The 55566-nt window shown below is 72.7% G+C and carries 54 protein-coding genes (2 of these 54 cut by a window edge); 18 read left to right on the forward strand and 36 right to left on the reverse strand.

All coding sequences use genetic code 11. The features are described from left to right. On the forward strand, nt 1-133 hold the end of the coding sequence (locus ACZ7DL_RS14550) for an ABC transporter ATP-binding protein (RefSeq protein WP_470774361.1). 1682 nt of this gene lie to the left of the window's left edge; only the last 133 of its 1815 coding nucleotides appear in the window; its start codon lies beyond the left edge, outside the window; the stop codon is at nt 131-133. After that, the gene (locus ACZ7DL_RS14555) at nt 130-1032 is read left to right on the forward strand and encodes a serine/threonine-protein kinase (protein ID WP_470774363.1); all 903 of its coding nucleotides are present in this window, start codon (nt 130-132) and stop codon (nt 1030-1032) included. Before ACZ7DL_RS14550 ends, ACZ7DL_RS14555 begins: the two co-directional genes overlap by 4 nt. A 9-nt stretch (nt 1033-1041) precedes the next feature. Here the strand turns inward: ACZ7DL_RS14555 and ACZ7DL_RS14560 are convergent, their stop codons facing one another. The 11 genes from ACZ7DL_RS14560 to ACZ7DL_RS14610 form a co-directional block, all read right to left on the reverse strand. Further along, on the reverse strand, nt 1042-1818 hold the full coding sequence (locus tag ACZ7DL_RS14560; RefSeq protein WP_470774364.1) for a hypothetical protein: 777 nt from the start codon (nt 1816-1818) through the stop codon (nt 1042-1044). Further along, nucleotides 1808-2395 carry an RNA polymerase sigma factor gene (locus tag ACZ7DL_RS14565; protein WP_470774365.1) on the reverse strand — a complete coding sequence of 196 codons (588 nt, stop codon included), beginning with the start codon at nt 2393-2395 and terminating at the stop codon, nt 1808-1810. The genes ACZ7DL_RS14560 and ACZ7DL_RS14565 overlap by 11 nt, the downstream gene beginning before the upstream one ends. Nucleotides 2396-2504: 109 nt before the next feature. Then, nucleotides 2505-3050 carry an arginine repressor gene (locus tag ACZ7DL_RS14570; RefSeq protein ID WP_470774367.1) on the reverse strand — a complete coding sequence of 182 codons (546 nt, stop codon included), beginning with the start codon at nt 3048-3050 and terminating at the stop codon, nt 2505-2507. Nucleotides 3051-3057: 7 nt separating this feature from the next. Further along, nucleotides 3058-4263: an acetylornithine transaminase gene (locus ACZ7DL_RS14575; protein WP_470774368.1), complete on the reverse strand. Its 1206-nt coding sequence runs from the start codon at nt 4261-4263 to the stop codon at nt 3058-3060. Continuing rightward, a complete protein-coding gene (argB, locus tag ACZ7DL_RS14580) occupies nt 4260-5174 on the reverse strand; it encodes an acetylglutamate kinase (RefSeq protein WP_470774370.1) in 915 nt (304 codons plus the stop codon). Before argB ends, ACZ7DL_RS14575 begins: the two co-directional genes overlap by 4 nt. Beyond that, nucleotides 5171-6322, reverse strand: coding sequence for a bifunctional glutamate N-acetyltransferase/amino-acid acetyltransferase ArgJ (argJ, locus tag ACZ7DL_RS14585; protein ID WP_470774371.1), 1152 nt, complete (start codon nt 6320-6322; stop codon nt 5171-5173). The genes argB and argJ overlap by 4 nt, the downstream gene beginning before the upstream one ends. Continuing rightward, nucleotides 6319-7359 carry an N-acetyl-gamma-glutamyl-phosphate reductase gene (gene argC / locus ACZ7DL_RS14590; protein WP_470774373.1) on the reverse strand — a complete coding sequence of 347 codons (1041 nt, stop codon included), beginning with the start codon at nt 7357-7359 and terminating at the stop codon, nt 6319-6321. Before argC ends, argJ begins: the two co-directional genes overlap by 4 nt. Nucleotides 7360-7404: 45 nt before the next feature. Then, nucleotides 7405-7785 carry a GtrA family protein gene (locus tag ACZ7DL_RS14595; protein WP_470774374.1) on the reverse strand — a complete coding sequence of 127 codons (381 nt, stop codon included), beginning with the start codon at nt 7783-7785 and terminating at the stop codon, nt 7405-7407. Then, complete coding sequence (locus tag ACZ7DL_RS14600; protein WP_470774376.1) at nt 7785-8735, reverse strand: glycosyltransferase family 2 protein; 951 nt, start codon at nt 8733-8735, stop codon at nt 7785-7787. The genes ACZ7DL_RS14595 and ACZ7DL_RS14600 overlap by 1 nt, the downstream gene beginning before the upstream one ends. A 22-nt stretch (nt 8736-8757) precedes the next feature. Then, entirely contained in the window at nt 8758-11298 is a 2541-nt protein-coding gene (locus ACZ7DL_RS14605) for a YfhO family protein (RefSeq protein WP_470774378.1), read from the reverse strand. A gap of 344 nt (nt 11299-11642) precedes the next feature. Beyond that, the gene (locus tag ACZ7DL_RS14610) at nt 11643-14123 is read right to left on the reverse strand and encodes an alpha-L-arabinofuranosidase C-terminal domain-containing protein (RefSeq protein WP_470774380.1); all 2481 of its coding nucleotides are present in this window, start codon (nt 14121-14123) and stop codon (nt 11643-11645) included. Between the two features lie 116 nt (nt 14124-14239). Between ACZ7DL_RS14610 and ACZ7DL_RS14615 the strand changes: the two genes are divergently transcribed. Then, on the forward strand, nt 14240-14494 hold the full coding sequence (locus tag ACZ7DL_RS14615; protein WP_470774382.1) for a hypothetical protein: 255 nt from the start codon (nt 14240-14242) through the stop codon (nt 14492-14494). Continuing rightward, the gene (locus tag ACZ7DL_RS14620) at nt 14491-14937 is read left to right on the forward strand and encodes a DUF6314 family protein (RefSeq protein ID WP_470774384.1); all 447 of its coding nucleotides are present in this window, start codon (nt 14491-14493) and stop codon (nt 14935-14937) included. The genes ACZ7DL_RS14615 and ACZ7DL_RS14620 overlap by 4 nt, the downstream gene beginning before the upstream one ends. On the opposite strand, the gene ACZ7DL_RS14625 is transcribed toward ACZ7DL_RS14620, so the two are convergent. The 3 genes from ACZ7DL_RS14625 to ACZ7DL_RS14635 form a co-directional block, all read right to left on the reverse strand. Then, entirely contained in the window at nt 14919-15512 is a 594-nt protein-coding gene (locus ACZ7DL_RS14625; protein ID WP_470774386.1) for a histidine phosphatase family protein, read from the reverse strand. The genes ACZ7DL_RS14620 and ACZ7DL_RS14625 overlap by 19 nt on opposite strands. Before the next feature lie 73 nt (nt 15513-15585). Beyond that, entirely contained in the window at nt 15586-16020 is a 435-nt protein-coding gene (locus tag ACZ7DL_RS14630) for a GNAT family N-acetyltransferase (protein WP_470774387.1), read from the reverse strand. Between the two features lie 41 nt (nt 16021-16061). Continuing rightward, nucleotides 16062-17549 (reverse strand): aminotransferase-like domain-containing protein, encoded by a 1488-nt coding sequence (locus ACZ7DL_RS14635; protein ID WP_470774388.1) that lies wholly within the window; start codon nt 17547-17549, stop codon nt 16062-16064. Between ACZ7DL_RS14635 and ACZ7DL_RS14640 the strand changes: the two genes are divergently transcribed. Together ACZ7DL_RS14640 and ACZ7DL_RS14645 are read left to right on the forward strand one after the other, a co-directional pair. Continuing rightward, nucleotides 17548-18459 carry a DMT family transporter gene (locus ACZ7DL_RS14640; protein WP_470774390.1) on the forward strand — a complete coding sequence of 304 codons (912 nt, stop codon included), beginning with the start codon at nt 17548-17550 and terminating at the stop codon, nt 18457-18459. The genes ACZ7DL_RS14635 and ACZ7DL_RS14640 overlap by 2 nt on opposite strands. 20 nt (nt 18460-18479) lie before the next feature. After that, the gene (locus ACZ7DL_RS14645) at nt 18480-18677 is read left to right on the forward strand and encodes a DUF1918 domain-containing protein (RefSeq protein WP_470774391.1); all 198 of its coding nucleotides are present in this window, start codon (nt 18480-18482) and stop codon (nt 18675-18677) included. Between the two features lies 1 nt (nt 18678). On the opposite strand, the gene ACZ7DL_RS14650 is transcribed toward ACZ7DL_RS14645, so the two are convergent. Continuing rightward, entirely contained in the window at nt 18679-19947 is a 1269-nt protein-coding gene (locus tag ACZ7DL_RS14650; RefSeq protein ID WP_470774393.1) for a glycoside hydrolase family 10-like protein, read from the reverse strand. Between the two features lie 170 nt (nt 19948-20117). Between ACZ7DL_RS14650 and ACZ7DL_RS14655 the strand changes: the two genes are divergently transcribed. Then, nucleotides 20118-20978 (forward strand): 3-hydroxybutyryl-CoA dehydrogenase, encoded by an 861-nt coding sequence (locus ACZ7DL_RS14655; RefSeq protein ID WP_470774395.1) that lies wholly within the window; start codon nt 20118-20120, stop codon nt 20976-20978. A gap of 194 nt (nt 20979-21172) precedes the next feature. Continuing rightward, nucleotides 21173-21433: a hypothetical protein gene (locus ACZ7DL_RS14660; protein ID WP_470774397.1), complete on the forward strand. Its 261-nt coding sequence runs from the start codon at nt 21173-21175 to the stop codon at nt 21431-21433. Here the strand turns inward: ACZ7DL_RS14660 and ACZ7DL_RS14665 are convergent. The 10 genes from ACZ7DL_RS14665 to infC all read right to left on the reverse strand — a co-directional run bounded on the left by ACZ7DL_RS14665 (nt 21430) and on the right by infC (nt 32489). Then, nucleotides 21430-21966: an NUDIX hydrolase gene (locus tag ACZ7DL_RS14665; RefSeq protein WP_470774399.1), complete on the reverse strand. Its 537-nt coding sequence runs from the start codon at nt 21964-21966 to the stop codon at nt 21430-21432. The two genes, ACZ7DL_RS14660 and ACZ7DL_RS14665, sit on opposite strands and share 4 nt — an antisense overlap. 65 nt (nt 21967-22031) lie before the next feature. Further along, nucleotides 22032-23372, reverse strand: a complete 1341-nt coding sequence (locus ACZ7DL_RS14670; protein WP_470774400.1) for a transcriptional regulator — start codon at nt 23370-23372, stop codon at nt 22032-22034. 368 nt (nt 23373-23740) lie between these two features. Beyond that, nucleotides 23741-24802 (reverse strand): PP2C family protein-serine/threonine phosphatase, encoded by a 1062-nt coding sequence (locus ACZ7DL_RS14675; protein ID WP_470774402.1) that lies wholly within the window; start codon nt 24800-24802, stop codon nt 23741-23743. Between the two features lie 170 nt (nt 24803-24972). Then, nucleotides 24973-27486 (reverse strand): phenylalanine--tRNA ligase subunit beta, encoded by a 2514-nt coding sequence (pheT, locus tag ACZ7DL_RS14680; RefSeq protein WP_470774404.1) that lies wholly within the window; start codon nt 27484-27486, stop codon nt 24973-24975. After that, on the reverse strand, nt 27486-28631 hold the full coding sequence (gene pheS, locus ACZ7DL_RS14685) for a phenylalanine--tRNA ligase subunit alpha (RefSeq protein WP_470774405.1): 1146 nt from the start codon (nt 28629-28631) through the stop codon (nt 27486-27488). Before pheS ends, pheT begins: the two co-directional genes overlap by 1 nt. 127 nt (nt 28632-28758) lie before the next feature. Continuing rightward, nucleotides 28759-29898, reverse strand: coding sequence for a sensor histidine kinase (locus tag ACZ7DL_RS14690; RefSeq protein WP_470774407.1), 1140 nt, complete (start codon nt 29896-29898; stop codon nt 28759-28761). Between the two features lie 50 nt (nt 29899-29948). Next, nucleotides 29949-30812 (reverse strand): TrmH family RNA methyltransferase, encoded by an 864-nt coding sequence (locus ACZ7DL_RS14695; protein WP_470774579.1) that lies wholly within the window; start codon nt 30810-30812, stop codon nt 29949-29951. A 216-nt stretch (nt 30813-31028) separates the two neighbouring features. Further along, the gene (rplT, locus tag ACZ7DL_RS14700) at nt 31029-31412 is read right to left on the reverse strand and encodes a 50S ribosomal protein L20 (RefSeq protein ID WP_016642495.1); all 384 of its coding nucleotides are present in this window, start codon (nt 31410-31412) and stop codon (nt 31029-31031) included. A 106-nt stretch (nt 31413-31518) separates the two neighbouring features. After that, nucleotides 31519-31713 carry a 50S ribosomal protein L35 gene (gene rpmI, locus ACZ7DL_RS14705; protein WP_004933563.1) on the reverse strand — a complete coding sequence of 65 codons (195 nt, stop codon included), beginning with the start codon at nt 31711-31713 and terminating at the stop codon, nt 31519-31521. A gap of 113 nt (nt 31714-31826) precedes the next feature. Next, nucleotides 31827-32489, reverse strand: a complete 663-nt coding sequence (infC, locus tag ACZ7DL_RS14710; RefSeq protein WP_030654735.1) for a translation initiation factor IF-3 — start codon at nt 32487-32489, stop codon at nt 31827-31829. Nucleotides 32490-32831: 342 nt separating this feature from the next. On the opposite strand from infC, the gene ACZ7DL_RS14715 reads away from it, so the two are divergent. Beyond that, complete coding sequence (locus ACZ7DL_RS14715; protein WP_470774409.1) at nt 32832-33197, forward strand: DUF1844 domain-containing protein; 366 nt, start codon at nt 32832-32834, stop codon at nt 33195-33197. A gap of 10 nt (nt 33198-33207) precedes the next feature. Here ACZ7DL_RS14715 and ACZ7DL_RS14720 read toward each other — a convergent pair whose 3' ends face one another. After that, a complete protein-coding gene (locus ACZ7DL_RS14720) occupies nt 33208-33939 on the reverse strand; it encodes an SseB family protein (RefSeq protein WP_470774410.1) in 732 nt (243 codons plus the stop codon). A 148-nt stretch (nt 33940-34087) separates the two neighbouring features. Here ACZ7DL_RS14720 and ACZ7DL_RS14725 point away from each other — a divergent pair, with 148 nt between their 5' ends. Together ACZ7DL_RS14725 and ACZ7DL_RS14730 are read left to right on the forward strand one after the other, a co-directional pair. Beyond that, nucleotides 34088-35035, forward strand: coding sequence for a serine hydrolase (locus tag ACZ7DL_RS14725; protein ID WP_470774413.1), 948 nt, complete (start codon nt 34088-34090; stop codon nt 35033-35035). A gap of 135 nt (nt 35036-35170) precedes the next feature. Continuing rightward, a complete protein-coding gene (locus tag ACZ7DL_RS14730; RefSeq protein WP_470774416.1) occupies nt 35171-36358 on the forward strand; it encodes an alpha/beta hydrolase family protein in 1188 nt (395 codons plus the stop codon). Here the strand turns inward: ACZ7DL_RS14730 and mycP are convergent. Both mycP and ACZ7DL_RS14740 read right to left on the reverse strand, forming a co-directional pair. Next, nucleotides 36355-37524: a type VII secretion-associated serine protease mycosin gene (mycP, locus tag ACZ7DL_RS14735; RefSeq protein WP_470774418.1), complete on the reverse strand. Its 1170-nt coding sequence runs from the start codon at nt 37522-37524 to the stop codon at nt 36355-36357. The genes ACZ7DL_RS14730 and mycP overlap by 4 nt on opposite strands. Then, nucleotides 37521-38321, reverse strand: coding sequence for a hypothetical protein (locus tag ACZ7DL_RS14740; protein ID WP_470774420.1), 801 nt, complete (start codon nt 38319-38321; stop codon nt 37521-37523). The genes mycP and ACZ7DL_RS14740 overlap by 4 nt, the downstream gene beginning before the upstream one ends. Nucleotides 38322-39645: 1324 nt before the next feature. Here ACZ7DL_RS14740 and ACZ7DL_RS14745 point away from each other — a divergent pair. After that, nucleotides 39646-40848, forward strand: a complete 1203-nt coding sequence (locus ACZ7DL_RS14745) for an amino acid deaminase/aldolase (RefSeq protein WP_470774422.1) — start codon at nt 39646-39648, stop codon at nt 40846-40848. Between the two features lie 72 nt (nt 40849-40920). Here the strand turns inward: ACZ7DL_RS14745 and ACZ7DL_RS14750 are convergent, their stop codons facing one another. Genes ACZ7DL_RS14750 through ACZ7DL_RS14760 form a run of 3 tightly spaced genes read right to left on the reverse strand, consistent with a single transcriptional unit; the run spans nt 40921 to nt 44449 of the window. After that, nucleotides 40921-41703, reverse strand: a complete 783-nt coding sequence (locus ACZ7DL_RS14750) for a 3-oxoacyl-ACP reductase (RefSeq protein ID WP_470774424.1) — start codon at nt 41701-41703, stop codon at nt 40921-40923. Further along, entirely contained in the window at nt 41700-43073 is a 1374-nt protein-coding gene (locus tag ACZ7DL_RS14755; protein ID WP_470774426.1) for an aldehyde dehydrogenase family protein, read from the reverse strand. Before ACZ7DL_RS14755 ends, ACZ7DL_RS14750 begins: the two co-directional genes overlap by 4 nt. Before the next feature lie 11 nt (nt 43074-43084). Next, nucleotides 43085-44449, reverse strand: a complete 1365-nt coding sequence (locus tag ACZ7DL_RS14760; protein WP_470774428.1) for a glutamine synthetase family protein — start codon at nt 44447-44449, stop codon at nt 43085-43087. A gap of 95 nt (nt 44450-44544) precedes the next feature. On the opposite strand from ACZ7DL_RS14760, the gene ACZ7DL_RS14765 reads away from it, so the two are divergent. Both ACZ7DL_RS14765 and ACZ7DL_RS14770 read left to right on the forward strand, forming a co-directional pair. Next, the gene (locus ACZ7DL_RS14765) at nt 44545-45282 is read left to right on the forward strand and encodes a FadR/GntR family transcriptional regulator (protein WP_470774429.1); all 738 of its coding nucleotides are present in this window, start codon (nt 44545-44547) and stop codon (nt 45280-45282) included. A gap of 109 nt (nt 45283-45391) precedes the next feature. Further along, complete coding sequence (locus ACZ7DL_RS14770) at nt 45392-46078, forward strand: gamma-glutamyl-gamma-aminobutyrate hydrolase family protein (RefSeq protein ID WP_470774431.1); 687 nt, start codon at nt 45392-45394, stop codon at nt 46076-46078. Between the two features lie 135 nt (nt 46079-46213). Here the strand turns inward: ACZ7DL_RS14770 and ACZ7DL_RS14775 are convergent, their stop codons facing one another. Beyond that, on the reverse strand, nt 46214-47152 hold the full coding sequence (locus ACZ7DL_RS14775) for a LysR family transcriptional regulator (protein WP_470774433.1): 939 nt from the start codon (nt 47150-47152) through the stop codon (nt 46214-46216). A gap of 70 nt (nt 47153-47222) precedes the next feature. On the opposite strand from ACZ7DL_RS14775, the gene ACZ7DL_RS14780 reads away from it, so the two are divergent. Beyond that, nucleotides 47223-48380 (forward strand): TDT family transporter, encoded by a 1158-nt coding sequence (locus ACZ7DL_RS14780; RefSeq protein ID WP_470774434.1) that lies wholly within the window; start codon nt 47223-47225, stop codon nt 48378-48380. Here the strand turns inward: ACZ7DL_RS14780 and ACZ7DL_RS14785 are convergent. The 4 genes from ACZ7DL_RS14785 to ACZ7DL_RS14800 all read right to left on the reverse strand — a co-directional run bounded on the left by ACZ7DL_RS14785 (nt 48292) and on the right by ACZ7DL_RS14800 (nt 52960). Beyond that, on the reverse strand, nt 48292-49011 hold the full coding sequence (locus tag ACZ7DL_RS14785; protein ID WP_470774435.1) for a helical backbone metal receptor: 720 nt from the start codon (nt 49009-49011) through the stop codon (nt 48292-48294). The two genes, ACZ7DL_RS14780 and ACZ7DL_RS14785, sit on opposite strands and share 89 nt — an antisense overlap. 111 nt (nt 49012-49122) lie before the next feature. After that, nucleotides 49123-49695: a helix-turn-helix domain-containing protein gene (locus ACZ7DL_RS14790; protein WP_470774437.1), complete on the reverse strand. Its 573-nt coding sequence runs from the start codon at nt 49693-49695 to the stop codon at nt 49123-49125. A gap of 384 nt (nt 49696-50079) precedes the next feature. Next, nucleotides 50080-51894, reverse strand: coding sequence for an ABC transporter permease/substrate binding protein (locus ACZ7DL_RS14795; RefSeq protein ID WP_470774439.1), 1815 nt, complete (start codon nt 51892-51894; stop codon nt 50080-50082). Continuing rightward, the gene (locus ACZ7DL_RS14800; protein ID WP_470774441.1) at nt 51887-52960 is read right to left on the reverse strand and encodes a quaternary amine ABC transporter ATP-binding protein; all 1074 of its coding nucleotides are present in this window, start codon (nt 52958-52960) and stop codon (nt 51887-51889) included. Before ACZ7DL_RS14800 ends, ACZ7DL_RS14795 begins: the two co-directional genes overlap by 8 nt. A gap of 202 nt (nt 52961-53162) precedes the next feature. Between ACZ7DL_RS14800 and ACZ7DL_RS14805 the strand changes: the two genes are divergently transcribed. The 3 genes from ACZ7DL_RS14805 to ACZ7DL_RS14815 all read left to right on the forward strand — a co-directional run. After that, nucleotides 53163-54083, forward strand: coding sequence for a 5'-3' exonuclease (locus tag ACZ7DL_RS14805; RefSeq protein ID WP_470774443.1), 921 nt, complete (start codon nt 53163-53165; stop codon nt 54081-54083). 123 nt (nt 54084-54206) lie between these two features. Continuing rightward, complete coding sequence (locus ACZ7DL_RS14810) at nt 54207-55058, forward strand: siderophore-interacting protein (RefSeq protein ID WP_470774445.1); 852 nt, start codon at nt 54207-54209, stop codon at nt 55056-55058. A gap of 173 nt (nt 55059-55231) precedes the next feature. After that, nucleotides 55232-55566: the 5' portion of an RluA family pseudouridine synthase gene (locus ACZ7DL_RS14815; protein WP_470774447.1), read on the forward strand. Its footprint extends 724 nt past the window's final position; 335 of the gene's 1059 nt are visible here — the first part of the coding sequence; its start codon is at nt 55232-55234; its stop codon lies off the right edge, out of view.

Raw genomic sequence — 55566 nt, forward strand, 5'->3', positions numbered from 1 at the left:
CCGCGACGCCACGCGCATCGTGGTGCTCGACCACGGCCGGGTCGTGGAGAACGGCGCCCACGACGACCTGCTCGGGCAGGGCGGGACGTACGCCGGGCTGCACCGGCTGAGCGCGGGGGCGGTGCCGTCGTGAGCGGCACCGTGCGCCAGGCCCTCCCCCTGGCCCCGGGCACCCGGCCGGTCCCGGGCTACGAGATCCTGGCACCCCTCACCCGCACCGGCTGGCTCGACGTCTACGACGCCTGGAGCGAGGAACGGGACTGCCGGTGCGTGATCAAGGTGGTGCGCCCCGACCGCCGCGGCGAGGAGCGGCTGGGCGAGCGGCTGCTGCGGGAGGGCCACTGGCTGCGGGACTTCACCCACCCCCACCTGGTCCGCGCCTACGACGTCTTCGCCTCGCCCGAACCGCTGGTCGTCCTGGAGACGCTGACCGGTGAGACTCTGTCCCACCTGCTCCACCGGCTGCGGCGCCGGCCGTCCGCGACCGACGTGGCACTGCTCGGCGTGCACCTGTGTTCCGCCGTCCACTATCTGCACGGCCGGGGCCTGCTGCACCTGGATCTCAAGCCGTCGAACGTGGTGGTGGACTGCGGCCGCGCGAAGGTGCTGGACCTGAGCGTCGCACGGCCTCCGGGACCCGCCCCGGCGGGGGTGGGCACCTGCTGCTACCTCGCCCCGGAGCAGGCCCGCGGCGGGACGCTCACGGCCGCGGCCGACGTGTGGGGCATCGGCGTCACACTGTTCGAGACCGCCTGCGGTGCCGTGCCGTTCGGCTGCGGCGGGACCGGCGGGAGCACTGCGGAGCCGTACACCGGCCACGACCACAGCGGGACCGGCACCGGTGACCCGGCCGGCCGCGCCCGGCGGCTGGAACGGGGCGCCCCGCCCCTCGGGTCCCGGCGGCGGCTGCCGCCCGCGCTCGCCGCCGCCGTGGACGGCTGTCTGCGAGCCGATGCGTCGGCCCGGCCCACCGTCCGCGAACTGGCCGCCGCCCTGGAGGCGGCGCTGCCCGTCCCGCTCCGCCGTGCCTGAGGCGGCGGTTCACGCCTCCTCGGGGGTCAGGACCCGGCCCTCGTGCAGGTGGGCGGTGGCGAGGGCGGAGCCGTCGGGGGACGTCAGGCTGGCGCCGTCGATGCGGGTGAGGTCGACGGGGACCGCCACGCCCCAGTCGCCGCGTCCGGCGCGCAGGCGGAAGTCGCCGACGCGGACGGTCGAGCCGTCGCCGCGCTCCAGGAGGCAGGTGACCGTGCCGGTGTAGGAGGTGCCGGGCCCGGTGAGGGCGACGGACACGAAGATCCACCCGGGGCTGCCGGGGTGGGCGTAGACCTCGCCGACGGGCTGCCCGCCGCCACCGGCCGGCATCATGTCGCCGACCAGCACGGGCTCGGACTCGACGGCGGGCGGCGGGGAGGCGGTGACCTCCTCGACGGCGGTGCCGACCGCCCAGCCGGCGAAGCCGACGGCGACGGCGAGCGTGGCGCCGGCCGCGGCGACCCGCAGCCGGGCCCGCCGGGCGCGGCTGCGCAGGCCCTGCGGCGGGCGGCCGGCGGCGCGGGCGGGCCCGTGTCCTTCGGGCGCCGCCGCCTGCTGGGCCAGCCTGCGCGCCACCCGGATCTCGAAGCCGGGCGGTGGCTCGCCGGCCGGCAACAGGCCGATCAGCCGGTCGCCGACCAGGGTCAGTTGCCGGACGTACTCCCGGCAGTCCGCGCACCGGTCCAGATGGGCGACCGCCTCGGCCCGCTCCCGGCCGGGCAGCACGCCCAGCGCCAGCTCGGCGCCGATCGTGCGCAGCTGCTCGCAGTTCGCGTCACCGGACATGGTCGCCTCCCTCGGGAGACACGGCCATGGCGCGCAGTTTCGCCATCGCCGCCCTGATCCGCGTCTTGGCGGTGCCCAGCGGGATCCGCTCCGCGTCGGCGACCTGCTGGGCCGTCATGCCGTAGACGCCCGCCATCATCAGGGCCCGGGCCTGTTCCCGCGGCAGCCGTGCCAGGGCGGCCCGGAGCTGGGCGGAGGCCTCGTCGGCCAGCGCCCAGTCCTCGGGGGTCTCGGTGACGACTCCGAGGAGGCCCTCCAGGTCCTCGGGTGCCATCGGCTCCGTCCGCCGCGCACGGACTGCGTCGATGGCGAGGTTGTGCGCGATGATCGTCAGCCAGGTCATGACCGAGCCGCGGCGCGGGTCGTAGATCTGGGCATGCCGCCAGGCGCGCTCGAACGTCTGCTGGGCGATGTCCTCGGCGAGCTGCTGGTCGCCGGTGACGGCCATGGCCACACCGAAGACCCGGTGCTGGAACCTCCGGACGAAGAGCACGGCGAGCTCCGGATCACCGGTGGCCAGCCCGGAGAGCAGCGCCTCGTCCGGGAGGCGGCCGACGGGGAACCGGAAGCCCGACACACCTCTGTATACGTTCGACGGCCGCCAGGGGATTGCCCGCCCGCCTGGCCGCTCGCCGCGGAAGATCACACAGCTATTCTCCGTCGGCGGGCCGGGACCCGCATGCGGGTCAGTGCCCGTTCTGCGCCAGCCGCAGCAGGTGGTCCGCCAGCGCCTGTCCCCCGCCCGGATCCCGGCTGATCAGCAGCAAGGTGTCGTCGCCGGCGATGGTGCCGAGGATGTCGTGCAACTCCGCCTGGTCGATGGCCGAGGCGAGGAACTGGGCCGCGCCCGGCGGCGTCCGCAGGACCACGAGGTTCGCCGAAGCCTCCGCGGAGATCAGCAGCTCCTGCGACAGGCGCCGCATCCGCTCCTCTTTCGCCGACTCCCCCAGCGGAGCCCGCGGGGTGCGGAAACCGCCCTCGCTCGGCACCGCGTAGATCAGGTCGCCGTCGGTGTTGCGGATCTTCACCGCGTTGAGCTCGTCCAGGTCCCGCGACAGCGTCGCCTGCGTGACGCTCAGTCCGTCGTCGGCGAGCAGCTTCGCCAGCTGGCTCTGCGACCGCACCGGCTGCCGGTTGAGGATGTCCACGATCCGGCGGTGCCGTGCGGTGCGGGTCTGCGGCACGGCGGGCCCGGCGCCCGCCGCCTGCTCATGGTCCTGCGCCTCGCTCATCGTCGTCTCATTCTCCGGATCGTCCGTCCCCATCCACAGGGTTCGCTGCGTCGAGGATGCCGGGCAGCGCCTGGAGCAGCGCACCCGCCTCGTCGTCGCGGAGGTTCAGCGGGGGCATGAGCCGTACGACGTCGGGGGTGGGCGCGTTCACCAGGAACCCGGCCTCCTGGGCCGCTTGCTGCACCTGCGGCGCGCGCGGCCCGGTGAGCACGATACCCAGGAGCAGGCCCGCACCCCGGACATAATCGATCAACGGGTGGTTCAGGGCCGCGATTCCGTCCCGCAGCCGCTCGCCCTGCCGCTTGACGTTGTCCAGCAGGCCCTCGCCCTCGATGGTGTCGATCACGGCGAGCCCGGCGGCGCAGGCGACCGGGTTACCGCCGAAGGTCGTCCCGTGCTGGCCCGGCTGGAGCAGCTCGGCGGCCCGGCCGAAGGCCACGGTCGCGCCCAGCGGGAGCCCGCCGCCCAGCTGCTTGGCGAGGGTGACGACGTCGGGCAGCACACCCTCGTGGGCCTGGTACTCGAACCAGGTGCCGGTGCGGCCGATGCCGGTCTGCACCTCGTCCAGGACGAGCAGGGCGCCGGTGGCGGCGGTGATCGCGCGGGCCGCCTTGAGATAGCCCGCCGGGGGCACGACCACGCCGTTCTCGCCCTGGATCGGCTCGATGATCACCAGCGCGGTGTCCTCGGTGACCGCGGCGGCCAGCGCCTGCGCGTCGCCGTAGGGGACGTGGGTGACCTCGCCGGGCAGCGGCCGGAACGGCTCCTGCTTGGCGGGCTGTCCGGTGAGCGCGAGGGCGCCCATCGTGCGGCCGTGGAAGCCGCCGCCGGTGGCGACCATGTGCGTGCGCCCGGTCAGCCGGCCGATCTTGAACGCGGCCTCGTTCGCCTCGGCGCCGGAGTTGCAGAAGAAGACCCGCCCCTCCCGGCCGAAGAGCGTCAGGAGCCGTTCGGCGAGGGCGATGGTGGGCTCGGCCATGAAGAGGTTGGAGACGTGGCCGAGGGAGGCGATCTGGCGGCTGACGGCCTCCACGATCGCGGGGTGGGCGTGGCCGAGCGCGTTGGTGGCGATGCCGCCGACGAAGTCCAGGTACTCCCGGCCCTCGGCGTCCCACAGCCTGGCGCCCTCGCCCCGGACGAGGGGCACGCGCGGGGTGCCGTAGTTGTTCATGAGCGCGCCCTGCCACCGCGCGGTCAGTTCCTGGTTGCTCATGACTCCCCCTGTTCGTCCGGCTTCTCGTCGGCCACGACCATCGTGCCGATGCCTTCGTCGGTGAAGATCTCCAGCAGGATCGAGTGCTGGACCCGGCCGTCGATGACCCGGGCGGTCGTCACACCGCCTCGCACAGCGTGCAGGCAGCCCTCCATCTTCGGCACCATGCCGGAGCTCAACTCCGGGAGCAGGCGCTCCAGTTCGGAAGCGGTGAGGCGGCTGATCACCTCGTCGGAGTTCGGCCAGTCCTCGTAGAGCCCCTCGACGTCGGTGAGGACCATGAGGGTCTCGGCGCCCAGTGCCGCGGCGAGTGCCGCGGCCGCCGTGTCGGCGTTGACGTTGTAGACGTGTCCGTCGTCCTGGCTGCGGGCGATCGAGGAGACGACCGGGATGCGGCCGTCGGCGAGCAGGGCCTCGATCGCGCCCGTGTCGATCTCGGTGATCTCGCCGACCCGCCCGATGTCGACCAGCTCGCCGTCGATCTCGGGCTGGTGCCTGGTGGCGGTGATGGTGTGCGCGTCCTCGCCGGTGAGACCGACGGCGAACGGTCCGTGCTGGTTGAGCAGGCCGACCAGCTCGCGCTGCACCTGCCCGGCGAGCACCATCCGTACGACGTCCATGGCGTCCTCGGTGGTGACGCGCAGGCCCGCCTTGAACTCGCTGACGATGCCGTGCCTGTCCAGGGCGGCGCTGATCTGCGGGCCGCCGCCGTGCACGACGACCGGCTTGAGGCCGGCGTGCCGCAGGAAGACGACGTCCTGGGCGAAGGCCGCCTTCAGGCCCTCGTCCACCATGGCGTTGCCGCCGAACTTGATGACGACGATCTTGCCGTGGTGCCGGGTCAGCCAGGGCAGCGCCTCGATGAGGATCTGGGCCTTGGGCAGTGCCGTGTGTTTCCGCGTCGTGGTCATGAGGAGTAGGCGCTGTTCTCGTGGACGTAGTCGGCGGTCAGGTCGTTGGTCCAGATCGTGGCGGTCTCTGAGCCGGCGGCGAGGTCGGCGACGATGTGGACCTCGCGGTAGCGCATGTCGACCAGCTCGCGGTCCTCGCCGACGGAGCCGTTCTTGCACACCCAGACGCCGTTGATGGCGACGTTGAGCTGGTCCGGCTCGAAGGCGGCGCTCGTCGTGCCGATGGCGGAGAGGACGCGGCCCCAGTTGGGGTCCTCGCCGTGGAGCGCGCACTTGAGGAGGTTGTTGCGGGCGATGGAACGGCCCACCTCGACGGCGTCCTCCTCGCTGGCCGCGTTGATCACCTCGACCTTGATGTCCTTGCTGGCGCCCTCGGCGTCGCCGATGAGCTGCCGGCCGAGGTCGGCACAGACCTGCCGTACGGCCTCGGCGAACTCCGCGTACTGCGGGGTGATGCCGGAGGCACCGGAGGAGAGCAGCAGGACGGTGTCGTTGGTGGACATGCAGCCGTCGGAGTCGACGCGGTCGAAGGTGACCTTGGTCGCGGCGCGCAGGGCCCGGTCCAGCTCCTCGTTGCCGAGGTCGGCGTCGGTGGTGAGGACGACGAGCATGGTGGCGAGGCCGGGCGCGAGCATGCCGGCGCCCTTGGCCATCCCGCCGACGGTCCAGCCGTCCTTCGTCACGACGGCCGTCTTGTGCACGGTGTCGGTGGTCTTGATGGCGATGGCGGCCTTCTCGCCGCCGTGCTCGGACAGCTGCGCGGCGGCCTTCTCCACGCCCGGCAGCAGCTTGTCCATCGGGAGCAGGACCCCGATGAGGCCGGTGGAGCAGACGGCGACCTCGATGGCGCCCCGGCCGAGGACCTCGGCGACCTTCTCGGCGGTGGCGTGGGTGTCCTGGAAGCCCTTGGGTCCGGTGCAGGCATTGGCGCCGCCGGAGTTGAGGACCACGGCCGTGACCTGGCCGCTCCCCAGGACCTGCTCGGACCACAGCACCGGGGCGGCCTTCACGCGGTTGGAGGTGAAGACGCCCGCGGCGGCACGGCGGGGCCCGTTGTTGACCACGAGGGCCAGGTCCGGGTTGCCGTTCTCCTTGATCCCGGCGGCGATGCCCGCCGCCGTGAATCCCTTGGCTGCCGTCACGCTCACGGCGCAACTCCGATCGTCGTCAGGCCGGTGGTCTCGGCGAGACCCAGGGCGATGTTCATGCTCTGGACGGCACCGCCGGCGGTGCCCTTGGTCAGGTTGTCGATGGCGCTGATCGCGATGATGCGGCCTACGGCGGCGTCGTACGCGACCTGCACTTGAACGGCGTTGGAACCGTAAACGGACGCCGTGGCGGGCCACTGGCCCTCGGGGAGCAGGTGGACGAAGGGCTCGTCGGCGTACGCCTTCTCGTACGCGGCGCGGACGGACTCGGCCGTCACCCCGTCGGCGGCCTTGGCGCTGCATGTGGCGAGGATGCCGCGGGGCATCGGCGCGAGGGTCGGCGTGAAGGAGACGGAGACCCGCTCTCCGGCCACCGCGCTGAGGTTCTGGATCATCTCGGGGGTGTGCCGGTGGCCGCCGCCGACGCCGTACGGCGACATGGAACCCATGACCTCGCTGCCGAGCAGGTGCGGCTTGGGCGCCTTGCCCGCGCCGGAGGTGCCGGAGGCGGCGACGATCACGGCCTCGGGCTCGGCGAGGTGAGCCGCATAGGCCGGGAACAGGGCGAGGGAGACGGCCGTGGGGTAGCAACCGGGCACCGCGATGCGCTTGGACCCCTCCAGCGCGGCGCGGGCGCCCGGAAGTTCGGGGAGGCCGTAGGGCCAGGTGCCGGCGTGCGGGGAGCCGTAGAAGGTCTCCCAGTCGGCCGGGTCCGTCAGCCGGAAGTCGGCGCCCATGTCGATCACGAGGACGTCGGGGCCGAGCCGCTCGGCGACGGCGGCGGACTGTCCGTGCGGCAGCGCCAGGAAGACGACGTCATGCCGACGGCCCTGCCCGGCGAGCGCCTCGGGCGTGGTCTCGGCGAGCACGCGGTCGGCCAGCGGCAGCAGGTGCGGCTGGAGCGTGCCGAGCCGCTGCCCGGCGTTGGAGTTTCCGGTCAGGGCACCGATCTCGACCTCGGGGTGCGCGAGGAGCAGACGCAGGACCTCTCCGCCCGCGTATCCGCTCGCTCCGGCCACCGCCGCACGTACTGCCATGTCCACCCTCCTCTGGATGGCATGACTATACGTATCGCTGCACGTTTATGCAATCGACTTGCTCTCGGCGCCGGGGAGCATCACCCAGCGGGACACCACGAAGGTGACCGGGACGGCGGCGGCGGAGGCAAGCAGCGGGGCGAAGCGGCTGCCGGCGTTCAGGACGTCGACGATCAGATACACCCCGGCCGTCGTGATCAGGAAGTTGCTGAGGTTCGTCAGCGGGAACAGCAGGAATTTCCGCCAGGTGGGGCGGGTCCGGTACGTGAAGCGCGCGTTCAGGAAAAAGGAGCCGATCATGCTGAGTGCAAATGCCAGAACGTGTGCGGCCAGATAAGGAAAAGCAGTCAGGAACAACAGGTAAAGACAGTAGTAGGTCGCCGTGTTGACGACACCCACCGCTGCGAAGGTCAGAATCTGCCGCATCAGGGAATGAGGTCCTTCGTCCGTTCCACGTTGGTCGCCTTCACCAGGAAGTGCGGGCGCCCCTTCACCTCGTAGTAGATGCGGCCGGTGTACTCCCCGATGACTCCCAGCATGACCATCTGTACGCCCGCGAGGGCCGTGACGGCGGTGATGATGGTCACATAGCCGGGGGTCTGGACGCCGTTGACGAGCGCGGCTCCCACGATCCAGGCGGTGTACAGCCCCGCGCACAGCAGCAGGCTCATGCCGAGCCAGAGGGCGGCGCGCAGCGGGCGGTTGTTGAAGGAGAGCAGCCCGTCGAGGCCGTAGTTGAGCAGGCCGCGCAGGTTCCAGGAGCTGCGGCCGGCCTCGCGCACGGCGTTGCGGTACTCGAAGGTGGTGCTCGGGAAGCCCACCCAGGCGAACAGGCCCTTGGAGAAGCGGTTGTACTCGGTGAGGGCCAGCACGGCGTCCACCACGCGGCGCGACAGCAGCCGGAAGTCCCCCACGCCGTCGGCGAACTCGACGTCGACCAGGCGGTTGACGAGCCGGTAGTACAGGCGCGCGGTGAGGGTCCGGGTGAGCCGGTCGCCGGTGCGGGTGCGCTTGGCGATGACCTGGTCGTGGCCCTGTTCGCGCAGCTCGACCATCCGCTTGACGAGCTGCGGCGGATGCTGGAGGTCGGCGTCCATGACGATCACCGAGTCGCCCGAGGCGTGCCGGAGGCCGGCGAGCAGGGCCGCCTCCTTGCCGAAGTTGCGGCTGAAAGAGACATAGCGCACCCGGGCGTCGGTGTCCGCCAGGCGTTTCAGGACGGCGAGCGTACGGTCGCGGCTGCCGTCGTCCACGTACACGAACTCCATGTCGTGCCCGAGGGGCAGCAGCTCCTCTGCGACCTTCTGGACCTCCTCGTGGAAGCGGGCGACGACGTCTTCCTCGTTGTAGCAGGGCGCGACGATCGATATCAGCATGGTGGATCCCCCCTGGGCGCGGTCAGGAAGCGGTGGTCACGCGCGGGCGCGGTGATGTGGTCGTGGGCGGCGCGGCGGCGCGCCGGCGGCGGACGGCGGTGAGGGCGGTGAGCACGAGGAGGGTCAGCAGCGAGGCGGCCCCGACAGTCGTGCCCAACCGCAGGCCGGGTGGGTGGAACGTGCAGGTCAGGCTGGTGGCGTGGGCGTCGAGCGGTACGGCGATCAGGCCGTGGAAGTCACCGGCGGGGTGCTCCGGGCCGTCGCCGGTGGCGCACCGCCAGCCGGCGATCCGGGGTGCCGCGACGACCGCGATGCCCGTGCTGCCGGCATGCAGTTCGGCCCGTACGGTGCCGTCGGAGACGGTCACCTCGGGGGCGCCGGCGGCCTTCAGGCGGGCGGCGGCGGTGCGCAGCCGGGCGGTGTCCAGGCAGCCGACGGCGCCGGACGGGATGCGGCCCGGCCGGTCCGGGGTCAGCTCGATCCGCAGCCGCCCGGAGGCGGGTGCCGTGCCGAGCGGCTCCATGGCGGCGCGGTTGCGCGGGACCTCGAACCGGAACCGGGCGGGTGCGCCGCCGGCGAGCCGTGCGGTGCCGGAGTAGTGCGGAGCCCACAGGTGCACCTGGGTGCCGGCCGGGCAGCGGGCGGTGACCGTCGGCCTCGCCAGGGCGTTCGCGGTGCCGACCCGGCGGGTGCGGACCGGCCGCCCGCCGTCGTCGTGCACGGTGGCGCGGGGCACGGTGTAGACGCGGCTGCCGAGCAGCAGTTCCTGGTTGCGGTACGGCGACTGCCCGAAGGGCGACGCGTCGGGCCTGGTCCGGACCGTGACCAGCGGTGGTACGTCCCGCCGGGTCACGGTGACCGGGGCGGCGACCGGGGAGAGGTACTTCTGGTGCGGGTCGGGCGGGGAGTGCACCCGGGCGCCGACCGAGAAGACGACGTCCGTGACGGCGTTGTCCAGGCTCTGCACGTTCCGCCCGCGCGAGGTCCAGCCGCCGCCGAGGGCGGTGAGGGTGCGGCTGAGGACGTCCGAGGTCAGGCTGCTGTAGTACTGGGCGCCCTCGCCGCCCACCAGCAGCGGATCGTTGCCGACGGTCTGCTCGCGGCCCGGGTCGGTGCGGTAGCGGGGCCAGCCGTCGGCCTCGGCGATCATCGCCGCCTGCCGGTCCTGCCGCTCGCCCCAGGGCGCATAGTCGTCCAGGTGCGCGAGGCGCAGCTCGGTGGCCACGGCGGCGGTGGCGGCCGCCTCACCCGCGTGCGCGCCGAGGAGGAGGACGAGGGCCGGCCCGGCGAGCCGGGCGTGCCGCCCGGCGCGGCCCAGCAGGGCGAGCCCGCCCAGCGCGCCCGCGAGAGCGAGCGGCAGCACCAGCCAGGTGTACCAGTGGACCAGCGTGCTGCGGCCGGCGGCCGCGACGGTCAGCGCCAGCAGCGCGGTCGCGGCACCGAGGGCGCGCCGGTCGGGGATGCCGTACGCCAGGGCGTGCCAGGCGGCGACGACCAGCAGGCCGCACAGCACGAACGCCTGCCGGTAGGGGCTGCCCTGCGGAGTGGCGAAGGCGTGCCAGACCAGGTGGGTCGGGCCCCACTGGAGGGACAGGGCCACCGCGAGCACCAGCGCCGTCCAGCCGGTGCGGACCCGGACCGGGACCGCTCGGTGGAAGGGCAGCGCGAGGGCGAGGAGCAGGGCGGTGAGGCCGACGTAGAGGGCCGGGGAGCCGAAGCCGTAGGTCGCCGGGAGCAGCCGGGCCGCCATGTCCTCGGCCGGCACCGGGGCGAACTGCCGTACGCGGCCCGGGTAGGCGTGGGTGGTGCCGAAGTAGACGACCGTCACGAGCGGGGCGGCGAGGCCGATGCCGAGGGCGGTGGTCAGGGCGGCCCGGCCGGCCGTCGCGAGCGCCTGCCGGAGCGGTGGGCGGGCGAGCAGCAGGCGAAGCAGCAGGACCAGGGCGGCGCCGAGGGTGGCCATGTAGGCGGTGTAGAAGTTGGCGGTCCAGGCGAGGGCGACGATCAGCACGCCGAGCAGGCGCCGGCGGCCGGTGAGCGCCCATTCGCCGACCAGGCACAGCAGCGGCAGGGCGATCAGACCGTCGAGCCACATCGGGTTGTAGGAGGCGTCGGCGACGCTCCAGCCGCACAGCGCGTAGGAGGCGCCGAGCAGGCCCGCCGCCCACCAGCGGCCGGGGCGCAGGGTGAGCAGCAGCCAGGCCATGGCCGCGGCGGCGAAGGCGGTCTTCAGGAGGGTGACGGCGTAGACGGCGAGGTCGATCTCGTCGCGCGGGAAGACGGCGACGAGCAGGGCGAACGGGCTGCCGAGGTAAGTGCCGAGGTCGGGCAGGAAGGAGGCGCCGTAGCCGGACTGCCAGTTGACGAGGAGGCCGCCCTCGGCCCTGCCGTGCAGCAGGTCCCACAGGTGGGCGTGGAAGGGCACGTACTGGTTGCCGAGGTCGTTGACGTTCCGGGTGCGGGGGCCGAAGGGGTGGCTGCGCGCGAGGACGTCACCGGCGCAGAAGGCGGTGACCGTGAGGGCGGCGGCGAGCAGGGCGGCTGCCTGCCCGGGCCGGCTCATCGCTTTCACACCCTGTTCCCGTCCGGGTGCCGGAACGGGTTCCCGTGCGCAATGCCGCTTTCGCCGGCCGGAGTACTGCGGTGCATTTTCGGTGGTCCTCGCAGAATGTGTGCCCCATCGATTCGCCGACTTAGACGGAGCATGATTCGGGTTGGTTGTGCGCTCACCGAAAAGTGAGGCGACATCTTCCGAATACGGGAAACACCGCGTGAATTTCATGTCCTCCCGGAAAACATTGACTTTCCGGAAGGTGTGATCGAGGTGAACCGGCCTCGCGGGGGGGATCGCCGAAAGCAAGCGCGGGCTGCTGCCCCTGAGGCAGCAGCCCGTGTCGCAGGCCCCGGCTACTTCTGCTTGATCCTCATGAAGGTGACGGAGTTCGCCGGGAAGGTGTACGTGAACCGGTCGGCGACTCCGGTGAGGGTGGAGGTGACCGGGGCGACCGCCGTGGCCGTCTCGGTGTTCACCGCGTCCGGCGCGGCGGCGAGCGTGGTCACCCGGGCCTTGCTCGCCACCTTCGCGCCGCCCAGGTCGAGGGCGGTGCGGGCCGCGGCGGACTGGGCGTTGACGACCTTGACGATCAGCTCGCTGGTCTGCGCGTCCCGGGTGACGACCTGACGGAACGGCTCGGCCGGCTTGTCGTCGGTGAAGCCGCCCCACTCCTTGCCGTCGAGGTACAGGGTCACCTGGCGGCCGCGCACCTTGATGTCGACGTCATAGGCGCGGCCGGTCTCAACCGACCCGGCCTTGGACATCAGCGTGGACTTGCCGCCGTCCACGGCCTGCTCGACGGCGGTCTGGGTGTTGTTCCAGCCGCCGATGTTCCACCAGTAGTAGTTCCCGGTGTCCTTGACGCCGAAGGCGACGAGGAAGCCCTCCTTGCCGGACTTCTTGGTGGCCTTCACATGCAGGTCGTAGTCGTGCCAGGACGGGTCGCCGGCCGAGACCATGGTGTTCTCGGCGGCCGCGTCGGTCTGGACGTACTGCCCGTCCTGGACGCTCCAGCTGCCGCCGCCCGTGTGCGTCCACTGCGAGGCGTCACCGGAGAAGTCGTCACCGAGCAGCGTCCTGCCGTCCGCGTCCGTGACCGACACATCGTCGTACGCCGCCGTCGTGGCCCAGGTGGACAGGCCGACGGCGCCGGTGATGGGGTCGCTGACGCCGGGGGTGGTGGTGGCCGTGCTCGGCACCACCCGGTCGCCCACGTTGGTCATGAACAGCTTCTGCACCTCGTAGTTGGCCGAGCTCCAGGAGGCGTGGTTGTTGAACCAGACCAGGTCCGGGCGCCACTGCACAGCGTCCTCGTTGGCGAACAGCGGGGCGTAGGAGGCGAGCTCGACGACGTCCGCGTTGCGTTCCAGGCCGGTCATGTACGCCGCTTCCGCCAGGGCGTTCTTGTAGGCGTTGCCCTGGGAGGCGTACTCGCCGAGGAAGACCTTGGGGCCGGAGCGGTCGTAGGAGTCGTAGCGGTCGTTGTTCTGCAGGAACCACTGCGGGCTGTTGTAGTAGTGCTCGTCGACCATGTCGACCTCGGCGTCCCGGTTGAGCTTCCAGGCGGTGTCGAAGGTCGTGCCGGAGTCGTCCGGACCGGCGTTGGAGATGACCTGCATGGACGGGTACTTCGCCTGGATGGCGGCGCGGAACCGCTGGAAGCGAGCGAAGAACTCGGTGGGCAGGTTCTCCTCGTTGCCGACCTCGATGTGGGTGAGGTGGAAGGGCTTGGGGTGGCCCATGCCGGCACGGACCCTGCCCCACTTCGAGGTGGCCGGGCCGTTGGCGAACTCGACGAGGTCGAGGGTGTCCTGGATATGCCGCTCGAGAAGGGCGTCGTCGGCGACGGCCTTGTTCTGGCCGCAGCCGGTCACCAGGGCCGGTACGACGGGCAGCGGCATGGCGCCGATGTCCTCGGCGAACCGGAAGTACTCGTAGTAGCCGAGACCGTAACTCTGGTTGTAGCCCCAGAAGTTGGCGTTCGTCGCGCGCTGCTCGACCGGACCTATGGTGTCCTTCCACTGGTAGGAACGCTTGCGCTGCCAGCCGGACGCCTCGCTGTAGTCCTGCATGGATCCGGTGTTGACCAGGCAGCCGCCGGGGAAGCGGACGAAGCCCGGGTGCAGGGCCGCGACCTTCTCGGCGAGGTCCTTGCGCAGGCCGTTGGGCTCGTGCCGGTAGGTGTCGCGCGGGAAGAGGGACACCATGTCGAGGGCCGTGGCGGCGTCGGCGGCCACTGTGAGCCGGCCGGCGGTGCTGCTGCGGGTCGCGGTGAAGGTGGCCTTGTACCGGGCCCAGCCGCTCTTCGTGACGGCGATCCGCCGGGCGGTCGCGAGCGTGCCGCCGGAGTCCTGGAGGCTGACGGTGAGCACGCTGCCGGCCTCGGCGCGGGCCCACACCGAGAAGTCGTACGTCTTGCCGTCCTGGACCGCGATGCCGGTGTTGTAGCCGGCGTTGGTGACGGACGACCCGGCACCCAGGGACAGGTAGGCGCGGTTGCGGTCGTCGAGGCGGCCGGAGTCGCCGAGGACCCGGGCGCTGCCGGTGACCGTCCAGGCGGTCAGCGGGGTGTAGGCCGTGTTGTCGTCGGTGGAGTACTCGAAGGACCGGTTCTGGACGAGTTCGGCGTACAGGCCGCCGTCGGCGGCGCGGTTGATGTCCTCGAAGAAGACGCCGTACATCGTCTTGTCGATCTTCGGCCCGGTGGCGGAGGGGTCGACCGTGATCGTGTAGTCGGTGATGTCCTCCGCGTGGGCGGGGGCGGGAAGGGCGGCCGTGGCGAGCAGGACGGCGCTCGCTCCCAGGCCGAGTCTCCAGCGGGCGGTGCGTGACATGGATACTCCGCGGCTCGATGTTCGAAATATCAGACGTTGGTCAGCACTTCGAACGCACGATAGGGAAGGGGTATGAGCACGTCAATGGGGGCGGGCGGGCACGTAGGCTCCCGGGTATGGATGGGTGGGTGCCGTATGTGGTCGTCTTCGGCTTCTTCGCCGTCGTGCTGGGGCTCCTGACCTGGCTCGCGCGCGCGATCCGGCGCCGGGGTGCGGCCGGCGGGGGTGTGGGGGCGGCGCTGGCCGCCTACGAGGAGGCCTTCCGCGCCACCGGTCACGCCGCGCACCAGGAGATCCGGGCCCAGGCCGAGCGCAAGACGCCCGACGAGTCGCCCGACGGCCCGCACCGGCGGCCCGGGAGGGCGCGGTGACGGGCGCGTTCTGGCCGGTGCCCGACGTACTGGCCCATCTGGTCGGGCGCTGGCGCGTCGAGCGCGGTGTACGGGACCTGGCGAGCGGGGGCGAGGGACGGTTCGAGGGCGTGACCGTCTTCGGCGCGCTGGACGGCGGCGGGCTGCTGCACGAGGAGTCCGGCATCTTCCACTGGCAGGGAGTGGCGCGGCCGGCCACGCGGACGCTGCGGTTCCTCCCTGGGCCCACACCGGCCCGGGCGGACGTGCGGTTCGCGGACGGGCGGCCCTTCCACGACCTGGATCTGACCACGGGGCGGTACGTCGCCGGCCACCCCTGCGCGGCCGACCTCTACCGGGGCGAGTTCACCGTCCTTGACGCCGACCACTGGCGGACGGTGTGGCGGGTCGGCGGCCCGGCCAAGGACCTCGTCCTCGTCACCGACTATGTCCGCGAGGGCTGAGCCGGCACCCCGTCGAAGCGGAGGTTCCAGCGGCCGGAGCGCCCGGTGACCGTGGTCGTGGACAGCGGGCGGACGTCGATGTTCCAGTAGCTCGCGGGCGGCGCCTTGAGGGCGTAGACCAGGGCGGCGCGGATCACGGACGGCTCGGCCACCGCGACGATCCGGCCGCCGTCCTCCACCGGCCGGGTGTCCAGCCAGCCGCCCACCCGGGAGATGAACGCCAGCAGGGACTCGCCGCCGTGCGGGGTGGCCCGCGGATCGGCGAGCCAGGAGTCGACGGCCTGCGGCTCGCGCGCCATCGCCTCACCCAGCGTCAGCCCGCGCCAGCGGCCCATGTCGCAGTCCCGCAGCGCGAGCTGGACCAGCGGGGCATACCCCAGGACGTCGCCCGTGGCCCGGCTGCGCGGGGTCGGCGAGCAGTAGCGCAGCTCGGCCGCCGCCAGCGGCAGCAGGTCCCCGGCGGCGCGCTGCACCTCGTCCCAGCCGGCCAGGTCCAGCGGCCGGTCGTCCTCGAAGCGCTCGGCGAGCAGCGGGGTGCTGCGCGCGGCGGCGACGAACGTCACCCTCAGTGGCATGCGGTGATGGTGAGCCGCGCGGGGGTGCAGGTCAAGGGCTGTGACCTGGGAGTTACCAGAGGTATGCCGACGCTTACCCGAAGGTGTGCACCATCCAGTGGTCGGGACGGTCCAGCGGCCGGAAGCCGAGCTTCTCGTAGACACCGTGCGCGTCCTCGGTCGCCAGCAGCATCCGGCGCAGCCCGAAGGGTTCGAGGTGGTCGCGGATCCGGCCGACGAACGCCGTGCCGATGCCCTTGCCGCGCGCGGACGGGTCGACGTACACATCCGCGAGCCAGGCGAACATCGCCTGGTCGGTGACCACGCGCGCGTACGCCACCTGCTCCCCCGACGCGGTCGCGTAGACCCCGAAGTTGAGCGAGGCGGCCATCGCCCGCTCGTGCTTCTCGCGCGGCCGGCCCCTCGCCCAGTACGTGTCGGTCGACAGCCAGCCGTGCACACGGTCGACGTCGACGCGGGCGGTGTCGGCGGAGAACTCGTATCCCTCGGGGAACGCTGCGTCGCTCATGCGGGTGATCATCACAGGCCCGGTCGCTCCGGGACGAGCGATTAACCGAGTACCTCGTCCGTCCCGGCACCTCGTCCGTCCCGGCACCTCGTCCATCCCGGCACCTCGTCGCACGCCGCCCGCAGCCGTCGTACCCCTTCCGCGATCTCCCCGAGGCCGGCCACCGCCGCGAAGCTCAGCCGGAGGTGGCCGGCGGGGGGTTCGGCGCTGAAGTAGGGGCGGCCCGGGGTGAGGGCGACACCTGTACGGAGCGCGGCGGCGGCCAGGGCGGCTTCGTCCGTTCCGTCGGGCAGCCGCAGCCACAGGTGGTAGCCGCCGGTCGGGATGTGCGGCAGGGCCAGTTCGGGCAGGTGCCGGGCGAGCGCGCCGGTCATGGCGTCGCGGCGGCTCTTCAGTTCGGCCGACAGCGCCCGCAGATGGCGCGGCCAGGCCGGGGAGCCGACGAGCTCCAGGGCGGCCTCCTGGAGCGGCCGGGGCACGAAGAAGCTGTCCACGACCTGGATGGCGCGCAGGCGTTCCCACACCGGACCGCGCGCGGCCAGGGCGCTCACCCGGAAGCTCGGCGAGGTCGCCTTGGTCAGCGAGCCGACGTGGACGACCACGCCGTCCGGGTCGTCGGCGGCCAGCGGGCGGGGCAGCGGGCCCGCGTCGGCGTGCACCAGCCGGCGGACGTAGTCGTCCTCCACGACGAACGCGCCGGCCTCGCGGGCGATCCGCAGCACCTCGGCGCGCCGGGCGGGAGCCAGCACGGCACCGGTCGGGTTCTGGAACAGCGGCTGGCAGACGAAGACCCGGGCGCCGGTGGCGTGGAAGGCGTCCGCGAGCAGGTCGGGGCGGACCCCGTCGGGGTCCACGGGCACCGGGACGGGCCGCAGGCCGGCCGCGCGGGCGAGGGCCAGCATGCCCGGGTAGGTGGGCGACTCCACGAGCACCGGGGCGCCGGGCGGGGCGAGCGCGCGCAGCGCGGTGGCGAGGGCGGACTGCCCGCCGGCCGCGATCAGCACGTCGGCCGCCGTGACGGCGCCGCCGATCCCGCGCGCGAACCACTCCCGCAGCTCCGGCAGCCCCTCCAGCGGCGGCCGCGCCCAGGCGCCGGGCCGTCGCCCGGCCCGGGCCAGGGCCGCCGCCATGGCCCGCTCCGGCTGGAGCGAGGGGTGCGGATAGCCGCCGTTGAACTCCAGCACCCCGGGCGGCGGAGCGGCGAGCGAGACCGTGACGCCGGAGGCGTCCACCGTGCGTGGTACGAGGTCGGTTGCGCTGTCGGCGCTCAGCGCGACCTCCTGCCAGGAGGTGTCGCCGGCCGGGGTCTCCGCCCGCTGCGGCCGGGCCCGGAAGGCCCCGGCGCCGGGCCGGGTGACCACCAGGCCCTCGGCGGCGAGCTGGGCCAGGGCGCGCGAGACGGTCACCGGGCTCACCCGGAACCGTTCGACCAGCGCCCGGCTCGACGGGAGCTTTCCACCAGGCGAGTAGCGGTCCAGTTCCCGTCGAAGCTCTTCGACCAGTTCCCCCACACTGCTACGCTGTTGCATGAGAACACAGAGTAGCGCTACTACCGATACAGGGATAGCAGTCACCGCTCCCCCGGAGACCCGGGCGGTGGGCACCCTCCAGGCCACGCTCGGCGTGGTCGCCTTCTCGCTGACCTTCCCCTCGACCGCCTGGGGCCTGGAGAGCTTCGGCCCCTGGTCCCTGGTGGCGGTGCGGGCCGTCCTCGCCGCGGTCGTCGCCGGCGGCTGTCTGCTGGCGCTCGGGGTGCGGCTGCCGGCGCGGCGCCATCTCGCGGGGCTGGCCGTGGTCGCCGCCGGCGTGGTGCTGGGCTTCCCGATGCTCACCACGCTCGCCCTTCAGACGTCCACCACCGCGCACGCGGCCGTCGTGGTCGGACTGCTGCCGCTGACCACGGCCGTGTTCTCGGCCCTGCGCACCGGCCACCGGCCCTCCCGCCGGTTCTGGCTGGCGGCCGTGGCGGGCGCCGCGGCCGTGCTCGCCTTCACCGTCGCCCAGAGCGGTGGCGCGCTCACCGCGGCCGACGGCTATCTGTTCGCGGCCCTGCTGGTCTGCGCGGCCGGGTACACCGAGGGCGGCCGGCTGGCCCGGGTCATGCCCGGCTGGCAGGTCATCGGCTGGGCGCTGGTGCTGTGCCTGCCGCTCAGCGTGCCGGCCGCCGCGGTCGCGCTGGCGTACGAGCCCGTGCACCTCACCGGGCACGGCATCGCCGGTCTGCTGTGGGTGGCGCTGGGTTCGCAGTTCGTCGGTCTGCTCGTCTGGTACCGCGGCATGGCGGCCATCGGCATCCCGCGGGCCAGCCAGTTGCAGTTGGCTCAGCCCCTGCTCACACTGGTGTGGTCGGCGCTGCTGCTGGGCGAGCACTTCACGGCGGCCGCTCCGCTGACCGCCGTGGCCGTGCTCGTCTGCATCGCCGTCACGCAGCGGTCGTGATCGTGAGGAGGGCCTGTCATATGCGCGCATCCAAGGGCGACCGGCTTGTCCAGCACGGCAGGGTGGTCGGCCAACACGACCATGTCGTGGAAGTCGTCGAAGTACTGGGTCCCGAGGGCACCCCGCCCTACCGCGTCCGGGCCGAGAACGGACACGAGACGATTCTGTCCCCGGGGCCCGACTGCCAGGTGGAGCACAAGAAAGAGCAACAGCGATAGCTCACCGCGGTGATGTCGCCGGCTCCCGGTAGTGGTCGGCGACCACCCGCGCCATCGCCCCGTTCGGATCGGCCGCCACCTCCTTGGCGGCGAAGAACACGTGCCCGCGCACCTGCGGGTACTTCGCGGCGAGGGTCAGATGCCGGGACAGCTCGACCGGGTCCTGCCAGGCCGACGGTTGCCCGGCGGCGCCCGCCTTGTACAGGGCCTCGCCGAGGTACAGGTGCGTCTTGGTGCCCTTGGCGACCGCCGCCCACCAGGCGGCGAGTTCGGCGTAGTCGGCCGCGGCGTTGCCGATGTGCCAGTACAGCTGCGGGACGATGTAGTCGATCCAGTGGTTGCGCACCCACTTGCGGGTGTCCGCGTGCAGGTCGTCGTACGTCTCGACGCCCGCCCGCGTGTCGGAGCCGCGCGCGTCGGTCGACGCGTTGCGCCACACTCCGAAGGGGCTGATCCCGAACCGGGTGCCGGGCCGTACTCGCTTGATGCCGGCGGCCATCTCCTGCACCAGCTTGTCGATGTTGTCCCGGCGCCAGGCGGCCCGGCTGGAGAAGGCCCCGCCGTAGCGGTCGTACGCCTCGTCGTCGTCGAAGGTCTGGCCGGCGACCGGGTAGGGGTAGAAGTAGTCGTCGAAGTGGACGGCGTCGACCGGGTACCGGGCGACCGCGTCGAGCATCGCCTGCTGTACGAAGGCGCGGACCTGGGGCAGGCCGGGGTTGTAGTAGAGCCGGCCGCCGTAGCGCACCACCCAGTCGGGGTGTCTGCGGGCCGGGTGCGAGGCGGTCAGCCGGGTGGGGTCGGTGTGGTTCGCGATCCGGTACGGGTTGCACCAGGCGTGCAGTTCGAGACCCCGGGCGTGGGCCTCCTTGACGGCCGTGCCGAGCGGGTCCCAGCCCGGGTGCCTGCCCTGGGTGCCGGTGAGGTACGCGGACCAGGGCTCGTACGGCGAGGGCCACAGCGCGTCGGCCGAGGGCCGCACCTGGAGGATCACCGTGTTGAGCCGGTCGCGGACCGCGCGGTCGAGGTGGGTGATCAGCTCCTTGCGCTGCGCGCTCGCCGAGAGGCCGGACCGCGAGGGCCAGTCCCGGTTGACGACCGTCGCGATCCAGACCCCGCGCATCTCGGTGCTCGCCCGCGGCAGCCGGTACGGCCCCGGCGCCGCGCGCCGGGCCGGGACGACGGCCGCGGTCGGCGACGAGAGCTCCGTGGACATCGCGGCCATCGCGGCCAGCGCGGCCAGCGCGAAGGTCCGGCGTGACATGCGCCCCATCCGCACACCCCATACGCTCCGGATCCGCTCCGTCACGGATCGTTTCGCGCTTCAGGATGCCCCCACCCGGACGATCGATCATCGATACTTGGCGGTAACGTGCACGATCGGAGCAGGCGCCGAACCCGGAGGTCTGCCATCGAGCCGGAGAACACAGCGAAGGGAACGATGTGACCGACATCGAGCGCGTCGGAGTCGTGGGCTGCGGCCAGATGGGCGCGGGCATCGCCGAGGTGTGCGCCCGCGCGGGACTGGACGTGAAGGTCGCCGAGACCACCGGCGAGGCCCTGGAGATCGGCCGTACCCGGCTGTTCAACTCCCTGGCCAAGGCCGCCGAGCGCGGCAAGATCAGCGAAGAGGAGCGGGACGCCACACAGGCGCGCCTGAGCTTCACCACGGACCTCGGCGAGTTCGCCGACCGCGACCTCGTCATCGAGGCCGTCGTGGAGAGCGAGCCGGTGAAGACCGAGATCTTCCAGGTGCTCGACCAGGTGGTGACCCGGGCGGACGCGATCCTGGCCTCCAACACCTCCTCGATCCCGCTGGTGAAGCTGGCGGTCGCCACCTCCCGGCCGGACCACGTGGTCGGCATCCACTTCTTCAACCCGGCCCCGGTGCAGCAGCTCGTCGAGCTGATCCCGGCGCTCACCACCTCCGAGGACACGCTCGGCCGCGCCCATGTCTTCGCCGAGAAGGTGCTCGGCAAGCACGCCATCCGCGCCCAGGACCGCTCCGGGTTCGTGGTGAACGCGCTGCTCGTGCCCTACCTGCTGTCCGCGATCCGGATGTTCGAGTCGGGCATCGCGAGCCGCGAGGACATCGACAACGGCATGGAGATGGGCTGCGCCCACCCGATGGGTCCGCTGAAGCTGTCCGACCTGATCGGCCTGGACACCATCGTCTCCATCGCCAACTCCATGTACGCCGAGTACAAGGAGCCGCTGTACGCCGCTCCCCCGCTGCTCCAGCGGATGGTGGAGGCGGGCCGGCTGGGCCGGAAGACCGGCTCCGGCTTCTACACCTACGGCTGATTACCGAGCGCGACGCTTTCGGGCCCGGCACCGGATTTCGGTGCCGGGCCCATCTGTTTCACACACCGTGTGCGCGCCGGGCACGCATATGCCCTGCGCACACGCTCCCCATGCGCCCACCAGGCGAGTTGACTCCTCATGTGCATGCAAGGGATGCGGAATCATCCATTTCGACTACCGAGAGGAGCGGACCCGTGACCGTCGATCCGGAGCATCCCGTGGTCCATGGAGAACTCGCAGAGTTACGGCGCCGCCTGGACGTGGCCTACGCCCGTGTCGAGGGAGGACTGGCGCTGCTCAGGCACCGCACCGAGGAGAGCGCCAAGGAGCTGGACGAGCTGAACTCCCGCATGACCTCGCTGGAACACGCACGCTGGCCGCTGCCCTCACTCGCCGCACTGACGGCGCTGGGCGCGCTCGTGGTGACCGTCTGGCAGGCGCTGGCCGCCCATTAGCCTTCGGCGAGCCTGAGGTGGTGCAGCAGGAGTAACGCGGCCGCCATGTTGGCGGCCGGGACCTCCCCACGGGCGATCAGGTCGGGGACGAGCTTGAGGGGGACCCATTCCCGCCGGTCCGACTCGAAGTCGTCCACGGGGTGTCCGACGTACTCGCCCCGGTCGGACCAGTAGATGTGGTGCCGGGCATCGGTGAGACCGTTGGACGGCTCCACGCTCATGAGGTGGTGCAGGGGTCCCGGCCGCCAGCCGGTCTCCTCCTCCAGTTCCCGGGCGGCCGCGCGGGTGATGTCCTCGCCGTCCTCGACGACACCCGCGGCCAGTTCCCAGCCCCAGCTGTCGGTGATGAACCGGTGCCGCCACAGCAGCAGCACCTCGTTCGCCTCGTTGACCACCGTGGCCACGGCCACAGGGCGCAGCCGGATCAGGAAGTGGTCGAGGTGCCGGCCGTCCGGCAGCTCGACATCTGCGAGATTGACGCTGAACCAGCGGTTTTCATACACAGTTTGTTCGTTCTGCTTCGTCCACTGCACGGTTCTGCCACCTTCCGCCGAGTAAGTGGCAATATCGCAGCAGGGACGGTGCACCCACAGTGGGCCTACAGCGGTACGCGCAGTGCCCCGTCGATGAGTTCGGCGGCCTCCGCGGTGCCGGCCGAGCCGCAGCGCACCAGATGCTCGCGTACCGCGCGCAGTCTGTCGCGCAGCCGCTGGGACTCCATCCCGCGGGCCTGCTCCGCCATCTGCACGGCGGTGGCCACCGCCTTCTCGGCGTTGCCCTGCCGCAGTTCGATGGTGCTGAGCATGGCCAGCCGGTGCACCCGCCCCCGGTCGTGGGCGGGGTTGTCGACGGCCGCTGCCGCGTGCTCCCGGGCGGCCGCGATTTCCCCGAGGCTGAGCAGCGCCTCGGCCACCTGGACATTGACCAGCCCCGGTTGCACATAGCCGGTCTCGTCCGGCTCGTATCCGCGCCGGATCCGCTCGGCCGCCGTCTCCGCTCGCCGGATGCAGGACAGCGCGCTGCCACCGTCGCCGAGGTGCGCGTACGCCTTCGCCTGCATCGCGTACAGGTCCGAGGCGAGCGCCGGGGTGATGTGCCGGCCGGCGGCCCGCAGCGCGGCCTCGGCGAAGGCGACGGCCTGCCGGTACTCCCGCATGAACAGCGACTGGTTGACCAGCAGCGCGATGACGTACGCCCCGAGTCCCCGGTCCCCGCTGGCCTTCGCCAGCCTGAGCGCCTGGTGGAAGTAGCGCTGGGCGAGTCCGTGCGCGTCGGAGTCGTACGCGCAGATCCCCGCGATCGCCACCAACCCGCCCGTCGCCCGGTGCAGTTGACGGCCGGTGGCGTCGGTGTAGCTGCCGCGCAGCAGCGGTGCGGTCTCGGCGTTGAGGAACCCGACGATCCTGGTCCGGGTCGCGATACCGCCGGCCTTCCGGTACATCTGCTCGTAGTGCGCCCGGGCCGCGCGCAGCATCTCGATGTCGGCTGCGGTGACCGGGTGCCGGCCGCCCCTGGAGACGTCGACGTCCTCGGGCGGGTTCTCCCACTCCCACACCGGCATCACGGCGGGCGTTCCGGTGACGGCCGGGGCGCCCAGCACATGGGGCCGCTGCTGTTCGTCCGACCGCCACAGGGCGGTGGCCCGCTCCACGAAGCCGCCCAGCGAACCGGTGTGCGGGGTGCCGGGCTCGCCGGGCACCCCGAGCCCGATGTCGTCCAGGGTGACGGGCCGGTGCAGCCGGGCGGCCAGCACCTCGCAGATCAGGTCGGGGACCTGGCCGCGGGGCCGCTGGCCCTTCAGCCAGCGTGCCACGGCGGTGTGTTCGTACCGCAGCGCGAGACCGCGTGCGCGGCCCGCCTGGTTGACGTGGGCGGCGAGACCGGCGTGCGAGATCCCCGCCTCGTCCAGGATGGCGTCGAGCAGAGTGTTGGGCTGCATGGGATGCCCCCCGAGTGGCCTGGTGCCGTCAGCGTAGTGGGAACGTCTTCACACGGGGTGTGAACGGAGTGCCCGTATCCGCGGTGTGCGCGCGCTGTCGCGGAGGGTGCCGGGCCGGTTCACTGAGATGCCTCGCAAGAGGTCGGCCGGGCCGTCGGCTCCCCCCTCGACACAGCGGCGGCCCGGCTGCGGCGAGGGCGGGACCTAGGGGGTTTCGTTTGGATCAGGTCGGATCACGCCGCGGCGCATGGTGCGGTGCATCGCAAGGCGGAGGATCACCCGCGTACTGGGCGTACTCGGGTGGTCCGACAACGCGGCGAGGTGCCGTGCCGGGCGTCGCGGACCCGGGCTGATCCAAACGAAGCCCCCTAGCGGTGGGTGGTCGGCTCCGCGTGCGTGCCGGCCGGTCGCGTGGTCCCGGAGCCGGAGCGTGCCCCGTTTCGGTCGTTCCGCAGGACCAGTACCGCCACGTCGTCCGTGGGTCTGCCGGCCGTGTGGTGCCGGAGGGCTCCGAAGACCCCGCGCAGCACCGACTGCGGGGACACCGGGTGATCGCGCACCACCTCGCGCAGCGCGTCCGGCAGCGCGAAGAACCGGCCCCGGGCGTCCCGGGCGTCCTCCGCGCCGTCCGTGAAGAGGACCAGGGACTCCTCCGGCAGCAGCCGGCGGCAGTCCAGGGCGTCCAGCTCCGCCGGCAGCGGGAAGGGGCCCAGCGGCGGCAGCGGATCGGCATGCGACAGCGGCTCCACCGCGGTCCCGCTGAGCAGATACGGCCAAGGATGGCCGCAGTTGAGGACGCGCACCCCGCCCTCCCGGTCGATCTCCAGGAGCAGGACGGTGACGAACTCCTCGGCGACCGGGCTGTCGGGGCCCGGCAGCCCGCTCGCCGGGTGTTCGGCGCGGGCGCGTTCGCGCAGGTGGCGGGCGAGGGCGCGGTCCAGTCTGCGCAGCACGCGGCCCAGTTCCGGCTCGTCGTGCGCGGCCTCGCGGAAGCTGCCGAGGAGGGCGGCGACGGTCCCGAGGGCGGCCAGGCCGTGTCCCCGTACGTCACCCATCACCACCCGGACGCCGTGCTCGGTGGCGATGGCTTCGTACAGATCGCCGCCGACGCTCGCGCCCCGGTCGGCCGACAGCCGGGCGGCGGCGACGTTGAGCCCGGCGAGGCGGGGCGGCAGCGGGCGCAGGACGACGTTCTGCGCGGCCCGCGCCGCCCGCCGGGCGAGCCGCAGTTCCCGCAGCAGGGCGCGGCGGGCATGGCATATGAGCACCGCGCCGACGGCGAAGAACACGGCACTGCTGACGATGCGCGCCCCGAACCCGTCCTGCTGGGCGAGCGGGCAGCCGAACTTGTAGCCGACCGCGACGGCACCCCAGACCATGGGCAGTACGGCTCCCCGTGCGGTGGGCGCCCGTGCCTTGATGCGGATCATGCCTCTGGTCCCCCAAATGGGCCCTGACAGAGCAGACGGACCGACCCCGAAAGGCCGGTCCGATTCTGTCGACGGCATGACCCGGACGGGTCAGATCACCCTTACTTCCCACCCGAACGAGTGAGAACACCCGGGTCAACCTGCATTTATGCAGTTGACGGCCACGGCCGTCAGCCCCGCAGCACCGCCCCGGTACGCTCCCCGGCCAGGGCCACGGCCGCATCCCTGGCAGCCGAAGCCTCGTCGACGGTCAGCGTCCGGTCACCCGCGCGGAAGCGCAGCGCGTACGCCAGCGACTTCTTGCCGTCGCCCAGCTGCTCGGCGTTCTCGTACACGTCGAACAGCCGGATGGCCTCCAGCAGCTCGCCGGCGCCCGCGCGCAGCGCGGCCTCGACCTCCGCGGCCGGGACCGGCTTGTCCACGACGAGGGCGACATCCTGGGTGGCCACCGGGAACGTGGAGATGCTCGGCGCCTGCGGGGCGCCGTCGCCCACCGCCTCCAGGGCGTCCAGGTCCAATTCCATCGCGCAGGTGCGCTCGGGCAGGCCGAGGGCCTTGAGGACACGCGGGTGCAGTTCGCCCGCGTGGCCCACGACCCGCTCCGTACCGTCGGCGACGACCACCAGCTCGGCGCAACGGCCGGGGTGCCACGGGCCGTACTGGCCCTTGCGGACGATCAGTTCGGCCCCGGCCTCACGGGCGACGGTGCGCGCCGCCTCGACGGCGTCGGACCAGTCCGCCGGACGGCCCTTGCCCCACCAGCCGGCCTGCTCGCGGGCGCCCGCGAGGACGACGGCGACGTGCCGCGGCTGCTCGGGCAGCGCGGCGTTCAGCCCGGCGATCTCCTCGTCGGTCGGGCGCCGGTCGACGGGCAGGTGCCCGGCGGCACGCCGCTCCTCGCGCGGCAGGAAGACCAGGCCGGTCTCGAACAGCGCCAGGTCGTGCGAGCCCCGGCCGTCGTTGCGCCGCAGGGCGCCCAGCAGGCCGGGCAGCAGCGTCGTACGGAGCGCGGGCTCCTCGTCGTTGAGCGGGTTGGCCAGCTTCACCACGCGGCGGGCCGGGTCGTCGGCCGTCAGGCCGAGCTGGTCGAAGACCTGCTCGGCGACGAACGGGTAGGTCGGCGCCTCGACATAGCCGGCGCCGGCCAGCGCGCGGCCGACGCGGCGGTGCAGCCGCTGGCGGTGGGTCAGACCGCGGCCCGAGGGAGGCTTGGGCAGCGTGGAGGGCAGGTTCTCGTAGCCCTCCAGGCGGATGACCTCCTCCGCCAGGTCGTTCGCCTCGGCGAGGTCGGGCCGCCAGGACGGGACGGTGACGATCAGCTCGTCCTGCCCGTAGACGTCACAGCCGATCTCCTGGAGCCGGCGGACGACCGTCTCGCGGCCGTAGACCACGCCCGCGACCTTGTCCGGGTGGTCCGCCGGGACAGTGATCGTGTGCGGGGCGGAGGGCGCGATGATCTCGGTGACACCGGCCTCGGCCGTGCCGCCCGCGAGCAGGACCAGCAGGTCCACGGTCCGCTGCGCGGCGGCCGCCGCGGCCTGCGGGTCGACGCCCCGCTCGAAGCGGCGGGAGGCCTCGGAGGACAGCTTGTGACGGCGGGCCGTACGGGCGATCGCGACCTCGTTGAAGTGGGCGGCCTCGATGACCACGTCGGTGGTGGCGTTCTCGAGGTCGTCGTGATCGGCGATCTCGGTGTTGGCGCCGCCCATGACGCCGGCGAGGCCGATCGGGCCGCGCTCGTCGGTGATGACCAGGTCCTCGGCGTGCAGCCTGCGCTCGACGCCGTCGAGGGTGACGAGCTTCTCGCCCTCCTCGGCGCGGCGCACGCCGATGGTGCCCTGGACCAGCCTGCGGTCGTAGGCGTGCAGGGGCTGGCCCAGCTCCATCATCACGTAGTTCGTGACGTCGACGGCGAGCGAGATCGGACGCATGCCGACCTTCTGGAGCCGGCGCTGGAGCCAGATCGGGGAGCGCGCCTCGGGGCTCAGACCGGCCACCGTACGGGCGGTGAAACGGTCGCAGCCCGCGGGGTCGGTGACCCGGACCGGGTAGCCGTAGGCGTTCGGGGCCGGCACGTCGAGCAGCGCCGGGTCGCGCAGCGGCAGGCCGTAGGCGATGGCGGTCTCGCGGGCGACGCCGCGGATGGACAGGCAGTCGCCGCGGTTGGCGGTGACGGCGATGTCCAGGACCTCGTCGACCAGCTCCAGCAGCTCGATGGCGTCCTTGCCGACCTCGGTCTCCGGCGGCAGCACGATGATGCCGTGGTTGCCGTCGTCGCCCATGCCCAGCTCGTCGCTGGAGCAGATCATGCCGTGCGAAACCCTGCCGTAGGTCTTGCGGGCGGCGATGGAGAAGCCGCCGGGCAGCGTGGCACCGGGAAGGACCACGACGACCTTGTCGCCGACCTGGAAGTTGCGGGCGCCGCAGACGATCTCCTGGGGCTCACCCGTGCCGTTGGCCTGGCCGACGTCGACGGTGCAGAAGCGGATCGGCTTCTTGAAGCCCTCCAGCTCCTCGATGGTCAGCACCCGGCCGACGACCAGCGGCCCCTTGAGGTCGGCGCCGAGCTGCTCGACGGTCTCCACCTCGAGGCCGGCCGAAATGAGCTTGGCCTGGACGTCGCGCCCGGTCTCCGTCGCCGGCAGGTCGACGTACTCCCGCAGCCAAGAAAGCGGGACCCGCATCAGATCTCCATCCCGAACGGCCGGGTGAACCGGACGTCACCCTCGACCATGTCTCGCATGTCTTCGACGTTGTGGCGGAACATCAGCATCCGCTCGATGCCGAACCCGAAGGCGAAGCCGCTGTACTTCTCCGGGTCGACGCCGCAGGCCGCCAGCACCCGCGGGTTGACCATGCCGCAGCCGCCGAGCTCGATCCAGCCCTCGGACGAGCAGGTGCGGCAGGGCCGGTCGGGGTTGCCGACGGACTCGCCGCGGCAGACGTAGCACACCATGTCCATCTCGGCGGACGGCTCGGTGAACGGGAAGAAGTTCGGCCGCAGCCGGGTCTTCATGCCCTCGCCGAACAGCGACTGGACCATGTGGTCCAGGGTGCCCTTGAGGTCGGCCATGGTCAGACCCTCGTCCACGGCGAGCAGCTCCACCTGGTGGAAGACCGGGGTGTGGGTGGCGTCCAGCTCGTCGGTGCGGTACACGCGGCCCGGGCAGATCACGTAGACCGGCAGCTCACGGTCGAGCAGGGAGCGGATCTGCACCGGCGAGGTGTGGGTACGCAGCACGACACCGGACTCCGCGCCGCCGGACCCCGCGGCGGAGCCGCTGTCGGACGCGGTCTGCACGAAGAAGGTGTCGGCCTCGCCGCGGGCCGGGTGGTCCGGGCCGATGTTGAGGGCGTCGAAGTTGAACCACTCGGCCTCGACCTCGGGGCCCTCGGCGACCTCGTAGCCCATGGCCACGAAGACGTCCTCGATGCGCTCCGAGAGCGTGGTCAGCGGGTGCCGGGCGCCGGCCGGGACGCGGTCGTACGGCAGCGTGACGTCGACGTCCTCCTCGACCAGCACGCGCGCGTCACGCTCGGCCTCCAGCTCGGTCTGGCGGGCGGCGAGCGCCTTGTTCACGGCGCCGCGGGCCATGCCGACGCGCTTGCCGGCCTCGGCCTTGGCGTGCGGTGGCAGGGCGCCGATCTCGCGGTTGGCGAGGGCCAGCGCGGAGGCCGGGCCGGTGTGGGCGACCTTGGCCTCGTGGAGCGCGTCGAGGGAGTCCGCGGCGGCGAAGGCGGCGAGCGCCTCGTCCCGCATGCGCTCGATCTCTTCCGGTTTCAACGCCTCGACCTCGACAGGGTCGTACGACTTATTGGGTGCCGACATCTCTTCCCGTGCTTCCGATTGCTGGCGGATGGTCCCCGTCACCGACTCGCGAGGGCCGCGTGCAGGACACAAAGGTGCCAAAGGCCGAGTCTAACGGGGTGGGGGTGGACGAATGGCCCGTGGGCCGCTAGGCGAGATACGCCGGGGCGGCCACGGGCAACGTAAATCGGAACTCGGCGCCGCCGCTCGCGGCCCGGCCGACCGTGATCGTGCCGCCATGGGCCTCGACGATGCCCTTGACGATGTACAGCCCGAGGCCCGTGCCGCCGCGCTTGCTGCCCCGCCAGAAGCGGGTGAAGACGCGGTTCATGGACTCCTCCGGGATGCCGGGCCCCTCGTCGCTCACCGTGACCGACGTGCCGGTTTCCTCGCCCTCGCGCGGCGATGCCGTGGGCGTGACGCCAATGGTGACGGTTCCCTCCCCATGCCGCACGGCATTTTCGATGAGGTTGCTCAGCACCTGATCGATCTTGTCGGGGTCGGCCCACAGGGCGGGCAGCGGCTGTTCGATGCGGAGCAGGAAGCGGTCGGCGCGCTGGCCGGCGGCGACATAGGCCTGGATGTGCCGGGAGACGGCGGCCCCGATGTCGACGGGCTGGCGCCGTACCTCCAGCCGCCCGGAGTCGATGCGGGAGATGTCCAGCAGCTCGGCGATGAGCCGGGTGACCCGGTCGGCGTCGGCGTCGACGGTCTCCAGCATCAGCCGCTTCTGGTCGTCGGTGAAGCGTTCCCACTTGGCGAGCAGGGTGGCGGTGAACCCCTTCACGGAGGTCAGCGGGGAGCGCAGTTCGTGGGCGACGGTGGCGATCAGCTCGGCGTGACTGCGCTCGGTACGGCGGCGGGCCTCGGTGTCCCGCAGGGAGACGACCACGCTGCGCACCGGACCCAGCGGCTCGCCCCGCACATAGCGGGCGGAGACCAGCACCTCCCGGCCGCCGGGCAGCAGCAGATTCCGCTCCGGCTGCCGTACCCGGATCGCGAGTCCGCCGTAGGGGTCGGTGAGCTGCCACCAGCGGCGGCCCTCCAGGTCCTCTAACGGCAGTGCCTTCTCCAGGGACTGCCCGAGGGCGTCGGCGGGCCGTACGGCGGTGATGCGCGCGGCCGCGGCGTTGAAGCAGGTCACCCGGCCGTGCTCGTCGGCGATGACGAGGCCGTCGGGCAGCTGGTCGGGATCGACGCCGAAGCCGGCCGTGCCGGGGCGGCGCGGCGCGGGTGTGCGCCGCGCGTCTCGTCCCTCCGGCGCGGCGCTCGTGCCGGCCACACTCATCCCCGTACCCCACCTCTCAGACGGCGCAGGGCCCCGCGCTGGTCACCCTACTAGCTCTCGGTGACGGAGCGGCACCCTCCGGAGGCGCGCTGTGCACGGGCCGACGCGTAGAGACATACGGCGGCGGCCGTGGCGAGGTTCAGGCTCTCGGCCTTCCCGTGGATCGGGACGCGGACGACGGCGTCGGCGAGGGCGCGGGTCTCCTCCGGCAGCCCCCAGGCCTCGTTGCCGAAGACCCAGGCGGTGGGGCCGCCCATGGTGCCCTTGTCCAGTTCCTCGTCCAGGTCGCGGTCGCCGGCCCCGTCGGCGGCGAGGATGCGCACTCCGGCGTCCTGGAGTCCGGCCACGGCCCGCTCGACCGGGACGCCGACGGCGACGGGCAGGTGGAAGTGGGAACCGACGGAGGCCCGGACGGCCTTGGGGTTGTACAGGTCCACGGAGGCGTCGGTGAGGACGACCGCCTCGGCGCCGGCGGCGTCGGCGCACCGCAGCACGGTGCCGGCGTTCCCGGGGTCCCGCACATGGGCCAGCACGGCGACCAGCTTCGGCCGGGCGGCGAGGATCTCCTCGAACGGCGTGTCCAGGAACCGGCACACCCCGACCAGCCCCTGCGGGGTGACGGTGGTGGAGATGTCGGCGATGACCTCGTCGGAGGCGAGGTGCACCCGGGCGCCGGCGTCCCGCGCGGCCCCGATGATGTCGGCGTACCGCTCCGCGGCCTCCACGGTGGCGAACAGCTCGACCAGCGTCGCCGTCCCGTCCGCGCCCCGGTGCCCGGCGGCCTCCCGTACGGCCTGCGGTCCCTCCGCGAGAAACAGCCGGTCCTTGCCCCGGAAGTTCCGCTTGGCAAGCCGCCGGGCGGCGGAGACACGGGCGGACCGGGGGGAGATCAGCTCGGGGCTGACGGGGGCCATGCTCTTCTTCACCTTCAGGAGGGTCTTCTTTTTTCCGCCGCTGCGGGGTGCCCGCGTCCGAAGGGCGCGGGGCCGTATCGATATGCGGCTGCGCCGCGGGCGCGACGAGCCACGACGCACCAGCCGGAAACGAACGCCGAGGTCCCAACAACAGGACCCGCAAGCTACACAGCCTGCGGGTCCTCCAGTGAACGTCGGCTCAAAGCCAGCGCTGCGTCACGCAGCCTTGGGAGCGTTGACGTCCGACGGCAGCGCCTTCTGCGCGACCTCGACGAGCGCCGCGAAGGCGTTCGCGTCGTTCACGGCCAGCTCGGCCAGGATCTTGCGGTCGACCTCGATGTTCGCGGCCTTCAGACCCTGGATGAAGCGGTTGTAGGTGATGCCGTTGGCGCGGGCAGCGGCGTTGATGCGCTGGATCCACAGCTGACGGAAGTCGCCCTTGCGCTTCTTGCGGTCGTTGTAGTTGTAGACCAGCGAGTGGGTGACCTGCTCCTTGGCCTTGCGGTACAGACGCGAACGCTGACCGCGGTAGCCGGAGGCCTGCTCGAGGATCGCCCGGCGCTTCTTGTGGGCGTTGACTGCCCGCTTGACGCGTGCCACTTGTTAACTCCTTGTAGCGGGGTCGTGGTGGTACTCACACGACCCGGAAACGACTGGGTCCCGGTCCTGACGTACGGCGCTCAGTGGGTGACGAGCGCCGGGTACGTCACTTGCCGAGAAGCTTCTTGATCTTCGCGGCGTCGCCCGGGGCCATCTCGGCGTTGCCGGTGAGGCGACGCGTGACGCGGGACGACTTGTGCTCGAGCAGGTGGCGCTTGCCGGCGCGCTCACGGAGCACCTTGCCGGAGCCGGTGACCTTGAAGCGCTTGCTGGCACCGCTGTGCGACTTGTTCTTCGGCATAGCGCCGTTATCTCCTCGTCGGTGGCGCTCCGGTGCCCGGTCGTGAAACCGGGCACGGTGGAGCGTCGCTCTCTTCTTTCGGTTACATCCTCGGGGGCGTACGCCCCCCGGGATCACGCCTCGGCAGGCTCCTCGGACGGCGCCTCAGCCTCGGCAGGGTTCTGCGACTTACCAGGGTTCGCCTTCGCTTCGGCCTTGCGGGCCTCCTGCGCCTGACGGGCCTCGGCCATCGCCTCGGTCTTCTTCTTGTGCGGACCGAGGACCATGATCATGTTTCGGCCGTCCTGCTTCGGGTTCGACTCCACGAAACCGAGGTCCTGGACGTCCTCCGCGAGACGCTGCAGCAGTCGGTAGCCCAGCTCGGGGCGGGACTGCTCGCGACCACGGAACATGATCGTGATCTTGACCTTGTCGCCCTGCTTGAGGAACCGGACGACGTGACCCTTCTTGGTGTCATAGTCGTGCGGGTCGATCTTCGGCCGGAGCTTCATCTCCTTGATGACCGTGTGCGCCTGGTTCTTGCGCGCCTCACGGGCCTTCATGGCCGACTCGTACTTGAACTTCCCGTAGTCCATGAGCTTGCACACGGGCGGACGGGCGTTCGCCGCGACCTCGACCAGGTCCAGGTCGTACTCCTGCGCAAGCTCCAGTGCCTTCGCGAGCGGGACAATGCCCACCTGCTCGCCACTGGGACCGACAAGTCGCACCTCGGGAACGCGAATCCGGTCGTTGATGCGGGGCTCGGCGCTGATGGATCCTCCTCGGTAGCACCACACGGCGGTCTGGCGGACAGCCGCGTAACGTCTCTTTTCGTTAGACCTAACCGCGCCGAAGCACAAAAAATGCCCCGGACGATCACAGGCGGGGCTCCAAGCACTACCGGAGCACCGCCGCGATGTCGCGGGGCGCGCTTTCGGGCGACTCCATCGTCCGTACGGAACGATGGTGGCCGCCTGACCGGGTGACCCGCCGTCCCGGGGGACGGTCAGGTGGGAGATCGGAGCCTCCACTTGTGGGCCGGACACATTCATGTCCAGCCGGTCGTCCTTCAGGTTAGCAGGATCGCTTGACAAGGGCTAATTGAGGGGCGGCGGGCGCGACCACCTATCGTGTGGGGCATGAGTGACACCCCTGCCGAGTCTTCCGAGGCTCCCGACTTCGACGCGATGGCCCGGGACATCGCCGAGGTCCCCGCCGTCGAGGTGATCGTGACGGTCGCCGTCAACCTGATGAGCGCCGCCGCCGTGAAGCTCGGGCTGAGCGAGGAGGGCGAGAAGTACAAGGACCTGGACGAGGCCCGCAAGCTGATCACCGCGCTCGCCGGCCTGCTGGACGCGAGCGCGACCGAGATCAGCTCCTTCCACGCGGCGCCGCTGCGCGACGGCCTGAAGTCGCTCCAGCTGGCCTTCCGCGAGGCGTCGATCGTCCCGGACGACCCGGGCCAGGGCCCGGGCGAGAAGTACACCGGGCCCGTCTACGGCTAGTTGGTCCCGCTCATCCGCGTACGTACAAGGGCTCGCCCGGAGGCGTGGTCCCGGCCGGCAGCACTGCCAGGTCGAGGCCGCGCACCAGGCGGGCCCGCAGCGTTTCGTCGGCAGCCAGCCGCTCGGCGACCGCCCGGGCGGCCTCGGCGGGCGGCGCGGCCGGGTCGAGGACCAGGGCGAGGGTGCCGTCGGCCCGGCCGGGCCCGAGGTGGGCGCGCAGCACGGCGGGCTCCGCCGCCACGACCGTACGGACGGCCTCCACCACGGCCGGGTCGGTGAGCGGGTCGGTGCTGGTGCGGCCCTCGGCGAGGGCGAGCAGCGCCGGGCCGGTCAGCTCGAACGGCACCGGTCCGGCGAGGTCGAGCACGACCGTGTCGGCCTTCTCGTGCGCGGCGGCCTGGAGCGCCTGGTGCAGGGGTACGGCGACCGGGCGTGCCTCGGGGTCCCAGCGGGCCAGGGAGTCGGTCGAGGTGAAGGCGGGCAGCGCGGTGCGGTGGCCGGCCTTGAGGGTGGGTACGGCCATGTCGCTGGTCTTCTCGCGGCGCAGCCCGTTCTCGTCCTCCTCCACCTCGCCGAGCACGGCGACGACGGGGACCAGCAGACGGGCGCCCCTGAGGGCCTCCAGCACGGGCCCCAGGGCGCTGCGGTCCTCGGCCCAGGCGGCGAGCGCGGCGCTCAGCCGGGGGTCGGCGGAGCCGTCGTCGTCGGAGAAGCCGGGGTCGGGAATGTTCTTGTTCGCCACGGTCACCGACCCTATAGGGGGAGGCCGCCGGGCTCGTACGGGGCCGGGACGGCCGGCGGCCCGCCTTCACAGGAATCCCAGCGTTCCCTGATGTGGATCTCAGGTGCGTCCCACGGAGCACACAGGACGCGCCCCGAGCATCGCGGGCATGGAGTCCCCGAGAGCCCGCCGTGGCCGTCGCGCGCGCCCGTCCCGGCGCCGTCCGCTGCTGTCCGCCGCCCTCGCCGTGGTCGCCGTGGGCGGGGTCACGGCCGGGGGTACGGCCTATGTGAGGGCGCGGGCACACGCGGGGGCGGCGGCCGTGCCGTCGGCGTCGTCGCCGGCGGCCGCCGCCTCGGCCGGGGCGGAGGAGGAGGGATCGGTGACCGAGCCGGTGGTGGACCGGGACGCGCTGCTCGCCGCGGCGATGGCGACGGTCGAGGTGCCCTCGGGCGCGAAGGTGTCGGCGGCGGTGCTGGCGGTGGACTCCGGTGAGAACGCCGTGTACGGCGAGGCGGCCTTCGACACGGCGAGCATCGTCAAGGTCGACATCCTGGCCGCGCTGCTGCTCCAGGCGCAGGACGCGGGAAGGCGGCTGACGGCGGCCGAGAAGACGTACGCCACGAAGATGATCGAGAACAGCGACAACGCCTCCGCGACGGCGCTGTGGCACACGATCGGGCGGGCGGCCGGGCTGGACGCGGCGAACCGGCGCTTCGGGCTGACGGAGACCTCCGGCGGGGAGGGTGGCCTGTGGGGGCTGACGCAGACCACGGCGGCGGACCAACTGGTCCTGCTCCAGCAGGTGTTCGGGGAGGACTCGGAGCTGAGCGCGGCCTCGCGGACGTACGTGTGGGCGCTGATGAAATCCGTGGAGGCGGACCAGCAGTGGGGGGTGTCGGCCGCCGCCGAGGGCAACTCCTGGGCACTGAAGAACGGCTGGCTGGCACGGAGTACGACCGGGCTGTGGGACGTCAACAGCATCGGGCGGGTGACGGTGGACGGGACCGGCTGTCTGGTGGCGGTGCTCTCGAACGGCACGGCGACCCAGGCGAGGGGCATCTCTCTGGTGGAGGCGGCGGCGCGGGCGGCGGTATCGGCCTTTGGCGACAAATGATCCCTCGCCTCCGGCCATAAATGATCCAGCACCCCGGACACCAAATCATCTAGGGTGCAAGGGACTTGACGATGAGCAGGCCAGAGCGTGGCGCTTTCTTTACCTAGCCGCGCGTCCGGCCGCGGAAGGAGCGCAGTGCCTCCCGTACGCCCCACTCGCCGTGTCCTCATAGCCGGCGGCCTCGGAGCCGTCGCCGCGGCCGCTGTTCCCCTGTCGCTGCCCACGCGAGCGGCGGCGGCCGACCTCGTCCCCCTCCGGCTGCCCGGGCCGACCGGGCCGGCGCCGGTTGGCGCGGTGGACCTGCACCTGGTCGACCCGTCGCGGACCGACCCCTGGTCGGGCGCGCCGCGTGAGGTGATGGTGACCGTGACCTATCCGGCCGCCGACGTGCGCGGCCACGCGATGCGGCCGTGGCTGCCGTCGCGTGCCGAGCAGGCGCTGAAGGCCCGTTTCGGGGGCGCTGTGGACGCCTACGCGCTCCCGCAGACGCACAGTGCGGACCGTGCGCCGGTCCGGCCGGGCCGCCGTCCGGTGCTGCTCCACTCGCCGGGCTACCAGTCGGACCGCACCTTCAACACGCTGGTCATCGAGGAACTGGCGTCCTGGGGCCATGTCGTGGTCGCGGTCGACCATCCCTACGACTCGGGCGAGGTGGAGTTCCCGGACGGCCGCGTGGTGCTCACCCACCCCGACGACGGGAGCCACGAAGCCCGCACCGCCGCGGTCGCGGTGCGCGCGGCCGACCTGCGGTTCGTCCTGGACGCGCTGACCGTGCTGAACCGGGGCGGCAACCCCGACGCCGAGCGGCGCCCGCTCCCGCGCGGGCTGCGCGGGACGCTGGACCTCATGCGGGTCGGCTCCTTCGGGCACTCCCGGGGCGGCGCCGCGTCGGCGGCCGTGATGGACCTGGACGACCGGGTGCGGGCCGGCATCGACCTGGACGGCGCCCTGTACGGGCCGGTGGTCGAGCGCGGCCTCGACCGGCCGTTCCTGCTGATGGACACGGCGCTCCACGACGGACTGAACCAGGACACGACCTGGCCCCCGTTCTGGCGCCACCTGAGCGGCTGGCACCGCAATCTGCGGCTCGCGGACGCCGACCACAACTCCTTCACCGACATCGTGGTCCTCGCGCCGCAGGTGCCCGAGCCGGTGCGCCGGCAACTCCAGGCGGGCACGATCCCCGCCCATCGGGCGGTGGCGGCCGTACGGGCCACCGTGCGGGCCTTCTTCGATCTCCAGCTGCGCGGCCGCCCCGACACCGGGCAGCTGCTGTGGGGGGCTTCGCCGCGCTACCCCGAGATCGAGTACATCGCCGGTTAGCGGACTCGGTCCGGCCGTCTGCGGCCCCGCCAGAGGACCACTCCGGCCACCAGGAGGACCACGCCCGCACCGCCGGCGAGCGGGGCCGCCCAGCCGGAGGCGCCGCTGGTGGCCTCGGGGGTGTCCGGGCCGGGGCCGAAGTACTTCTCGCCGTACGCCGCGGCGCGCAGGCCCCGGGGCTTGAGCCGGGCGGCCGACTTCAGGGCCGCCGCCGGGTCGATCATGCCGAAGCCCCGGGAGTCGTCGCGGCCGCCTGCCGGGGCGTCCCGCGCGGTGTCCTCCAGGAGCTTCTTGACCTGGGCCGGGCCGAGGCCCGGGTGGGCCGCCTTGATCAGGGCCGCCGCACCGGAGACGAAGGCGGAGGCGGCGCTCGTGCCCCAGCCCTCGTAGTACTTGCGGTCGGGGTCGGCGATGACGACGTCGACGCCGGGCGCGCTGACGGCCGCGTACCAGCGGCGGGTGGAGAAGGCGGCGCGGGTGCCGTACTTGTCCACGGCGGCGGCGGCGATGACGCCCGGGTAGGCGGCCGGGTAGGAGACGTGGTCGCCCTTGTCGCCGCCGTTGCCCGCGGAGGCGACGACGACCACGCCCTTCTTCAGGGCGTACTGCACGGCCTCGTCCTCGCTGGGCTCCGGGTGCGCGGAGTCGGAGTCGTCGCCGAGGGAGAGGTTGATGACGTCGGCGCCGTGGTCGGCGGCCCAGCGGATGCCGTCGGCGAGGGCGCTGCCGCGAGTGGTACGGGCCTTGGAACGGGCCGGGTCGCCGTCCTCCAGGATCACCCGCACGGGCAGGATTTTCGCCTCGGGGGCCACGCCCAGCACGCCGTCGGAGTTGCCGGGACCGTGGCCGTGTCCGGCGATGATGCCGGCCATGGCGGTGCCGTGCCGGGCCCAGGTGCGGTCACCGGGACCGGCGCCGAAGCCGATCATGTCCTTGGCGGTCAGGACGTTGCCGGCCAGGTCGGGGTGACCGGCGTCCACGCCGGTGTCCAGGACGGCGACGGTGACGCCCCGGCCCTCGGTGGTCTGCCAGGCTTCGTCCAGGTGGAGGGCGGAAAGGGCCCACTGCCGGCCGCGGAGGCCGTCGGCCTGGGCGGGGGCGGACGGCAGCAGGGCGAGGGAGCCGGCGAGCAGCAGGCTCACCACCGCTTTGGACACACGCTTCATGAAGGGTTCTCCGTGGCCGTGCCGACGGTCTGGCGCAGGCGCCGTTCGATGCGGTCGGCCAGGCCCTGGGCCTCGTTGCCGAGGCCGGCCTGGGCCGGTGCCGTGGTGGCGCCGGAGCGGACGGCGTCCGCGGTGGGCTGGGGCGCGTCGACGGTACGGCCGTCGGCCCAGCCGGAGACGGCGTAGGCGACGACGGGGGCGTCGGTGAGGACGGAGATGGTCCAGGCGGCGCGCTGCCGGTCGCCGAACCCGGCGGCGGCCGTGCCGGCGGCGGCGTAGGGGCGGGGCATCAGGTCGGCGCGCCGGTCCAGGTGTTCGTCGCGGAAGCGGGCGGCGAGCGCGGACATGCCGGCCGGGTCGGCCTTGGTGAAGAGCAGGCCGACGGTGGTGACGTGGCTCTGGGTGGCGTCGGTGTAGGTGGCGCGCAGCAACCGCCGGCAGCCGACCGGGGCGAGGGCCTTGCTCAGCAGCGGGTCGAAGGCGTGGGCGCAACCGCTGTCCGGGGCGACGGCGATCCGGGTCCAGGTGCGGTCGGCGCCGCCGGGGCCGGCGCCGGTGCCCTGCACGGTGCGCGGGAACAGCTCGTCCACGGGCACACTGTGCCAGAGCGTCCCGGCGGTGCTGAACGCGGTTGCGGCGGCGGCCTCCCCGCCGCCCCCGGTGAGCCAACTCCCCGTCGCCGCCCCGCCGATGAGGCCGAGCCCGAGTACGAGACAGGCGGCGGCAGCGGCGGTCCGCGAGCCCACCCCAAGACGCGGGCGCCCACCGAACACGTCGGGCTCCGCGAACGACACCACGGGCCGCCCTTCCCGCGCGGCGCCCCACGAGTGCGCCGGGTCGGGCGCGGGATACCCACCCGCCAGGGGACTCCAGGCCCCGGCACCGCCCTCCGCGTCGCCAAGCCTGGGCTCCGCGGCGTGCGGGGTCTCCCCCGGCCCGGGCGCGGGTACGGCACCGGTACGGGGGCCCGCCGCGGCACCGGAGCGACCGGGTGCGGAGGGTGCGGGGTGTACGGAGGCGGGCTGCCGGGGCATCGGCGCCGAGGCACGCGGGTGCGCCGGCGAAGGCGAGGCCGGCGAGGAAGCCGAGCGAATCGGGCGGAGCCGCGCCGTCGTCTCCGAGGGGGTTTCCACCGGTACACCCGGCCGCCGGGGCGCCCTGCCGGGGCGGAGCCGGGCCGTCGTCTCGCCCTCCACCTCGGCTGCGGCTGCGGCTGCGGCTGCGGCTGCGGCTGCCGACACTTCCGCGCTCGCCGGGGCATGCGCGGTTGCGCCGCCGGGCACTGCGGAGGCCCGAGTTCCGGGACCTGTGCGCCCTGCCGGGACCGACGGGCCCGTCGGTCCGCCGGGCTGCCCGGCGGGTCGCGTGGGGGCGGCGGCGCCGTGATGTGCCGGGCGGCCGGGGTTCGGGGGCGTGTCGGGGAAACGGGCCGAGGCGGGGGGTGGGGGCGGGGTCACGGGGTCGCCGACCCCCGGCACGGCCGGGTGCCGGAACCCGGGAGTGCGCCGCTCCCGGCCGGCGCCGTTCGCCGTCCCGGACCGGTCGGCTCGCGCGTCTTCACCGGCCGCACCGGCCCCGGCGCTGTCCCCCCGCGCGATCGCGGCGCGCGGAGTGAAGACCGACGGCTCGTCGTCGGGGTCGTCGGCCGGGCGCGGGGCCGCAGAGGGCATGGGCGGCTGGGCCGGGGGGCGGGGGATCATGCCCGGCGGTGCCGGCTGGGCCGGAGGGCCGGGAGTCATGCCCGGCGGTGCCGGCTGGGCCGGGGTGCCGGCCCTGGCGGTGTCGCTCGGGCTCGCGCCGGGAGGGGCGGTGGGGCGGGGCGGGATCGGGGCGTGACGTGCTTCCGTGCTCATGCACCCCCCGTTTCCTCGTGCCCGGGCCGCTTCCGTACGCGGGCCGTCCTGCCGATCGGCCGCGCCCGGTGCTCACGCTCCTCCGGGCACGCATACCCGTACGGCCGGAGCGGCATCCCGGTTCACGTGGTGGGCCGGGTGGCTACGCCGTACGTGCGCGTCACTCTACGGGTTGTCGGGGGTCGGCACGGAACCGGACCGCGGGCCCGGGGCATCTGCCCGGAACGTCCCCCTACCCTGCGGTAATCGTCTCTGGCAGGCTTCCGCCATGACTGCGCGTGCCGCCGACCGGGCCCGTTACGACCGGGCCACCGCCCATCTCGACGCCCCTCTCGCGATCGTGGACCTGGCCGCGTTCGACGCCAACGCGGCCGACCTGGTGCGCCGTGCCGCCGGCAAGCCGGTGCGGGTCGCCAGCAAGTCGGTGCGCTGCCGTGCGCTGCTGGAGCGGGTCCTGGCCCGGGACGGCTTCCAGGGCATCATGTCGTTCACCCTGGCCGAATCGCTGTGGCTCGCGCGTTCGGGGTTCGAGGACATCCTGCTGGCCTATCCGTCCGCCGACCGGGCCGGGTTCGCGGAGCTGGCCGCCGATCCCAAGCTCGCCGGTGCCGTCACCGTGATGGTCGACGATCCGGCGCAGCTGGAGCTGATCGACGCCGCCCGCGACGGCGGGCGCGAACCCGTCCGTGTCTGCCTGGAGTTGGACACCTCGCTGAAACTGCTCGGCGGCCGGGTCCGGGTCGGCGCCCGGCGGTCTCCGCTGCGCTCCCCCGCCCAACTCGCCGATCTGGCCCGGTCGGTGGCCCGGCGGCCGGGTTTCCGGCTGGTGGGGATCATGGCGTACGAGGGGCACATCGCCGGGGTCGGGGACGCGGTCGCCGGGCGGCCCCTGCGGTCGCGGGCGATCCGGCTCATGCAGTCCGCCGCCCGGCGGGAGCTGGCCGAGCGCCGGGCCGCCGTGGTACGGGCGGTGCGCGCGGTCGTCCCCGAGCTGGAGTTCGTCAACGGCGGTGGCACCGGCAGCGTGCAGCACACCGCCGCCGAGGACGCGGTGACCGAGATCGCGGCCGGTTCCGGGCTGTACGTGCCGCGTCTGTTCGACAACTACACCTCGTTCACCGGCCGCCCGGCCGCCCTCTTCGCCCAGCCGGTCGTCCGGCGGCCCGGCGTGGGTGTCGTCACCGTGCTCGGCGGCGGCTATCCGGCCTCCGGCGCCGCCGGTCCCGACCGGCTGCCGGTGCCGTACCTGCCGGAGGGGCTGGCGTACGACCCGCAGGAGGGTCCCGGCGAGGTACAGACCCCGCTGCTCGGTTCGCCCGCCGACGACCTGCTCATCGGCGACAAGGTGTGGTTCCGGCACGCGAAGGCGGGCGAGCTGTGCGAGCGGTTCGACGCGCTGCACCTGGTCGAGGGGGACACGGTGACGGCGACCGTGCCGACCTATCGGGGTGAGGGGCAGACGTTCCTGTGAGCGGGTCGCGCCGGCGGCTGAGCGCTCCTCGTGGCGCCGGGTGCCGCCGGGCGGGGCCCACGGGTTCTGCGGCTACAGGGGCGTGACGTACGCGCCGGCGATTCCGCCGTCCACCAGGAAGTCGGTGGCGTTGACGAAGGAGGAGTCGTCGCTGGCCAGGAAGGCGACGGCGGCGGCGATCTCCTCGGCCTCGGCGAACCGGCCGAGCGGGATGTGCACCAGGCGGCGGGCGGCCCGCTCGGGGTCCTTGGCGAACAGTTCCTGGAGCAGAGGCGTGTTCACCGGGCCCGGGCAGAGGGCGTTCACCCGGATGCCCTCACGGGCGAACTGCACGCCCAGTTCACGGGACATGGCGAGGACACCGCCCTTGGAGGCCGTGTACGAGATCTGGGACGTGGCCGCGCCCATACGGGCCACGAAGGACGCCGTGTTGATGATGGAGCCCTTGCCCTGGCGGCGCATGTACGGGATGGCGGCCTTGCAGCACAGGTAGACGGAGGTGAGGTTGACCTCCTGGACGCGCTTCCACGCCTCCAGGCCGGTCTCCAGGATGGAGTCGTCGTCGGGCGGGGAGATGCCGGCGTTGTTGAAGGCGATGTCGACGCTGCCGTAGGTGTCGTACGCGGTCTTGAACAGCGCCTCTACCTGCTCGGGGTCGGTGACGTCGACCTTCACGAAGAGCCCGCCGACCTCGTCGGCGACGGCCTTGCCGCGGACCTCGTCCACGTCCGCGCAGACCAGGTGCGCGCCCTCGGAGGCGAGCCGGCGGGCGGTGGCGAGTCCGATGCCGCTGCCGGCTCCGGTCACGACGGCGGTACGGCCGACCAGGCGGCGGCAAACAAAGTTGTCGGTCACTGTGCGGGGCCCTCCGTGCTGATGAAGACGTTCTTGGTCTCGGTGAAGGCGGTCAGGGCGTCGGGGCCGAGTTCACGGCCGAGGCCGGACTGCTTGAGGCCGCCGAACGGGGTCCAGTAGCGGACGCTGGAGTGGGAGTTGACGGACAGGTTGCCCGCGCGGACGGCCTGGGACACGCGCAGGGCGCGCCCGAGGTCCCGGGTCCAGACGGAGCCGGAGAGGCCGTAGGGGGTGTCGTTGGCGAGGCGGACGGCGTCCTCATCGTCGGTGAAGGGCAGCAGGACGGCGACGGGGCCGAAGATCTCCTCGCGGGCCGCCCGGCTGTCGTGGCGTTCGCCGGTGAGGACGGTCGGCGCGAACCAGAAACCGGGGCCGTCGGGTGCGCTGCCGCGCAGGGCGGGGGCGTCCTCGGGGACGTACGACCGTACGCGCTCCACCTGCTGACGGGAGATCAGCGGACCCATCTGGGTCTTCTCGTCGGCGGGGTCGCCGACGACGACGGTGGCGAGCGCGTCGGCGAGGAAGGCGCGGGCCTCGTCGTACACGGACTCCTGGACGAGGATGCGGGTGCGGGCGCAGCAGTCCTGGCCGGAGTTGTCCAGGAAGGAGAAGGGGTCGAGCGCGGTCTTCAGGTCGGCGTCGGCGAAGACGACGTTGGGGCTCTTGCCGCCGAGTTCGAGGGTGACCGGCTTGACCAGGCGGGCGCAGCGCTCCATGACCTCGCGGCCGGTGCGGGTGGAGCCGGTGAACACGATCTTGGCGACGTCCGGGTGATCCACCAGGGCGCGTCCGGCGGTCGCGCCGTAGCCGGGCAGCACCTGGAAGAGGTGCTCGGGCAGGCCCGCCTCCAGGGCGAGTTCGGCGAGGCGGAGCGCGGTGAGCGGGGTGCTCTCGGCGGGCTTGAGGACGACCGCGTTCCCGGCCGCGAGCGCCGGGAAGGAACCCCACGCGGCGATCGGCATGGGGAAGTTCCAGGGGGCGATCACGCCGACCACACCCAGGGGTTCCTGGAAGGTGACGTCCCAGCCGCCGGGGACGGGGATCTGCTTGCCGAGGAGGCGTTCGGCGCCGCCGGCCGCGTACAGCAGCAGATCGCGTGCGTTGCCGGCCTCCCAGCGGGCGTTGCCAAGGGTGTGGCCGGCCTCCCGGACCTCCAGCCGGGCGAGTTCCTCGATGTGGGCGTCGACGACGTCGGCGAAGCGGCGCAGCAGCCGGGCCCGGTCGGCGGGGGCGAGGGCGGCCCAGTTCCGCCCGGCCCGTGCGGCCCGTGCGACGGCGGCGGCCACGTCCTCCTCGCTCGCGGCGGGGACGGTGGCGACGACCTCTTCCGTGGCGGGGTTGAGTACGCGGAGTTCGTGCGCGTCAGTCAAGGGGCGACCTTTCACAGGCGTTCGAAGGAGCGGCGCAGCTCCCAGTCGGTGACCGCGGCGTCGAAGGCCTCCAGCTCGACGCGTGCCATGTTGCGGTAGTGCGCGACGACCTCGTCGCCGAAGGCGGCCTTGGCGATCGGGCTGTTCTCCCACAGCTCGGCGGCCTCGCGCAGGGTGGTCGGAACGTGCTCGAAGCCGGCGGTGTAGGCGTTTCCGGGGCAGGGGCCGGGGAGTTCGAGCTTCTGCTCGATGCCGTACAGGCCGGCCGCGATCAGGCCGGCGACGGCGAGGTGCGGGTTGACGTCTCCGCCGGGGAGGCGGTTCTCGAAGCGCAGGGAGCGGCCGTGGCCGACCACCCGCAGGGCGCAGGTGCGGTTGTCATGGCCCCAGGCGACGGCGGTCGGCGCGAAGGAGCCCGGCTGGAACCGCTTGTAGGAGTTGATGTTGGGGGCGTAGAGGAGTGAGAAGTCGCGGAGGGCGGCCAGCTGTCCGGCGAGGAAGTGGCGCATGACCTCGGACATGCCCCCGTCCAGGTCACCCGCCATGACGTTGGTGCCGTCGGCGTCGGTGAGCGAGAGGTGGATGTGGCAGGAGTTTCCCTCGCGCTCGTTGTACTTGGCCATGAAGGTGATCGAGACGCCCTCCTGGGCGGCGATCTCCTTGGCTCCGGTCTTGTACAGGGCGTGCTGGTCGCAGGTGACGAGGGCCTCGTCGTAGCGGAAGACGATCTCGTGCTGGCCGGGGTTGCACTCGCCCTTGGCGGACTCGACGGTGAGGCCGGCGCCGGCCATGTCGTTGCGCAACCGGCGCAGCAGGGGTTCGATGCGGCCGGTGCCGAGGATGGAGTAGTCGATGTTGTACTGGTTGGCCGGGGTCAGATCCCGGTAGTTCGCGTTCCAGGCCTGTTCGTAGCTGTCCTTGAAGACGATGAACTCCAGCTCGGTGCCGACCTGGGCGGTGTAGCCGAGGGCGGCGAGCCGCTCCAGCTGGCGGCGCAGGATCTGGCGCGGGGCGGCGACGACCGGGGAGCCGTCGTTCCAGGCGAGGTCGGCGATGAGCAGCGCGGTGCCGGGGTGCCAGGGGACGCGGCGCAGCGTGGAGAGGTCGGGGTGCATGGCGAAGTCGCCGTAGCCGCGCTCCCAGGAGGACATCTGGTAGCCGTCGACCGTGTTCATCTCGGTGTCCACGGCGAGCAGGTAGTTGCACCCCTCGGTGCCGTGGTGCAGGACCTCGTCGAGGAAGAAGCGGGCGGCGAACCGCTTGCCCTGGAGACGCCCTTGCATGTCGGGGAAGGCCAGGACGACAGTGTCGATCTCACCGCCCGCGACGAGGGCGTGCAGTTCCTCGACGCTCAGCGGGGGTGTGCGGTCTGCCACGGGAGAGCCTCCTTCGGCGCCTACGCGCTTTTTCGGCCGGGCCGGGAGCCATAAGGTATTGCGGAGAACCATTGCTTGGGAAGGGGGTGCGGCCGATGTCGCGGGAGACGGATCCGGGTGGGCCGGTCGACCGGCTCACTCCGGTGCTGCGGCCGGTGCGGGCGGGCAACGGCTTCGAGGAGGCGCTGGAGCAGATCCTCCAGGTCGTCCGACTGGGCCTGGTGCCGGGCGGCGAGCGGCTGCCGGCCGAGCGGGACCTGGCGGAGCGGCTCGGGATCAGCCGGGTGACGCTGCGCGAGGTGCTGAAGGTGCTCCAGGACCAGGGGCTGGTGGAGGCGCGGCGCGGGCGGTACGGCGGAACGTTCGTGCTGCCGCGCCCGGACGCGGGCGGCGAGGACGAGCTGCGGCGCCGGATCGCCGAGGTCGACATCGAGGACGTGCTGCGCTTCCGCGAGGTGCTGGAGGTGGGCGCGGCCGGGCTGTGCGCGGCGCACGGACTGACGAAGGAGCAGGCGGATCGTCTGCGCGAGGCGCTGGACCGCACCCATGAGGCCCCGCTGGCGGACTACCGGCGGGCGGACACGCTGCTGCACCTGACGCTGGCCGAGCTGTGCGGGTCGCCGTCGCTCACCGCGCAGTACGCGGCGGTGAGGGCCACGGTCAACGACCTGCTGGACTGCATCCCGCTGCTGGTGCGCAACCTGGAGCACTCGCAGCGGCAGCACACCGCGCTGGTGGAGGCGGTGCTGGACGGGGACGCGGACGGCGCGCGGGAGATGATGCGCGAGCACTGCGCGGGCACGGCGGCCCTGCTCCGGGGCTTCCTGGCCTGAGCCGGATCTGCAAAGGTTTTACTGCGCACCTTTGAAGCGGCCGTCGTGACTCCGGCGCCGTGGAGCGAGCGCCTCGAAGCGAGCACCATCGAAGTCCAGGGAGGGCAGCATGACCGTACGGCCGCTGATCGGCGTGAGCACGTATCTGGAGACCGGCGCGCGCTGGGGCGTGTGGGAGCTGGAGGCGGTGCTGCTGCCGGCCGGCTATCCGCGGCTGGTGCAGCGCGCCGGCGGGCTGGCCTTCCTGCTGCCGCCGGACGCTCCCGAGCGGGCCGCCGCCGCGGTGGCCCGGCTCGACGGGCTGGTCATCGCGGGCGGCCCGGACGTCGACCCGGCCCGGTACGGCGCCGAGCGCTCCCCGCGCACGGGCCCGCCCGCGCCGGAGCGGGACGCCTGGGAGCTGGCGCTCATCGAGGCGGCGCTGGCGGCGCACGTGCCGCTGCTCGGCATCTGCCGGGGCATGCAGCTGCTGAACGTCGCCCTCGGCGGCACGCTCGTCCAGCACCTGGACGGGCACGCGGAGATGGTCGGGATGTTCGGCGGGCACCCGGTGAAGCCGGTGCCGGGGACGCTGTACGGCGGCATCGTGGCGGAGGAGCTGACGGTGCCGACGTATCACCACCAGGCGGTGGACCGGCTCGGCGACGGGCTCGTGCCCTCGGCCCACGCGGCGGACGGCACCGTGGAGGCCGTCGAGCTGCCGGCGGACCGGGGCTGGGTGCTCGGGGTGCAGTGGCACCCCGAGATGGGCGAGGATCTGCGGGTCATGCGGGCTCTGGTCACAGCCGCCTCCTGAGCCGGCCCGGTGCGCCGCGCCGCCGTCGTCCGCCCCGGCGGCCCACACACCGACGGCCGCCGCCGTCCGCCCGGCGGCCCGCTCGCCGAAGGAGGCCGTCATCCCCCAGCGGCCCGCTCGCCGAAGGAGGCCCCGTCATCTTCGCGTCAGCGACAGCAACTCCCGCGCCGGGCCTGTCGGCCGGTGCCCCGTCGGCCACACCGCTCGCAGATCCCGGCGCAGTGACACGCCCTCCACGGGGATGCTGACCAGCCGTCGCATCGCCAGCTCCTCCCCCACCACCAGTTCGCTGAGGACCGAGGGGCCGGCGCCGCTGACCGCGGACGCCTTCACCGCCGTCGTCGAGGACAGCTCGATCAGCGGGCGGGCCAGGCCGCCGAGCGCCGCGTCCAGGACCTGGCGGGTGCCGGAGCCGCGCTCGCGCAGGATGAGCGGGGTCGCGGCCAGCTCCGCGGCCGTCAGGGGCCGGCGGCGGCGGGCCCACGGGTGGCCGGGCGCGGTGACGACGATCAGGCGGTCGCGGGCGATGACCGTGGAGTCCAGGCCGGCCGGTACGGTCAGGCCCTCCACGAAGCCCAGGTCCGCCTCGCCGGTCAGCAGGAGCTCCGCGACCTTCGCCGAGTTGCCCGCGAGAAGCGAGACGGCCGTGTCGGGGCGCTCGGCGTGCAGCGCGAGGAGCCAGCCGGGCAGCAGGTACTCGGCGATGGTCATGCTCGCCGCGACCCTGAGCCGCGAGTCGCGCCGGTCCCGCAGCGCCCGCGCGCCCGCGTCGAAGGCCGCCGCCGCCTCCACCACCCGGCGGGCCCAGTCCGTCACCAGGACGCCCGCGTCGGTGAGCCGGGAGCCGCGCGGCGAGCGGTCCACCAGGGCCACCCCCAGCTGCCGTTCCATGGAGCGGACCCGGCTGCTGGCGGCCGGCTGGGTGATGCCCACCTCGCGTGCCGCCGCGCCGAGACTGCCCAGTCGCGCCACCGCGAGCAGCAGTTCCAGCGCGGCGAGGTCCGGCACCCGGTGCGCCAGCGACGCCGTCCGCTCGGATGTGGTCTGCTCTCGCTGTTCCCCCGCTCCAGTCATAAGGACAGTTTATGTATCCATAGACAGGAACTTCCTGGTCACAAGGGACCGGCGGGACGATCATGGGGCCATGATCACCGCAGCTCCGTCTCCGTCCCCCGGCCGTACCGCCGGGCTCCGGCACGTGGGGCCGAACTGGTACGCCTCCGTCATGGGCACCGCCATCGTCGGCTCGGCCGGCGTCGCGCTGCCCGGACCCGTGCCCGTGCCCCGTGATGCCTTAGCGTTCGCCTGGGCGCTCTCCCTGTGCATGCTCGTGGCCCTGCTGGGCGCCCGGGCCCTGCACTGGGCCCACCACCGCGACCAGGCCCGCGCCGATCTCCTCGACCCCGCCATGGCGCCGTTCTACGGCTGCCTGGCGATGGCGCTGCTCGCGGTGGGCGGCGGCGCGATGACGACCGGTCAGGACTGGATCGGCACCGAAGCGGCCGTCGCCCTGGACACCGTGCTGTTCACCGCCGGTACGGTGATCGGGCTCGGGACGGCCGTGGCCGTGCCGTACCTGATGGCCGTCCGGCATCGCGTCGAACCCGGCCAGGCCACCCCGGTGTGGCTGCTGCCGCTGATCCCACCCATGGTGTCGGCTTCGCTCGGCCCCCTGCTGGTACCGCATCTGCCGCCGGGCCAACCCCGGGAGACGCTGCTGCTGAGCTGCTTCGGGCTGTTCGGGCTGAGCCTGCTGGCCGTCCTGCTGATGCTGTCGCTGATCTACGCCCGGCTGATCACCGGCGGGCCGCTGCCGCTCGCGCTCACCCCGACCCTGTTCGTGGTCCTCGGCCCGCTCGGGCAGTCCACCACCGCCGTCGGCCTGATCGCGGACCTCGCACCCGGGGTGGTACGGGCCCCCTACGACCGCGGCCTCGGGGTCTTCGCCGTGCTGTACGGGATACCGGTCCTGGCGTTCGCGCTGCTCTGGCTGGTGCTCTCGGCCGCGTACGTGGTGCGGGCCCGGCGGCGGGGCATGGGGTTCTCGATGAGCTGGTGGGCCTTCATCTTCCCGGTGGGCACCTGCGTCACCGGCGCCGCGGCCCTCGCCCGGCACACCGGTCTGCTGGTGTACTCCGCCCTGGCCGTCGGTCTGTACGTGGTGCTGGTGGCCGGCTGGCTCGTGACCGCCTGGGGCACCGTGCGCGGCCTGCTCAGCGGCGAGCTGCCCGCAGGGCCGCGGCCAGCACCCGCGGGGCTTCCGTCAGGGACGGTCCGTACCAGGTCAGGTGCCGTCCGCTGACCAGGGCGCAGGGCAGGCCCACAAAGGCCTCCGGGCCGTCGTCCGCGGTGAAGCGGTAGGGCTCGTCCGGCAGCACCACCAGGTCCGGGCGGCCGGTGAGCAGTTCGTCCGGCGGGATGCGGGGGTAGCGCTCCGGGTGGGTGGCGTACACATGGCCGACGCCGAGGCGGGCCAGGACGTCGCCCGCGAAGGTGTCCCGGCCGAGGACCATCCAGGGGCGCCGCCAGACCGGTACGACCGCCGTCCTGCGCTCCGCCGGCGCGGGCAGGGACGCCCAGGCCGCCTCGGCCTCGGCCAGCCAGGCGGGCCGGCCGGACGCGCCGCAGGCGGTGAGCACCCGGTCCAGCTCGGTGAGCGCCTGCGGCACCGTGCGCACCTCGGTGACCAGCACCTCGACGCCCGCCGTCCGCAGGGCGTCGAGGTCGGGGGCGCGGTTCTCCTCCTCGTTGGCGATCACCAGGTCGGGGGCGAGTGCGCGGATCCTGGTCACGTCCGGGTTCTTGGTACCGCCGATCCTGGTGACGTCCAGGTCCGCCGGACGGCTGCACCAGCCCGTGGCGCCGACGAGGACCCCGGGCAGCGTCACGGCGACGGCCTCGGTGAGGGAGGGGACCAGGGAGACGACTCGCACTAGGCAGCCCCGGCCAGGGCAGCGCCCCGCAGGGGCGCTGCGAACTGCGCGACCAGCCACAACGGACCCGCAGACGATCGACGACCCCTCATGCGCCCTCTTCCGTAATTCTCAGCGGGAGCGGTCCTGCACCGCTTCGATGTGCTCGGCCACCGCCACCACGATCACCCTCGTGTCCGCCACCGTCGCCCGCCACCGGTGCCGCACCCCACCCGTCAGATACAGGGTGTCGCCGCGCCCGAGGCGGTACGCGCGGCCCTCCGCCTCGATCTCCACCGCGCCGTCGGCGACGTACATCAGCTCGTCGTTGCGGTGCTGGAACTCGCGGCCGGCGTCGTGGTCGCCGGTGAACTCCGATGCGTGCAGTTGGTGGTGGCCGCGCACCAGGGGGCGGGTGCTCGGGGTGAAGTCGCCCTCGGGGACGGGCTCGGCGCGGACCACGTCCACGCTGGCCGCCGGGTCGGCGGCGGCGAGGAGTTCGACGGCCGTGGTCCGCAGGGCGTCGGCCAGCTTCTCCAGGGAGGTCCGGCTCGGGCGGGCCCGGTCGTTCTCGACCTGGCTGAGGAAGGGCACCGACAGGCCGCTGCGCTCGGCCACGACGGCGAGGGTCAGTTCCAGCGCACGGCGGCGCCGCCGGACGGCCGCGCCCACCCGCACGGGCTGCTGCTCTTTGTGGTCGCCCATCGCTCCGGCTCCCTCCCTCGCTCGTCGTGCCGCTGTCCGGGTGCCCGCCCCGGGGCACCTCTCTTCCGATGACTTCTCTGCACCCTACGCATGTTCGGCAAACCGTTTCACGTGCCTGTCACATCCCTGACATGACCGTGATCCCCACCCTCACAGTTCGCGCCAGCGTCTCGGGGCCGGTGAGCGGCCCGGGACGCGGTCGCCCGGGCGGATGAATATGCCGACCAGCTGGGCCTGCGGCCTCTGCACAGGCCATGGTTCATCACTCGGGGTGATTGGCCTGATCCTTTCCGTAGGCGGAACGGCATGAGGGGCGGGCGCCGCCGGACGCGCGTCGGCGTCCGGCGGCGCCCGCCCCTCGGGAGGCGGTCCGGGCCGGTCAGGTCACCCGGCCGCCTGGCTGGTGGCGCCCTTCTTGACGACGGGGGCCCACGTGTCGACCAGACCGGGGTGCTGCCGCAGCCAGCCGCGCACGGCGTCCTGCTCCTTGCCCTTGCCGGCCTTCTGGACGGACGCCTCCAGGCTCGTCAGCTGCCCCTCGGTCATCGAGAAGTCCTTCAGCCACCGGCCGACCTGCGGGTTGTCGGCGGCGAAGCCCTTGCGGGCGAGGGTGTGCACGCCGTCGCCCCTGCCCCAGGCGCCCTTCGGGTCCGTCAGCTTCTTCAGGTCGTACTCGCTGTACGCCCAGTGCGGCGACCACAGGGTGACGACGACCGGCTGTTTGCGGGCGTAGGCGCGCTTCAGCTCGGCGAGCATGGCCGGGGTGGAGCCGTCGACCACCTCGTAGCCGCCCTGAAGGCCGTACTCCTTGAGCACCTTGTCCTTGAGCAGGCCCATCATGCCGGCGCTGGGCTCGATGCCGACGATCTTGCCGCCGAACTCGGAGGCGTGGTCCTTCAGGTCCGCCAGGGAGTCGACGTCCTTCACATAGGAGGGGACGGTCAGCTCCAGGGAGGTCGGGCCGTACCACTTGCCGAGGTCGTCCAGCTGCTTGCCGTACTTCGCCCAGTACTCGGCGTGGGTGGTGGGCAGCCAGGAGTCGGTCTGGAAGTCGAGCTGGCCGGTGGCGAGGCCCGTGTAGAGCGGCCCGGCCGCGTACTGGGTGGTGGTCACCTTGAAACCGCGTTCCTGAAGGATCTCCTTCCAGAGGAACGTGGAGGCGATGCCCTCGTCCCAGGGGATGTAGCCGATCCTGATCTCCTTGCCCTTGCCGACGTCCGTGCCGGACGCCTCGGAGGTGCCGGCGGAGGAGCCGAAGATCCCGAGTCCGCCCGCGACGAGGGCGAGGACGACCACACCGACCACGGCGACCGCCGGGCGCGGGCGGTACGACCACGCGCGCGTGGGGGCCTTCGCGGCGGCCCTGCGACCCAGCGGGGAGAGCTGGGTACCGAGCGCGCCGGTGACGCGGTCCAGGTAGATGGCGAGGACGACGATGCCGACGCCCGCCTCGAAGCCGTAGCCGATGTCCAGCCGGCCGATGGCCTCGTTGACGGCGCCGCCGAGGCCGCCGGTGCCGACCATGCCCGCGATGACGACCATGGACAGACCCAGCATGATCACCTGGTTGACGCCGGCCATGACGGTCGGCAGGGCGAGCGGCAGCTGGACCCGCCACAGGATGTCGCGCGGGGTGGTGCCGAACGCCTCGGCGGCCTCGACCAGTTCCGCGTCGACCTGCCGGATGCCCAGCTCGGTCATGCGGACGCCGGGCGCGAGCGCGAAGATCAGGGTGGCGACGACACCCGCGGCCGTGCCCAGCCCGAAGAAGAGCATGGCCGGGATCAGCAGCACCATCGAGGGCATGGTCTGGAGCAGGTCCAGCAGCGGCCGTACGGCGGCGCTGACCGCCCTGGAGCGGGCGGCCCAGATGCCCAGCGGGATCGAGATCACCAGGGCGATCACGGTCGCCACGAGGACCAGCGCGAGCGTGGACATGGCCCGGTCCCACAGGTCGAGCGAGTCCACGAGGGCGAAGCCGGCGAAGGCGAGGAGGCCGGCGAGCAGGCCGCGCAGCCACCAGGCGATGACGGCGAGGATGCCCGCCGTCAGGAGCGGTGCCGGGGCGGTGAGCACGGCGTCGAGGCCGTCGTACATGCCCTCCATGACCGCCTTGACGGCGTCGAACAGCCAGGACAGGTGGTCGACCAGCCAGTCGACGCCGGACTCGACCCAGTCGCCGAGGTGGATCCTAGGCACGGCCGATCACCTTCCTCGGGTTGCCGCAGGCCGTCGGCGCGCTCTGCTCGTCGCCGAGGAAGCCGACCAGGCGCCGCCGGGGTACGACCCCGACGAGGGTGCGGTCGGCGGCGAGGACGGCGACCGGGTGGGACAGCCGGGCGCTGAGGGCGCACAGCTCGGTGAACGGCGTCTCGGGGGTCGCGGTCTCGCAGCCGCAGTCGGCCTCGTCGCCGCGCAGCTCGGTGTCCATCACGGCGGCGGCGGTCAGCACGCGGGAGCGGTCGACGTCCTGGATGAAGGAGGCCACGTAGTCGTTCGCGGGGCGCAGCAGGATGTCCTCCGCGGTGCCGGTCTGGACGATGCGGCCGTCGCGCATGACGGCGATGCGGTCGCCGAGCCGCATCGCCTCGTTGAGGTCATGGGTGATGAAGACGATGGTCTTCTTCAGGGTCTTCTGGAGTTCCAGCAGCTGGTCCTGCATGTCCCGGCGGATCAGCGGGTCCAGGGCGCTGAAGGACTCGTCCATGAGCAGTACGTCGGCGTCGGTGGCGAGGGCGCGGGCGAGGCCGACGCGCTGCTGCATGCCGCCGGACAGCTCGTCGGGCCAGGACGTCTCCCAGCCGGCCAGGCCGCACAGGGCGAGCGCCTCGTCGGCGCGGCGTTCGCGCTCGGCGCGGGGCACGCCCTGCACTTCCAGGCCGTAGGCGGCGTTGTCGCGGACGCTGCGGTGCGGGAAGAGCGCGAAGTGCTGGAAGACCATGCTGATCTTCCTGGAGCGCAGCTCGCGCAGGGCGCGGTCGGTGAGCGCGGCCAGGTCCTGGCCGTCGTGGCGCACGCTGCCCGCGGTCGGCTTCAGCAGCCCGTTGAGCATGCGCAGCAGGGTGGACTTGCCGGAGCCCGACAGGCCCATGACCACGAAGATCTCGCCGGCCTCGACGCGGAAGGAGGCGTCGATGACGGCGGCCGTCGTGCCGTCGGCACGCAGCCCCGCCCGGTCGGCGCCCTGCCGCAGGCGTTCCACTGCCGCGTCCGGTCGTCTGCCGAACACCTTGAACAGGTGCTCCGCCTCAAGTCTGGGTTGCACGCGTACCTCTCGTCTCGGGGACAGGGACAGGAGACGAAGAGTCGCCGACAGTTGAAAAGAGCAACCAGCCTCGCTCCGAGGCGGCACCTCCCCAGGTCAAGCCGGGGCAAACCCGCAAGTGGCCGGGCTCACGGGGATGCGCATCGCGCAACGCGTTCCGGGGCGAAGAGGCGCTGTCGGTGCCGTACGGCATGATGCGAGCGTGACCGGACGACTCATGCTCCTCGACACCGCCTCGCTGTACTTCCGCGCCTACTTCGGCGTCCCGGACTCCGTGAAGGCGCCGGACGGCACGCCGGTGAACGCCGTGCGCGGACTGCTGGACTTCATCGACCGGCTGGTCAAGGACCACCGGCCGGAGGGGCTGGTGGCCTGCATGGACGCCGACTGGCGCCCGCAGTGGCGGGTGGACCTCATCCCCACGTACAAGGCGCACCGGGTCGCCGAGGAGCGCACGGGCGTGCCGGACGAGGAGGAGGTGCCGGACACGCTCGCCCCGCAGGTGCCGGTCATCGAGGACGTGCTGGACGCGATCGGCATCGCGCGCGTCGGCGTCGCGGGGTACGAGGCCGACGACGTGATCGGCACGTTCACCGCGCACGCGAAGGGCCCGGTGGACATCGTCACCGGCGACCGCGACCTGTACCAGCTGGTGGACGACGAGCGCGAGGTCCGTGTGCTGTATCCACTGAAGGGCGTCGGCACGCTGCAGCTGACCGACGAGGCGGTGCTGCGCGAGAAGTATGGCGTCGACGGGCGGGGGTACGCGGATCTGGCGCTGCTGCGCGGCGACCCGAGTGACGGCCTGCCGGGCGTGGCCGGCATCGGCGAGAAGACGGCCGCCAAGCTGCTCGCCGAGTTCGGTGACCTGGCCGGGGTCATGGCGGCGGTCGACGACCCGCGGGCGAAGCTCACGCCGTCGCAGCGCAGGCGGCTCACCGAGGCCCGGCCGTATCTCGCGGTGGCGCCCAAGGTGGTGCGGGTGGCCGACGACGTGCCGCTGCCGCAGGTCGACACCGTCCTGCCGCACGCCCCGCGCGACCCGGCAGGGCTTCAGGAGCTGGCGCGCCGGTGGGGGCTGGGCGGCTCGCTGGAGCGGCTGCTGGTCACCCTGGCGCACTGAGCACGGCCGTCGTCCACCGGAATATTCCGGCAAAGGGCTCTCATCGGAGCCTCATAAATGAGGTGTTGAATCGGAGCGGGATGCTAACTTAGGTAAACCTAACCAATCTTGCAGGAGGCCGTGATGGCAGAGCGTCCGGGACGAAAGCCGCGCAAGCCCTATACCGCCCAGGTGGTGCGTACCGAACGGCTGACCCCGCACATGCAGCGTGTGGTGCTCGGCGGCGAGGGCCTGGCCGGATTCGCCGCGGACACCTGCACCGACCACTATGTGAAGTTGCTGTTCGGCCCCGCCGGTGTCAGCTACCCGGAACCCTTCGACCTGGAGCGGATCCGCGCCGAGTTCCCACGCGAGCAGTGGCCGGTGACCCGGACCTACACCGTGCGCGCGTGGGACCCCGTACAGCGGGAGCTGACCCTGGACTTCGTGATCCACGGCGACGAGGGCCTGGCCGGACCGTGGGCCGTCCGCGCCCGGCCCGGCGACACGGTGCGCTTCATGGGCCCCGGCGGCGCGTACGCGCCCGACCCGGAGGCCGACTGGCATCTGCTCGCCGGTGACGAGAGCGCGCTGCCCGCGATCGCCCGCGCCCTGGAGACCCTGCCCGCCGGCGCCCGTGCGCACGCCTTCATCGAGGTCTCCGGTCCCGAGGAGGAGCAGAAGATCGACACCGAGATGCAGGTCGTCTGGCTGCACCGCGGGGACCGGCCGGTCGGCGAGGCCCTGCTGGAGGCCGTGCGGGTGCTCGAGTTCCCGGAGGGCCGGCTGCACGCGTTCGTGCACGGCGAGGCGGGCTTCGTGAAGGAGCTGCGCCGGCTGCTGCGGGTCGAGCGGCAGACTCCGCGCGAGGACCTGTCGATCTCGGGCTACTGGCGCCTCGGGCACAACGAGGACGGCTGGCAGGCGTCCAAGCGGGAGTGGAACGCCCGCATCGAGGCCGAGCAGGAGAGCAGCACGGCCGTAGCCGCCGCCTGAGCACGCGGTCCGGCAGCCCACCACCCGTCCGGGGGCAGAGCCCCCGATACTCCTTGGCCGCTACGGCGACGAGGCCCGACAGCGACTGCGTCCTCTCGTCCCGGCCGGCCGCGGTGAACCGGTACACCGTGCGCTCCGGGCGGTCGCCCTGCCCGCCCGTACCCTTGACCTCGATGAGACGCCGTACACCGCCCCCGCCCGCCCCGCTCCCCCAGCGCGACGGGGTCGACCCCGTGCGGGTGCGGCTGCCCATGGAGGGGGCGTGGGCCACGGTGCGGGAGCATCTCGTGGAGCGGCTCACGGGCGCCGGGCCCGGGGTGATCGAGTCGATGTTCGCCGCCGGGCTGGTGGTCGGGGCCGACGGGCGGGCCGTGCCGCCGGACGCACCGTACCGGCCGGGGACGTACGTCTGGTTCCACCGCGAGCTGCCGACCGAGGTGGCGGTGCCGTTCCCGGTGGAGGTGGTCTACCGCGACGAGCACATCGTGGTGGCCGACAAGCCGCACTT

It is taken from the genome of Streptomyces sp. NPDC036984 (assembly GCF_055607665.1).

Excerpts from the sequence above, each read along its gene's own strand:
- ACZ7DL_RS14690 (WP_470774407.1), bottom strand. The coding sequence starts at position 29,898 with ATGAGTGTGGCCGGCACGAGCGCCGCGCCGGAGGGACGAGACGCGCGG.
- ACZ7DL_RS14790 (WP_470774437.1), bottom strand. The coding sequence starts at position 49,695 with ATGGGCGACCACAAAGAGCAGCAGCCCGTGCGGGTGGGCGCGGCCGTC.
- ACZ7DL_RS14575 (WP_470774368.1), bottom strand. The coding sequence starts at position 4,263 with ATGAGCAACCAGGAACTGACCGCGCGGTGGCAGGGCGCGCTCATGAAC.
- ACZ7DL_RS14610 (WP_470774380.1), bottom strand. The coding sequence starts at position 14,123 with ATGTCACGCACCGCCCGCTGGAGACTCGGCCTGGGAGCGAGCGCCGTC.
- pheT (WP_470774404.1), bottom strand. The coding sequence starts at position 27,486 with ATGCGGGTCCCGCTTTCTTGGCTGCGGGAGTACGTCGACCTGCCGGCG.
- ACZ7DL_RS14670 (WP_470774400.1), bottom strand. The coding sequence starts at position 23,372 with ATGCAGCCCAACACTCTGCTCGACGCCATCCTGGACGAGGCGGGGATC.
- ACZ7DL_RS14625 (WP_470774386.1), bottom strand. The coding sequence starts at position 15,512 with ATGCCACTGAGGGTGACGTTCGTCGCCGCCGCGCGCAGCACCCCGCTG.
- ACZ7DL_RS14770 (WP_470774431.1), top strand. The coding sequence starts at position 45,392 with ATGACCGTACGGCCGCTGATCGGCGTGAGCACGTATCTGGAGACCGGC.
- ACZ7DL_RS14570 (WP_470774367.1), bottom strand. The coding sequence starts at position 3,050 with ATGAGCGAGGCGCAGGACCATGAGCAGGCGGCGGGCGCCGGGCCCGCC.
- ACZ7DL_RS14695 (WP_470774579.1), bottom strand. The coding sequence starts at position 30,812 with ATGGCCCCCGTCAGCCCCGAGCTGATCTCCCCCCGGTCCGCCCGTGTC.
- ACZ7DL_RS14765 (WP_470774429.1), top strand. The coding sequence starts at position 44,545 with ATGTCGCGGGAGACGGATCCGGGTGGGCCGGTCGACCGGCTCACTCCG.
- ACZ7DL_RS14560 (WP_470774364.1), bottom strand. The coding sequence starts at position 1,818 with ATGTCCGGTGACGCGAACTGCGAGCAGCTGCGCACGATCGGCGCCGAG.
- ACZ7DL_RS14640 (WP_470774390.1), top strand. The coding sequence starts at position 17,548 with ATGAGAACACAGAGTAGCGCTACTACCGATACAGGGATAGCAGTCACC.
- ACZ7DL_RS14745 (WP_470774422.1), top strand. The coding sequence starts at position 39,646 with ATGACTGCGCGTGCCGCCGACCGGGCCCGTTACGACCGGGCCACCGCC.
- ACZ7DL_RS14605 (WP_470774378.1), bottom strand. The coding sequence starts at position 11,298 with ATGAGCCGGCCCGGGCAGGCAGCCGCCCTGCTCGCCGCCGCCCTCACG.
- ACZ7DL_RS14630 (WP_470774387.1), bottom strand. The coding sequence starts at position 16,020 with ATGAGCGACGCAGCGTTCCCCGAGGGATACGAGTTCTCCGCCGACACC.
- ACZ7DL_RS14595 (WP_470774374.1), bottom strand. The coding sequence starts at position 7,785 with ATGCGGCAGATTCTGACCTTCGCAGCGGTGGGTGTCGTCAACACGGCG.
- pheS (WP_470774405.1), bottom strand. The coding sequence starts at position 28,631 with ATGTCGGCACCCAATAAGTCGTACGACCCTGTCGAGGTCGAGGCGTTG.
- ACZ7DL_RS14650 (WP_470774393.1), bottom strand. The coding sequence starts at position 19,947 with ATGGGGCGCATGTCACGCCGGACCTTCGCGCTGGCCGCGCTGGCCGCG.
- ACZ7DL_RS14600 (WP_470774376.1), bottom strand. The coding sequence starts at position 8,735 with ATGCTGATATCGATCGTCGCGCCCTGCTACAACGAGGAAGACGTCGTC.
- ACZ7DL_RS14615 (WP_470774382.1), top strand. The coding sequence starts at position 14,240 with ATGGATGGGTGGGTGCCGTATGTGGTCGTCTTCGGCTTCTTCGCCGTC.
- argC (WP_470774373.1), bottom strand. The coding sequence starts at position 7,359 with ATGGCAGTACGTGCGGCGGTGGCCGGAGCGAGCGGATACGCGGGCGGA.
- rpmI (WP_004933563.1), bottom strand. The coding sequence starts at position 31,713 with ATGCCGAAGAACAAGTCGCACAGCGGTGCCAGCAAGCGCTTCAAGGTC.
- ACZ7DL_RS14775 (WP_470774433.1), bottom strand. The coding sequence starts at position 47,152 with ATGACTGGAGCGGGGGAACAGCGAGAGCAGACCACATCCGAGCGGACG.
- ACZ7DL_RS14675 (WP_470774402.1), bottom strand. The coding sequence starts at position 24,802 with ATGATCCGCATCAAGGCACGGGCGCCCACCGCACGGGGAGCCGTACTG.
- ACZ7DL_RS14725 (WP_470774413.1), top strand. The coding sequence starts at position 34,088 with ATGGAGTCCCCGAGAGCCCGCCGTGGCCGTCGCGCGCGCCCGTCCCGG.
- ACZ7DL_RS14645 (WP_470774391.1), top strand. The coding sequence starts at position 18,480 with ATGCGCGCATCCAAGGGCGACCGGCTTGTCCAGCACGGCAGGGTGGTC.
- argB (WP_470774370.1), bottom strand. The coding sequence starts at position 5,174 with ATGACCACGACGCGGAAACACACGGCACTGCCCAAGGCCCAGATCCTC.
- ACZ7DL_RS14715 (WP_470774409.1), top strand. The coding sequence starts at position 32,832 with ATGAGTGACACCCCTGCCGAGTCTTCCGAGGCTCCCGACTTCGACGCG.
- mycP (WP_470774418.1), bottom strand. The coding sequence starts at position 37,524 with ATGAAGCGTGTGTCCAAAGCGGTGGTGAGCCTGCTGCTCGCCGGCTCC.
- ACZ7DL_RS14780 (WP_470774434.1), top strand. The coding sequence starts at position 47,223 with ATGATCACCGCAGCTCCGTCTCCGTCCCCCGGCCGTACCGCCGGGCTC.
- ACZ7DL_RS14635 (WP_470774388.1), bottom strand. The coding sequence starts at position 17,549 with ATGCAACAGCGTAGCAGTGTGGGGGAACTGGTCGAAGAGCTTCGACGG.
- ACZ7DL_RS14810 (WP_470774445.1), top strand. The coding sequence starts at position 54,207 with ATGGCAGAGCGTCCGGGACGAAAGCCGCGCAAGCCCTATACCGCCCAG.